This is a genomic window from Geodermatophilus sp. URMC 60 (assembly GCF_053502585.1).
On the sequence record NZ_CP199958.1, the window covers coordinates 5,186,529 to 5,244,045 of the forward strand.

The 57,517-nt window shown below is 75.2% G+C and carries 51 protein-coding genes and 2 tRNA genes (2 of these 53 only partly in view); 19 read left to right on the forward strand and 34 right to left on the reverse strand.

The window, feature by feature from the left end:
• Positions 1–739, forward strand: the 3' portion of a protein-coding gene (locus tag ACWIX3_RS24440; protein ID WP_448609935.1) for a cystathionine gamma-synthase. Its footprint begins 428 nt before the window's first position; the window shows 739 of its 1,167 coding nt (coding positions 429–1,167); its start codon lies off the left edge, out of view; the stop codon is at positions 737–739.
• Between the two features lie 122 nt (positions 740–861).
• On the opposite strand, the gene map is transcribed toward ACWIX3_RS24440, so the two are convergent.
• A complete protein-coding gene (gene map, locus ACWIX3_RS24445) occupies positions 862–1,632 on the reverse strand; it encodes a type I methionyl aminopeptidase (protein ID WP_448609936.1) in 771 nt (256 codons plus the stop codon).
• Positions 1,629–2,552: a polysaccharide pyruvyl transferase family protein gene (locus ACWIX3_RS24450; RefSeq protein ID WP_448609937.1), complete on the reverse strand. Its 924-nt coding sequence runs from the start codon at positions 2,550–2,552 to the stop codon at positions 1,629–1,631. The genes map and ACWIX3_RS24450 overlap by 4 nt, the downstream gene beginning before the upstream one ends.
• A gap of 101 nt (positions 2,553–2,653) precedes the next feature.
• Between ACWIX3_RS24450 and ACWIX3_RS24455 the strand changes: the two genes are divergently transcribed.
• Positions 2,654–3,163, forward strand: a complete 510-nt coding sequence (locus ACWIX3_RS24455) for a VOC family protein (protein WP_448609938.1) — start codon at positions 2,654–2,656, stop codon at positions 3,161–3,163.
• A gap of 63 nt (positions 3,164–3,226) precedes the next feature.
• On the opposite strand, the gene ACWIX3_RS24460 is transcribed toward ACWIX3_RS24455, so the two are convergent.
• The 9 genes from ACWIX3_RS24460 to ACWIX3_RS24500 form a co-directional block, all read right to left on the reverse strand.
• Positions 3,227–3,511: a GNAT family N-acetyltransferase gene (locus ACWIX3_RS24460; RefSeq protein WP_448609939.1), complete on the reverse strand. Its 285-nt coding sequence runs from the start codon at positions 3,509–3,511 to the stop codon at positions 3,227–3,229.
• A 160-nt stretch (positions 3,512–3,671) separates the two neighbouring features.
• Positions 3,672–3,857 carry a ferredoxin gene (locus tag ACWIX3_RS24465; RefSeq protein ID WP_448609940.1) on the reverse strand — a complete coding sequence of 62 codons (186 nt, stop codon included), beginning with the start codon at positions 3,855–3,857 and terminating at the stop codon, positions 3,672–3,674.
• Positions 3,858–3,862: 5 nt separating this feature from the next.
• Positions 3,863–5,152, reverse strand: coding sequence for a cytochrome P450 (locus ACWIX3_RS24470; protein WP_448609941.1), 1,290 nt, complete (start codon positions 5,150–5,152; stop codon positions 3,863–3,865).
• Positions 5,153–5,291: 139 nt separating this feature from the next.
• Positions 5,292–5,365, reverse strand: a tRNA-Met gene (locus ACWIX3_RS24475).
• Positions 5,366–5,484: 119 nt separating this feature from the next.
• Positions 5,485–6,411 carry an ABC transporter permease gene (locus ACWIX3_RS24480; RefSeq protein ID WP_448609942.1) on the reverse strand — a complete coding sequence of 309 codons (927 nt, stop codon included), beginning with the start codon at positions 6,409–6,411 and terminating at the stop codon, positions 5,485–5,487.
• 3 nt (positions 6,412–6,414) lie between these two features.
• Positions 6,415–7,608: a quaternary amine ABC transporter ATP-binding protein gene (locus ACWIX3_RS24485; protein ID WP_448609943.1), complete on the reverse strand. Its 1,194-nt coding sequence runs from the start codon at positions 7,606–7,608 to the stop codon at positions 6,415–6,417.
• An 11-nt stretch (positions 7,609–7,619) separates the two neighbouring features.
• Positions 7,620–8,579, reverse strand: coding sequence for a glycine betaine ABC transporter substrate-binding protein (locus ACWIX3_RS24490; RefSeq protein WP_448609944.1), 960 nt, complete (start codon positions 8,577–8,579; stop codon positions 7,620–7,622).
• 135 nt (positions 8,580–8,714) lie between these two features.
• On the reverse strand, positions 8,715–9,611 hold the full coding sequence (locus tag ACWIX3_RS24495; RefSeq protein WP_448609945.1) for a TauD/TfdA dioxygenase family protein: 897 nt from the start codon (positions 9,609–9,611) through the stop codon (positions 8,715–8,717).
• A 43-nt stretch (positions 9,612–9,654) separates the two neighbouring features.
• Positions 9,655–9,744: a putative leader peptide gene (locus ACWIX3_RS24500; RefSeq protein WP_448609946.1), complete on the reverse strand. Its 90-nt coding sequence runs from the start codon at positions 9,742–9,744 to the stop codon at positions 9,655–9,657.
• A gap of 50 nt (positions 9,745–9,794) precedes the next feature.
• On the opposite strand from ACWIX3_RS24500, the gene ACWIX3_RS24505 reads away from it, so the two are divergent.
• Positions 9,795–11,264 carry an aldehyde dehydrogenase family protein gene (locus tag ACWIX3_RS24505; protein ID WP_448609947.1) on the forward strand — a complete coding sequence of 490 codons (1,470 nt, stop codon included), beginning with the start codon at positions 9,795–9,797 and terminating at the stop codon, positions 11,262–11,264.
• A 72-nt stretch (positions 11,265–11,336) separates the two neighbouring features.
• On the opposite strand, the gene ACWIX3_RS24510 is transcribed toward ACWIX3_RS24505, so the two are convergent.
• Positions 11,337–11,540 carry a cold-shock protein gene (locus ACWIX3_RS24510; RefSeq protein WP_448609948.1) on the reverse strand — a complete coding sequence of 68 codons (204 nt, stop codon included), beginning with the start codon at positions 11,538–11,540 and terminating at the stop codon, positions 11,337–11,339.
• 194 nt (positions 11,541–11,734) lie between these two features.
• Here ACWIX3_RS24510 and ACWIX3_RS24515 point away from each other — a divergent pair, with 194 nt between their 5' ends.
• The 3 genes from ACWIX3_RS24515 to ACWIX3_RS24525 all read left to right on the forward strand — a co-directional run bounded on the left by ACWIX3_RS24515 (position 11,735) and on the right by ACWIX3_RS24525 (position 13,938).
• On the forward strand, positions 11,735–11,983 hold the full coding sequence (locus tag ACWIX3_RS24515) for a hypothetical protein (protein WP_448609949.1): 249 nt from the start codon (positions 11,735–11,737) through the stop codon (positions 11,981–11,983).
• A gap of 276 nt (positions 11,984–12,259) precedes the next feature.
• Positions 12,260–12,715 carry a hypothetical protein gene (locus tag ACWIX3_RS24520; protein ID WP_448609950.1) on the forward strand — a complete coding sequence of 152 codons (456 nt, stop codon included), beginning with the start codon at positions 12,260–12,262 and terminating at the stop codon, positions 12,713–12,715.
• A gap of 242 nt (positions 12,716–12,957) precedes the next feature.
• Positions 12,958–13,938, forward strand: coding sequence for a patatin-like phospholipase family protein (locus ACWIX3_RS24525; RefSeq protein ID WP_448609951.1), 981 nt, complete (start codon positions 12,958–12,960; stop codon positions 13,936–13,938).
• Here ACWIX3_RS24525 and ACWIX3_RS24530 read toward each other — a convergent pair.
• From ACWIX3_RS24530 to ACWIX3_RS24545, 4 genes are all read right to left on the reverse strand, one after another.
• On the reverse strand, positions 13,915–14,646 hold the full coding sequence (locus tag ACWIX3_RS24530) for an SGNH/GDSL hydrolase family protein (protein WP_448609952.1): 732 nt from the start codon (positions 14,644–14,646) through the stop codon (positions 13,915–13,917). The genes ACWIX3_RS24525 and ACWIX3_RS24530 overlap by 24 nt on opposite strands.
• Positions 14,643–15,764, reverse strand: coding sequence for a glycosyltransferase (locus tag ACWIX3_RS24535; RefSeq protein ID WP_448609953.1), 1,122 nt, complete (start codon positions 15,762–15,764; stop codon positions 14,643–14,645). The genes ACWIX3_RS24530 and ACWIX3_RS24535 overlap by 4 nt, the downstream gene beginning before the upstream one ends.
• On the reverse strand, positions 15,761–16,888 hold the full coding sequence (locus tag ACWIX3_RS24540) for a glycosyltransferase family 4 protein (protein ID WP_448609954.1): 1,128 nt from the start codon (positions 16,886–16,888) through the stop codon (positions 15,761–15,763). The genes ACWIX3_RS24535 and ACWIX3_RS24540 overlap by 4 nt, the downstream gene beginning before the upstream one ends.
• Before the next feature lie 363 nt (positions 16,889–17,251).
• Complete coding sequence (locus ACWIX3_RS24545; protein ID WP_448609955.1) at positions 17,252–21,814, reverse strand: HAD-IC family P-type ATPase; 4,563 nt, start codon at positions 21,812–21,814, stop codon at positions 17,252–17,254.
• A 457-nt stretch (positions 21,815–22,271) separates the two neighbouring features.
• Between ACWIX3_RS24545 and ACWIX3_RS24550 the strand changes: the two genes are divergently transcribed.
• Positions 22,272–22,871 carry an HD domain-containing protein gene (locus ACWIX3_RS24550; RefSeq protein WP_448609956.1) on the forward strand — a complete coding sequence of 200 codons (600 nt, stop codon included), beginning with the start codon at positions 22,272–22,274 and terminating at the stop codon, positions 22,869–22,871.
• A 360-nt stretch (positions 22,872–23,231) separates the two neighbouring features.
• Positions 23,232–23,648, forward strand: a complete 417-nt coding sequence (locus ACWIX3_RS24555) for a hypothetical protein (RefSeq protein WP_448609957.1) — start codon at positions 23,232–23,234, stop codon at positions 23,646–23,648.
• 577 nt (positions 23,649–24,225) lie between these two features.
• Here the strand turns inward: ACWIX3_RS24555 and ACWIX3_RS24560 are convergent.
• Positions 24,226–24,612, reverse strand: coding sequence for a cupin domain-containing protein (locus ACWIX3_RS24560; RefSeq protein ID WP_448609958.1), 387 nt, complete (start codon positions 24,610–24,612; stop codon positions 24,226–24,228).
• Between the two features lie 125 nt (positions 24,613–24,737).
• On the opposite strand from ACWIX3_RS24560, the gene ACWIX3_RS24565 reads away from it, so the two are divergent.
• Entirely contained in the window at positions 24,738–24,962 is a 225-nt protein-coding gene (locus tag ACWIX3_RS24565; protein ID WP_448609959.1) for a hypothetical protein, read from the forward strand.
• A gap of 400 nt (positions 24,963–25,362) precedes the next feature.
• Here the strand turns inward: ACWIX3_RS24565 and ACWIX3_RS24570 are convergent, their stop codons facing one another.
• A complete protein-coding gene (locus ACWIX3_RS24570) occupies positions 25,363–26,352 on the reverse strand; it encodes an LLM class flavin-dependent oxidoreductase (RefSeq protein ID WP_448609960.1) in 990 nt (329 codons plus the stop codon).
• 35 nt (positions 26,353–26,387) lie between these two features.
• On the reverse strand, positions 26,388–26,912 hold the full coding sequence (locus tag ACWIX3_RS24575) for a PaaI family thioesterase (protein ID WP_448609961.1): 525 nt from the start codon (positions 26,910–26,912) through the stop codon (positions 26,388–26,390).
• A gap of 313 nt (positions 26,913–27,225) precedes the next feature.
• Between ACWIX3_RS24575 and ACWIX3_RS24580 the strand changes: the two genes are divergently transcribed.
• The gene (locus tag ACWIX3_RS24580; protein ID WP_448609962.1) at positions 27,226–30,099 is read left to right on the forward strand and encodes a BTAD domain-containing putative transcriptional regulator; all 2,874 of its coding nucleotides are present in this window, start codon (positions 27,226–27,228) and stop codon (positions 30,097–30,099) included.
• Positions 30,100–30,226: 127 nt separating this feature from the next.
• Positions 30,227–31,282 (forward strand): methyltransferase domain-containing protein, encoded by a 1,056-nt coding sequence (locus ACWIX3_RS24585; RefSeq protein ID WP_448609963.1) that lies wholly within the window; start codon positions 30,227–30,229, stop codon positions 31,280–31,282.
• A gap of 138 nt (positions 31,283–31,420) precedes the next feature.
• Here ACWIX3_RS24585 and ACWIX3_RS24590 read toward each other — a convergent pair.
• From ACWIX3_RS24590 to ACWIX3_RS24600, 3 genes are all read right to left on the reverse strand, one after another.
• A tRNA-Met gene (locus ACWIX3_RS24590) sits at positions 31,421–31,494 on the reverse strand.
• Positions 31,495–31,588: 94 nt separating this feature from the next.
• Positions 31,589–34,537, reverse strand: coding sequence for a UPF0182 family membrane protein (locus ACWIX3_RS24595; protein WP_448609964.1), 2,949 nt, complete (start codon positions 34,535–34,537; stop codon positions 31,589–31,591).
• 204 nt (positions 34,538–34,741) lie between these two features.
• Positions 34,742–35,764, reverse strand: a complete 1,023-nt coding sequence (locus ACWIX3_RS24600) for a YlbL family protein (RefSeq protein ID WP_448609965.1) — start codon at positions 35,762–35,764, stop codon at positions 34,742–34,744.
• A gap of 137 nt (positions 35,765–35,901) precedes the next feature.
• Here ACWIX3_RS24600 and ACWIX3_RS24605 point away from each other — a divergent pair, with 137 nt between their 5' ends.
• Positions 35,902–37,269 carry a zinc-dependent metalloprotease gene (locus ACWIX3_RS24605; protein WP_448609966.1) on the forward strand — a complete coding sequence of 456 codons (1,368 nt, stop codon included), beginning with the start codon at positions 35,902–35,904 and terminating at the stop codon, positions 37,267–37,269.
• Between the two features lie 106 nt (positions 37,270–37,375).
• On the opposite strand, the gene ACWIX3_RS24610 is transcribed toward ACWIX3_RS24605, so the two are convergent.
• Complete coding sequence (locus ACWIX3_RS24610; protein ID WP_448609967.1) at positions 37,376–37,966, reverse strand: M48 metallopeptidase family protein; 591 nt, start codon at positions 37,964–37,966, stop codon at positions 37,376–37,378.
• A gap of 446 nt (positions 37,967–38,412) precedes the next feature.
• On the opposite strand from ACWIX3_RS24610, the gene ACWIX3_RS24615 reads away from it, so the two are divergent.
• The 3 genes from ACWIX3_RS24615 to ACWIX3_RS24625 all read left to right on the forward strand — a co-directional run bounded on the left by ACWIX3_RS24615 (position 38,413) and on the right by ACWIX3_RS24625 (position 41,321).
• Positions 38,413–38,565: a DUF5679 domain-containing protein gene (locus tag ACWIX3_RS24615; protein ID WP_012950213.1), complete on the forward strand. Its 153-nt coding sequence runs from the start codon at positions 38,413–38,415 to the stop codon at positions 38,563–38,565.
• Positions 38,566–38,739: 174 nt separating this feature from the next.
• Positions 38,740–39,807: a ThiF family adenylyltransferase gene (locus ACWIX3_RS24620; protein WP_448609968.1), complete on the forward strand. Its 1,068-nt coding sequence runs from the start codon at positions 38,740–38,742 to the stop codon at positions 39,805–39,807.
• A gap of 191 nt (positions 39,808–39,998) precedes the next feature.
• On the forward strand, positions 39,999–41,321 hold the full coding sequence (locus tag ACWIX3_RS24625) for an ABC1 kinase family protein (protein ID WP_448609969.1): 1,323 nt from the start codon (positions 39,999–40,001) through the stop codon (positions 41,319–41,321).
• A 94-nt stretch (positions 41,322–41,415) separates the two neighbouring features.
• Here ACWIX3_RS24625 and ACWIX3_RS24630 read toward each other — a convergent pair whose 3' ends face one another.
• The 4 genes from ACWIX3_RS24630 to ACWIX3_RS24645 form a co-directional block, all read right to left on the reverse strand.
• On the reverse strand, positions 41,416–41,580 hold the full coding sequence (locus ACWIX3_RS24630) for a hypothetical protein (protein ID WP_448609970.1): 165 nt from the start codon (positions 41,578–41,580) through the stop codon (positions 41,416–41,418).
• Between the two features lie 116 nt (positions 41,581–41,696).
• Entirely contained in the window at positions 41,697–41,927 is a 231-nt protein-coding gene (locus tag ACWIX3_RS24635; RefSeq protein WP_448609971.1) for a WhiB family transcriptional regulator, read from the reverse strand.
• Between the two features lie 238 nt (positions 41,928–42,165).
• Positions 42,166–42,483, reverse strand: a complete 318-nt coding sequence (locus ACWIX3_RS24640; protein WP_448609972.1) for a hypothetical protein — start codon at positions 42,481–42,483, stop codon at positions 42,166–42,168.
• Positions 42,484–42,666: 183 nt separating this feature from the next.
• Positions 42,667–44,691, reverse strand: coding sequence for an ATP-dependent helicase (locus ACWIX3_RS24645; protein ID WP_448609973.1), 2,025 nt, complete (start codon positions 44,689–44,691; stop codon positions 42,667–42,669).
• A 151-nt stretch (positions 44,692–44,842) separates the two neighbouring features.
• On the opposite strand from ACWIX3_RS24645, the gene ACWIX3_RS24650 reads away from it, so the two are divergent.
• The 3 genes from ACWIX3_RS24650 (at position 44,843) to ACWIX3_RS24660 (ending at position 46,543) form a co-directional block, all read left to right on the forward strand.
• Complete coding sequence (locus tag ACWIX3_RS24650; protein WP_448609974.1) at positions 44,843–45,106, forward strand: mycoredoxin; 264 nt, start codon at positions 44,843–44,845, stop codon at positions 45,104–45,106.
• 187 nt (positions 45,107–45,293) lie between these two features.
• Positions 45,294–45,896, forward strand: coding sequence for an ANTAR domain-containing protein (locus tag ACWIX3_RS24655; RefSeq protein ID WP_448609975.1), 603 nt, complete (start codon positions 45,294–45,296; stop codon positions 45,894–45,896).
• 101 nt (positions 45,897–45,997) lie between these two features.
• A complete protein-coding gene (locus tag ACWIX3_RS24660) occupies positions 45,998–46,543 on the forward strand; it encodes a uridine kinase (RefSeq protein ID WP_448609976.1) in 546 nt (181 codons plus the stop codon).
• Positions 46,544–46,600: 57 nt separating this feature from the next.
• Here the strand turns inward: ACWIX3_RS24660 and nudC are convergent, their stop codons facing one another.
• The 5 genes from nudC to ACWIX3_RS24685 all read right to left on the reverse strand — a co-directional run bounded on the left by nudC (position 46,601) and on the right by ACWIX3_RS24685 (position 52,805).
• A complete protein-coding gene (nudC, locus tag ACWIX3_RS24665; RefSeq protein ID WP_448609977.1) occupies positions 46,601–47,566 on the reverse strand; it encodes an NAD(+) diphosphatase in 966 nt (321 codons plus the stop codon).
• Positions 47,563–48,918, reverse strand: a complete 1,356-nt coding sequence (locus tag ACWIX3_RS24670) for a M16 family metallopeptidase (protein WP_448609978.1) — start codon at positions 48,916–48,918, stop codon at positions 47,563–47,565. Before ACWIX3_RS24670 ends, nudC begins: the two co-directional genes overlap by 4 nt.
• Positions 48,915–50,225 carry a M16 family metallopeptidase gene (locus tag ACWIX3_RS24675; RefSeq protein WP_448609979.1) on the reverse strand — a complete coding sequence of 437 codons (1,311 nt, stop codon included), beginning with the start codon at positions 50,223–50,225 and terminating at the stop codon, positions 48,915–48,917. The genes ACWIX3_RS24670 and ACWIX3_RS24675 overlap by 4 nt, the downstream gene beginning before the upstream one ends.
• A 197-nt stretch (positions 50,226–50,422) precedes the next feature.
• A complete protein-coding gene (locus ACWIX3_RS24680) occupies positions 50,423–51,298 on the reverse strand; it encodes a DUF2510 domain-containing protein (RefSeq protein ID WP_448609980.1) in 876 nt (291 codons plus the stop codon).
• Between the two features lie 88 nt (positions 51,299–51,386).
• Positions 51,387–52,805 carry a M20/M25/M40 family metallo-hydrolase gene (locus ACWIX3_RS24685; RefSeq protein WP_448609981.1) on the reverse strand — a complete coding sequence of 473 codons (1,419 nt, stop codon included), beginning with the start codon at positions 52,803–52,805 and terminating at the stop codon, positions 51,387–51,389.
• 25 nt (positions 52,806–52,830) lie between these two features.
• Here ACWIX3_RS24685 and ACWIX3_RS24690 point away from each other — a divergent pair, with 25 nt between their 5' ends.
• Positions 52,831–53,667, forward strand: a complete 837-nt coding sequence (locus ACWIX3_RS24690; RefSeq protein WP_448609982.1) for an alpha/beta fold hydrolase — start codon at positions 52,831–52,833, stop codon at positions 53,665–53,667.
• A 122-nt stretch (positions 53,668–53,789) separates the two neighbouring features.
• On the opposite strand, the gene ACWIX3_RS24695 is transcribed toward ACWIX3_RS24690, so the two are convergent.
• Both ACWIX3_RS24695 and ACWIX3_RS24700 read right to left on the reverse strand, forming a co-directional pair.
• Positions 53,790–57,152, reverse strand: a complete 3,363-nt coding sequence (locus ACWIX3_RS24695; RefSeq protein ID WP_448609983.1) for a UvrD-helicase domain-containing protein — start codon at positions 57,150–57,152, stop codon at positions 53,790–53,792.
• Positions 57,149–57,517 carry the final stretch of an ATP-dependent helicase gene (locus tag ACWIX3_RS24700; RefSeq protein ID WP_448609984.1) on the reverse strand. The gene runs 2,820 nt beyond the window's last position, so the window shows 369 of its 3,189 coding nt (coding positions 2,821–3,189); its start codon lies off the right edge, out of view — the gene reads right to left on this strand; its stop codon occupies positions 57,149–57,151. Before ACWIX3_RS24700 ends, ACWIX3_RS24695 begins: the two co-directional genes overlap by 4 nt.

Sequence of the window (57,517 nt, forward strand, 5' to 3'; positions counted from 1 at the left end):
GATCTGGTGCGAGACGCCGACGAACCCGCTGCTCAACATCGCCGACATCGCACTGCTCGCCGAGGTCGCGCACGACAGCGGGGCGCTGCTGGTCGTCGACAACACCTTCGCCTCGCCCTACCTGCAGCAGCCGCTGACGCTGGGCGCCGACGTCGTCGTCCACTCGACCACGAAGTACCTGGGCGGGCACTCCGACGTCGTCGGCGGCGCCTTGATCGTCGGAGGGGGCGCGTCCGGGGACGACACCGGGCTCGCCGAGCAACTGGCGTTCCACCAGAACGCGATGGGCGCGGTCTCCGGCCCGCTGTCCGACTGGCTCGTGCTGCGCGGCATCAAGACCCTCGGCGTCCGGATGGACCGGCACCAGGCCAACGCCGCCCGGGTCGCCGACTTCCTGCTCGGCCACCCGGCCGTCGCGTCGGTGCGCTACCCGGGCCTGCCGGACCACCCCGGGCACGACATCGCCGCCAAGCAGATGTCCGGCTTCGGCGGGATGCTCTCGTTCCGGCTCGCCGGCGGCGAGGACGCCGCGCTGCGGGTGTGCGAGCGGACGCAGGTGTTCACCCTCGCCGAGTCCCTGGGCGGGGTGGAGTCGCTGATCGAGCACCCGGCGCGGATGACCCACGCCAGTGCGGCCGGCTCGCCCCTCGAGGTGCCGGCCGACCTGGTGCGGCTGTCGGTCGGCATCGAGGACGTCGAGGACCTGGTCGCCGACCTCGACCAGGCCCTCACACCGTGACCCTCCGGGTCACACCGCCCTCAGGTGCCGCCCCCGGCCGCTGCTGAGCCGCTGCGTCGCGCCTGCGCGGACCCCTGCGGGGGCCCACTCGGCGCGACCGGTGGCCGGCGCGGGAGGTGCCGTCAGCGCGGAGCGGTCAGGATGCGCGGGCCGTCCTCGGTGACCGCCACGGTGTGCTCGACGTGCGCCGCGCGGCTGCCGTCGGCGCTGTAGAGCGTCCAGCCGTCGGCGGCGACCCGGTAGTCGTCGCTGCCGCCGGCGAGGAACCAGGGCTCGATCGCGATCACCAGGCCGGGGCGCAGCGGCAGCCCGCGGCCGGGGCGGCCCTCGTTCGGGACGGACGGCGGCTCGTGCATCGAGCGGCCCACGCCGTGGCCGCCCTGGTCGGTGTTGATCCCGCACCCGCCGGCCCGGCCCACGGCACCGATCGCCGCCGAGATGTCGCCGACGCGGTTGCCGACGACGGCCGCGGCGATCCCGGCCGCCAGGGCACGCTCGGTGGTCGCGACCAGCTCGAGGTCGTCGGACCGGGCCGTGCCCACCGGGAAGGTGATCGCCGCATCGCCCACCCAGCCGTCGAGCGTGGCGCCGGCGTCGACGCTGAGCAGGTCGCCGTCCTCGAGCTCCTGCGGGGTCGGGATGCCGTGCAGCGCGACGTCGTTGACCGACAGGCAGACGACGCCCGGGAACGGCGGTGTGGTGGCCAGCGGCGCATAGCCGAGGAACGGCGAGGACGCGCCGGCGTCGGCGAGGACGGCGCGGGCCACCTCGTCCAGCCGGGTGAGCCGGACCCCCGGAGCCGCGGCGGCGCGGACGGCGGCCAGCATGTCGGCCACGACGGCTCCCGCGGCGCGCATGGCGTCCAGCTCGCCGGGCGTGCGCAGCTCGATCACCGGTCCTCCTCGGCGGCCACGGGAGTCGGGCGGTCCCCCACCGGCGTCCCCGGGCGGGCGAACTGCTGCTCGAACCAGGCCCGCGCGCGGGCGTTGCCCACCCGGCCCCGCTCTCCCGCCACGCGCACCCGCTCGGCCAGCTCGCCGGACAGGCAGCGCGCCAGGGCGGCGTCGAGCGCCTCGGCGCTGACCTCCTCGGCGGGGACGACGAGCGGCCAGTCCAGTGCCGCGGCCTGGCGGGTGACCTTGGCCCCGCCGGCGATCGGGTCGCAGGCCACGACCGGCCGGCCGTGCTTGAGACCGAGCACGAGCGCGTGCAGCCGCATGCTCACCACGACGTCGGCCCGGCGCACCAGCGCCTCGACCTGGGCCGGACGGCGGGCGTGCGGCTTCTCGTAGAGGTCCATGTCGAGTTCGAGCCAGGGCAGCGCGCGGTCGGCGAGCCACTCCTCGATGGCGTCGCGGACCCGCTCGGACTGGCTGCGCTCCCCGTACTCGCCCTGCACCGGCGTGAACGCCACCGCGACCACCGGCACCTCCGGCTCCGGGCCCTCGACGGCGAGGTCGGGGCGGGCCAGACCGGGCGCGTCGCGCTCCCACACCCGGTCGAACAGGGCCCGGGCGGACTCCTGAACCACCGACACGTTCACCGCCCAGCGCTGCGCGCCGGCGAAGGTGCCGGTGAGCTCCCGCAGCAGCGGCCGGTCGGCCAGCGGGCCGCTGACGAACACCAGGTGGGTGTAGGCGTCCGGGTCGACGTCCCGCCAGTCGACGCCCCGCTCGAGGTAGGGCGCCCAGGCGACGTCGTGGTCGATGCCCAGGTCGGCGAGCCACCGGGCCACCACATCGGCGCCCAGTTCGTCGCCGACGGTGGCGATCACCTCGTCGAAGGAGAACCACCCGGCGAGCAGGACACGCATGGCCGCCAGCCTCGCACCGACGGGTGACCGGGACCTGTCGGGGGAACGAGATCCTGGTCGCATCGGTCGTCCCGACCGTCGTCCGACCCCGAGGAGGACCCGTGAGCGAGACCGCCGGCGATCTCGACCTGACCGCCATCGAGCAGGCGCGCACCCGGATCCGGGAGGCCCACCTCAAGCCCCCGGGCGAGCGGCCGGCGTCCACCGCCCGCGGCCTGCACCACACCGCGCTGATCAGCAGCGACGTCGAGCGGACGGTCCGCTTCTACCAGGACGTGCTGGGCTTCCCCCTGACCGAGCTGATCGAGAACCGCGACTACCCGGGCTCGTCGCACTTCTTCTTCGACATCGGCAACGGCAACCTGGTCGCGTTCTTCGACTTCCCCGGCCTGGACGTCGGCCCCTACGCCGAGGTGCTCGGCGGCCTGCACCACATGGCCATCAGCGTCGACCCGGACCGCTGGCAGGAGCTGGTGCGGCGGCTCACCGACGCCGGTGTCCCGCACGAGGTGCACAGCGGCGTCTCGGTCTACTTCCGCGACCCCGACGGCGCGCGCATCGAGCTCATCGCCGACCCGCTCGGCGAGATGTACGGCCACCACGTCCTCTGACGGAGGACCCCCTTGCCCCTCGCGAGCTCGCGGCGGGACCCTGCGCGGGGGCCGGGTCGTCCTTCAGGAGGCGTCGACCAGGTCGGCGTAGTCGGGGTGCCGGTCGATCCAGGCGCGGACGAACGAGCAGCGCGGCACCACCCGCAGGCCGTGCGCCCGGACGTCGTCCAGCGCGCCGCGGACCAGCGTGCTGCCCACGCCGCTGCCCTCGGTGTCGGGGTCGACCTCGGTGTGGGTGAACACCACCCGGTCGCCGTGGCGCTGGTAGGCAGCCAGGCCCAGCACGCGGTCGGCGGCGCGGGCCTCGTAGCGGCCGGCCTCGGGGACGTCGGTGACGGTGAGCTCCATGCCGGCACATTCTCCTCGGCCCCGTCCAGGGCACCGCCCCGAGCCCTGACGGCCCACGTGCAGGGTCCCCGGCCCCGTCCCGGGGCCCACGCCCCGAGCTCGCGAGGGGTGGGGAGGACGGGGTCCTTCTACGAGCGGTGGGGGGCAGGGGGTCCTTCCATCAGTCGGTGAGGCCCAGCGCCCCGGTCGGGCACTGGGCGACGGCGTCCCGGACGGCGTCCTCGTCGGCCTGTCCGGGCCGGGGCCGCAGCACCCGGACGACGCCGTCCTCCCCCACCTCGAAGACGTCCGGCGCCAGGACCTCGCAGGCGCCCGATCCGATGCAGAGCTCGCTGTCGGCCTCCACGCGCATCAGCGCACCCCGCCCAGCCGGGCCGGCAGCCGCTTGAGGCCGTTGACGAAGGACGACCGCAGTCGGTCCGGCTCGCCGGTGACGTCGAGGTCGGGCAACTGGTCGAGCAGCGCCCGGAAGGTGACCGCCAGCTCCCGCCGGGCCAGGTGCGCCCCCAGGCAGAAGTGCGGTCCCTTCGACCCGAACCCGACGTGCGGGTTCGGGTCGCGGGCCAGGTCGAGGACCTCCGGGTCCCGGAACACGGCGGGGTCCCGGTTGGCGGCGGCGTAGAGGAGCAGGAACTTGTCACCGGCCCGGAACCGGTGGCCGTTCACCTCGCCGTCCCGGGTGGCGGTGCGCCGCATCCAGGTGACCGGGCTGGTCCAGCGCACCACCTCCTCGACGGCCGTGCGGTCCAGCCCCGGGTCGGCCGCCCACCTCGCCCGCTGGTCGGGGTGCTCGTGCAGCGCGAGCACGCCCTGGGAGATGGCGTTCCGGGTGGTCTCGTTGCCGGCGACCAGCAGCAGGATGAAGAACGAGGCGATCTCCTGGTGGGAGAGCCGCTCGCCGTCCACCTCGGTGGTGACCAGCGCGGTGGTGAGGTCCGCCCGGGGGTGCTCCAGCCGCTCGGCCGCCAGCCGCTCCATGAGCCCGGCGAGCTCCATCCCGGCCAGCAGGAAGGCGCTGACCGGGTCGTTCTCGTCCTCGATGAGCTCGGGGTCCCCGCCGGAGAGGATGACGTTGGACTGGGCGAGGACCGTCGCCCGAGCCTCCTCCGGGACGCCCATCATGTCGCAGATGACCCGCAGCGGTATGGGTGCGGCGATGTCGGCCACGACGTCGATCGCGCCGCCCTGCGCCTCCGCGGTCCGGCGGGCCCGGATCAGGACGTCGTCGACGACCGCGCGCACCTGGTCCAGCAACTGCTCCAGCATGCGGGGCGTGAACGCCTTGGACACGATGCGCCGGATCTTGGCGTGCCGGGGGTCGTCCATGCTGATGAGCGAGCCGTAGAACTCGTTGAGGTCGGCCGGGATGTCGGGGATGGACACCGCGCCGCGGCCCGAGCAGAAGAGCGCCGGCTGAGAGCTGATCGCCTCGAGGTCGGCGTAGCGGGTGACGGCCCGGTAGCCGGGTCCGACCGGGATCCCCGGGAGCTCCGGCTCGGCGAAGAACGCGAAGGGTCGCTCCCTGCGCAGTGCCGCGAAGGTCGCGTACCGCACCGACGGCGGGCCGGCCCACCAGTCCCGGTCCGAGAGGTCCAGCGCGTCCAGGTCGACGGGTGCGGAAGAGGTGGCCTCAACGGTCACGGGGTGCCCTCCTGGAGTGGAGCGTCGGGTGACCGCGACGCTAGGGAGCCGGCCGGTGACGCACAACACCTCGCGGCAAACCGGCATCCCGACGACGAAGGGCCCGGTCACCGTGGTGACCGGGCCCTTCGTGTGCCAGTAGCGGGGACAGGATTCGAACCTGTGACCTCTGGGTTATGAGCCCAGCGAGCTACCGAGCTGCTCCACCCCGCGTCGGTGACACCACCATACACACCGCCGCCGGGGCGCAGCCCAGGGGGTGCCGGTGCGGACGACCTGCTCGGTGACCTGCGCTCCGCCGCCGTCTCAGCCGGGACCGGGGCTCGACGCCGTCACGCGGGCTCCCGCGCGGCGACCGCGGCCGGTTCCCGCTCGGCGGGTCCGGTCGTCCGGCCGAGCGCGACACGGCGCCCGCGGGCCCGCAGCAGGCGCGACAGGGCCGTGGGGTGGCCGAAGGCCGCCGTCAACCGGTCGAGGAAGACCGCCAGCAGGACCACGGCGAGCCCGCCCTCGAACCCGGAACCGACGTCGAGCTGGGTCACCGCCCGCACCACCACCGCACCGAGCCCGGCGGCGCCGAGCAGGCCGGCGGTGACGACCATGGACAGCGCCAGCATGATCACCTGGTTGACGCCGGCCATGATCGACGGCAGCGCGAGCGGCAGCTGGATCTCCCGCAGCACCTGTCCGGGCCGGGCGCCGAAGGCCTGCGCGGCCTCCACCACCTCCCGGTCGACCTGGCGGATGCCGAGCTCGGTCAGCCGGACGCCGGGCGGGATGGCGAACAGGATGGTCGCCACCACGCCGGGCACGACCCCGACCCCGAAGAAGAAGACGGCGGGGATGAGGTAGACGAACACCGGCGTCGTCTGCATGAAGTCCAGCACCGGGCGGACGACGACGCTGACCGCCCGGTGCCGGGCCGCGAGGATCCCGATCGGCACCGCGACCGCCGTGGCGACGACCGCCGCCACGAGGACCAGCGCGAGGGTCTGCATCGTCTCGACCCACAGCTCCAGCGAGACCACCAGCAGGAATGCCAGGACCGTGTACAACGCCAGCCACGGCCCGCGCAGCACCAGCGCGAGCAGCGCGAACACGACGATCCACACCACGGGCGGCGGCGACACCAGCGCGTCGGTCAGGCCGTCGACGAGCACCTGCATGACCGCCGAGATGCCGTCGAACAGCCACGGCACCGTGGCCAGCAGCCAGTCGATGAGATCGGAGACCCACTGCCCGAGGGGGAGGTGCGGCACGGTTCAGCCCTCCCGGCGCGCGGGGACGGCGGCCAGCGCGTCGAGCACCGCTGCCCGGGGGACAACGCCGAGCAGCCGGCCGTCGTCGTCGACGACACCCAGCGGCACCGCGGACCGGCCGACCAGGTGGACGAACTCGACGAGCGGGCGGTCCGCGGTGGTGGTGGTGAAGTCGGCGACGAGCTCGCGCGGGCCGACCGCCGTCCGGCCCTCCTGCACCGCGCGGGCCAGCAGGTCGTCGCGCGCGACCCCCGCGATGCGCCCGTCCGCGCCGAGCACGTAGACGCCGTTGGCCTCCGCAGCTCCGAGCGCGCGCAGCACCTCCCCGGCGGGCTGCCCGAGCCGGGCGGTCAGCCGCGGCTCGCGCAGCAGGTCGCCCGCGGTGAGCACGCGGGTCCGGTCGACGTCCGAGGTGAAGTCGGCGACGTAGTCGTCGGCCGGTGCGGAGATGATCTCCGGGCCGGTGCCCAGCTGCACGGTGCGCCCGTCCTTCAGCATCAGGATGCGGTCGCCCAGCCGCATGGCCTCGTTGAGGTCGTGGGTGATGAAGACGATCGTCTTGTGCAGCTCGGTCTGCAGCCGGACCAGCAGGTCCTGCATGTCGCGCCGGATGAGCGGGTCGAGCGCGGAGAACGGCTCGTCCATGAGCAGGACGTCGGAGTCCGCGGCCAGTGCGCGGGCCAGGCCCACGCGCTGCTGCATCCCCCCGGACAGCTGGTCGGGCCGGGCGTCGGCCCGCTCGAGCAGCCCCACCGTCCGCAGCGCCCAGTCCGCCCGCTCCCGCTGCTCGGCCGCGGGCGCCCCGCGGACCTTGAGCGCGTAGGCCGCGTTCTCGCGCACGGTGCGGTGCGGGAGCAGCGCGAAGTGCTGGAACACCATGCTGATCCGCTCGTTGCGCAGCGTCCGCAGGTCGGCGTCGCCCAGCGACCGCAGGTCCTGCCCGTCGACCTCGACCGTGCCCGCGCTGGGCTCGATCAGCCGGTTGAGCAGCCGGACCAGCGTGGACTTCCCCGAACCGGACAGCCCCATCACGACGAACAGCTCCCCGCGCTCGACGGTGAAGGACACGTCGTGGACCGCCAGGTTCGACCCGGTGCGCCGCAGGACCTCGTCGCGCCCCACACCCTCGGCGGCCAGCCGCAGCGCCTCCTGCTCGCGCGCGCCGAAGACCTTGGTCAGCCCCGCGGCACGCAGCACCGGCGGCACGGTCAGCCGATCCACTGGTCGATCTGGTCGGCGTGCTCGTCGACCCACTGCCGCGCGACCGTCGCGACGTCCTCGCCGTCGACGTCGACCTGCTTCTGCATCTCCTCCATCTCCTCCACCGTGATGCGCAGGTCGGTCAGCAGGTCGACGAACGCCGGGGCCTGCTCCCGCAGCTCCGTGCTGGCGGCGATGTTGGCGCTGTACGACGGCATCGCGCAGGCGCCGTCGCCGGTGGTCAGGCAGCCCTCGCTGTAGGGCGTCGGCTCCTCGAGCTGCACCATGTCGTACTGCGCGAACACCGCGTGCGGGTGGTACAGGTACAGCACGATCGGCTCCTCGCGGCTGTAGCTGTTCTCCAGCTGGGCGAGCTCGGCCGCCTCGCTGGAGACGACGTGCTCCAGCGTGATCCCGTACCCCTGGAGCCGCTTGGCGTTCTGCTCGGTGGTGATGTAGCCCGGGTCGGCGTCGTAGAACTTCCCACCCAGCGCGTCGGCGTAGTCGTTGAGCTGGGTGACGCTGGTCAGCCCCTCGAGCGGGCCCCCGGGCTCGACGGCGTACGCGGGCACGAACCAGCCCTGCGCGGCGTCGCCGTAGGTCTCGGACACGATCTCGACCCGGTCGGCGGCCCCGTCGGCGAGCTCCTGCTGGTTCGGCAGCGCGACCTCGGTCAGCAGGTCGATGTCCCCGCGCTGCGCACCCGTCCAGGCGGCGGCCGGGTCGAGCTGGGTGGTCGCCAGCGAGGCGACCCCGAGGTCGGGGTGGTCGGCGGCGATCTCGCCGAGGATCGAGTTCGTCAGGCCGGCGGCGGTCCAGCTGAACTGGGCGGCCTGGACCGTGACGCCGCTCCCCCCGCCGCTGGCGCTCTCGGCGCCCTCCTCGGCGCTGCACCCGGTGGCGGTCGCGGCGAGCAGGGCAGCCAGCGCCACTGCGGATGCACGGGGACGGATCGAGGTGCGCGGCATGGGGGCTTCTCTCGTCGTGGCGCCGGGCGCGGGCTCGCCGGCGCACTGGTCGTGCGGCGAGGCGCAGGCCCCTCGGGGGACCTGCGCCTCGCCGTGCGGTCAGTTCTCAGGGATGAGCGTCGTGCACGTGTGCGGTCAGGCGCCAGTCGGACCGATCGGCTGGTCACCCCGGAGCGTGATGCGGTGCATGACGCGCCGCTGGTCGCCGTAGTCGCGGTTGGCGTAGTGCACCGTCGAGCGGTTGTCCCACATCACCACGTCACCGACCGACCAGCGGTGCCGGACGATGTGCTCCGGCTTGGTGATGTGCGCGTAGAACAGGTCGAGCAGGGAGCGGCTCTCGGCGTCGGAGACGTCCTTGAGGTGGGAGACGAAGCCGGGGTTGACGAACAGGCTCCGGCGGCCGGTCTCGGGGTGCACGCGGACGACCGGGTGCTCGACCGGGACGAGGGCGCGGAACTCCTCGCCCTCCCACTTCGTCCGCTCCTCGCGCTGGGCGAGGTAGTAGCCGAACTCCCGCGTGCCGTCGTGCACCGCGACCAGCTGGTCGGCCAGGCGCCGGACCGGCTCGCTGAGCGACCCGTAGGCCAGCTCGAGGTCCGCCCACTGGGTGTCCCCACCCGTGGGCGGCAGGACGACGGCCCGCAGGACCGACCCCAGCGGCGGACGGCGCACGAAGGTGACGTCGGTGTGCCAGACGTCGGCGAAGCCGCCGGTGGCGCTGTCGAGCGCGTAGATCTCCGGGTGCTCCTCGTCGACACCGGGCACCACGGGGTGCGACTCGGTGACCTCGCCGAGGCGGCGGCCCAGCGCGATCTGCCTGTCGGGGTGCAGGTCGTGCTGGCCGGCGAAGAACAGCACCTTGTACTCGGCGAGGGCGGTCCGGATGGCCCGGACCTGGTCGTCGGTGACGCGGCTGAGGTCGACGTCGTGGACGCGGGCGCCGATGGACGGCTCGAGGCGCTCGACCTCGAGGAGACCGCTCCGGGCGGCGGGGGCGTGCGTGGTCGTGGGGGCAGCGAGCAGGGTCATGCGAGGACTCCGGTGGCGAGGGGAACGGTGGGCTCGGACGGCGTCAGGCCGGACAGAGCGCGCTCGCGCACCGCAGCAGGTCGACGTGCCGGCGCTCGACGAGCGCAAACCGCACAATCCCGACCAACTGCATGCGGATTACCGTAGCGGTGGTTCCCGCTCCCGTGTCGAAGGGGTGTCCCCGTGGCGTTGCCCGGCTCGCTGTTCATCGACGGGACGTGGCAGGAGGCCCGCTCCGGGCGCCTGCTGCACGTCCTGGACCCCGCCGACGGGTCGCTCGTCGTCGCGCACGAGGCCGCCGCGCCCTCCGACGTCGACCGCGCCGTCGCCGCGGCCCGCGCCGCGTTCGAGGCCGGCAAGTGGTCGGGGGCGCCCGTGGAGGAGCGGGCCGGCGTCCTGCGGCGCGCCGCGGACCTGCTGGTGCGCGACCGCGAGCACGTCGCGCTGCTCGAGACCCAGGACACCGGCAAGCCGCTGCGGGAGAGCCGCGTCGACATCGACGACGTCGTCGCCGTGCTGCGGTACTACGCCGACCTCGCACTCGAGGACGTCACCCGCCGGGTCGACGCCGGCCCGGACGTCGACAGCCGCGTCGTGGCGGAACCGGCGGGCGTCTGCGCGCTCGTCACGCCGTGGAACTACCCGCTGCTCTCGGTGGCGTGGAAGCTCGCGCCGGCCCTCGCAGCCGGTTGCACCGCGGTGGTCAAGCCCAGCGAGCTCACCCCGCTCACCACGGCGCACCTGGTGTCACTGCTCGCCGAGGCCGGCCTGCCCTCGGGCGTGGTCGGCCTGCTGCTCGGTGACGGGGAGGCCGGCGCCGCCCTCGTCGCGCACCCCGACGTCGACCTGGTGAGCTTCACCGGCGGCACCGCCACCGGCCGTGCGGTCCTGCGGGCGGCCGCGGCGACCGTGAAGCGGGTGCACTGCGAGCTGGGCGGCAAGAACCCGAACGTCGTCTTCCCCGAGGTCGACGTGGACGTGGTGGTCGACAACGCGCTGCACGCCGCCTTCCTGCACGCCGGCCAGGTCTGCTCCGCGGGCTCCCGCCTCCTGGTCCACGCCGACGTGCACGACGCCGTGGTCACGGGCCTGGCCGCCGGCGCAGAGGGCATCCGGCTCGGGAACGGCCGGGACGAGCGCACCCGGTCCGGCCCGATGATCTCCGCCGCGCAGCGGGCCCGCACCGAGGAGGCGGTCGCGGAGGCGCTCGCGGAGGGGGCGGTCCTCGCGGCTGGCGGGCGCCGACCGGAGGACCCCGCGCTCGCGGACGGCTTCTTCCACCGGCCCACCGTCCTCACCGGCTGCTCCCGGGACATGGCGGTCGTCCGCCAGGAGGTCTTCGGCCCGGTGCTGACGGTGGAGACCTTCACCGACGAGCAGGAGGCCGTCGCGCTGGCCAACGACACGGTCTACGGCCTGGCGGGCGCGGTGTGGACGTCGGACCTCGACCGGGCCGACCGGGTGGCCGCGGGGCTGCGCTGCGGAACCGTGTGGGTGAACGACTTCCACCCCTACGTGCCCGGGGCGGAGTGGGGCGGGCGGAAGCAGTCCGGAGTCGGCCGGGAGCTCGGACCCACGGGGCTGGCGGAGTACCGCGAGCTCAAGCACGTGTGGCGGCGGCGGACTCCGGGTCCCAGCGGCTGGCTCGGCTGACCGCGCCACCACCACCGGCCAGAAACGCACAGGAGGCCACGGCGCACCCGCGCCGTGGCCCCCTGTCGTCGTTCAGAGCGCGCGGACGTTCTCCGCCTGCGGGCCCTTCTGGCCCTGCGTGACGTCGAACTCGACCTGCTGCCCCTCGTCCAGCGACCGGTAGCCGCTGCCGGTGATGGCGGAGTAGTGGCAGAAGACGTCGGCGCCGCCGTCGGCCTGCTCGATGAAGCCGAAGCCCTTCTCCGCGTTGAACCACTTCACAGTGCCCTGAGCCATGTCGTTCTCTCTCCGTGCTGGGGGTGTCAGGACCGACTGGCGTCGGGTCCTGGGGCGCCGCACCGACCGGCAGTACCGAGAGGAACGTCAGGCAGAGACGACTGCGGACGTTCGGGAACGAAGCAGAAGCACGACGGCGACCGCAGGGAACTGTACGCGGTGATCGCCAGGAGCCGGTGGAGGAGGCTGGCCGCATGGACGTCACGACGGTCAACGACCGCCACCTGTACCGGGCGACGGTGGTGCTGCGGGATGCGCACGACCCGATGGGGCAGGTCGAGCTGCCGGCGCGGATCGTGCGGTTCGGTCCGCCCGGCTGGCTCACCGTCGTCCACGGCGCCGCCGGGACCGGCGTGATCGCGCTCTACCCGGCCGCTCGGGTCCTGGAGGTCTCCGATCTCGGCGAGGCCGGCCCTCCCGCGCAGGACCCTGCGGGCGACTGAGGTGGGGCAGCCCGCGAGGGACGCCCAGGACGCGCACGCATCCGGGCACGCACCGCGGGCAGCAGGACCACCGGGGCGCGCACTCCCGGTCGACCCCGTGCGAGTGCCCCGCCACCCGCTCGGTCGTGGAGCGGGACGAGGGCCCCGGCTCAGCTCGTGACGAGCAGCCGTCGAAGGGACCCTGCTGCCCGCGACGTCGTCATCGCCCGTGCTCGGCCGCGGTCCACGCCACACTGGGGCCGTTCGCCGGCACGCCGACACACGGGAGCACGGGCCATGCGCCGCTGCTTGATCGTCGCCAACCAGACCCTCACCACCGACACGCTCAGCGCGGCCGTCGAGCGGCAGATCGCCGCCGAACCGCACGAGTTCTACGTCGTCGCCCCGGCCACACCCCTGCGGGACGAGATCGACGCGCCCGCGGCCTACGCCGAACTGGGGCCCCCGCCGGCGGACCGCGCGTACGCCCTGGCCCGGCAGCGCCTCGACCGCGCCCTCGAGCACCTGCGATCGCTGGGTGCCACGGTCGACGGCGAGGTCGGCGACCCGGACCCGCTCGAGGCCGTCCGGGTGGCGCTCGGCCACTTCGGCGCCGACGAGATCGTCCTCTCCACGCTGCCCCGGGGGCTGTCCCAGTGGCTGCGCCGGGACCTGCCAGCACGCCTGCGCAAGAGCTGCGGCATCCCGGTCACGCACCTCGTCGCCGACCGCGAGGCGAACGCCCGAGCGTGACCGCACGCCCGGTCGCGTAGGCCAGCCGGGTCGCCGTGCCCCGCTCCTGTGCTACCTGAGCTGCACCCGGGGACGGCGCCAGGGCGCCGACCGAGCCGCGGTCTCGTCGACGCCGTGCGAGGACCAGGCCGAGCTCGCGCAGAGCCAGGGCCACCGGCGTGACGACCACGTGCCGCGTCGGCTGCGGACGCGGCTTCCGCGGCCGCGCGCCCGGATGCTCCCGCGTGGGGCAGCATGGCGGGATGTCCGCGCGCACCCACCTGGTCCTCGGCGGCGGTGCCGCGATGGGCGCCTTCCAGGCGGGCGTGCTGCTGGCGCTCTTCGAGGCGGGGCTGCGCGTGGACCTGGTGCACGGCAGTTCCGTCGGCGCTCTGCACGCGGTCTTCCTGGCCGTACGCCCAGATCTCGAGCGGGGCCGGGAGCTGGCGCGGTGGTGGGGTGAGCCCTCGATGGCGGCGGTGCTCCGGCCCGGCTGGCTCCCGCGGCTGCGCGGCCTCACGCGCTCCGTGCAGCGCGGGGGCGCCCTGGTCGACGCCCGGCCCCTGCAGCGCCTGATCGAGCGCCACGTCGGGGCGGGGGACCTCTCGGACCTGGCCGTGCCGGTCACCGTGACGACGACGTGCCTGGACTGCGGTGCTGCGCGGCACCACGACGAAGGTGCCCTCGCCGACGTGGTGCTGGCGAGCTGTGCGCTGCCCGGGATCTTCCGGCCGGTCCGGCTGGCGGACGGTCACCTGCACGTCGACGGCGGCATCCTCGACGGCGTCCCGGTCGACGCCGCGCTGCAGATGGCGGCGCCGCAGGACCGCGTCCTCGTCCTCGACTGCGGCCTGGCGCCGGTCACCGGCCGGGTGGACGTCTGCGCCGCCGCCTCCGACGTCCTGGCCGGCCAGGCCTGCGGGGTACCGGTCGAGCCGGGGCTGGCTCCGTACGAGGCGCCGGTGGAGAGCAGCATCGGCGCGCTGGACACCGTGCTCCGGGCCTTCACGGTGGCACGCGCCGCGGCCAACCGCGCCGCCGTGCGCGAGTCGCTGGACGACGCCCGGGTGCACGTGGTCCCGCACGTCGCCGATGCGTGGGCGGCCGGGCTGCTGGAGGTGCTGCCGACCGGGCCGCGTGACGTCAGCCGGACGGCGGATCTCCTGCGCGCAGGCCGGGCGGTCACCGAGCGCTGGCTGGCGGGGCAGTCCTGGGTCGGGTCAGCGGCGACGGAGCGCGGCTGAGGCGATGGGCGCGCCGATCTCGCGGAGGTGTCCGGTCGCGTAGGGCAAGCCGTGGCGCAGCGCCCACCAGCCGCGAGCGCTCCGGGTGGCGCCCTGCGGGACCACCGGCTCCCCGAGCGGCGTCGTGGGGACCCGTCCCGTCCCGCGCAGGGCCTCGACCGCGGCGACGGCCATCCCGTGGTGGCCGGCCGGGCTGGGGTGGATGCGGTCGACGGACCAGCCCCCCGGTCGGGTCAGCGCCGGGATCAGCCGGAGGTCGAGCACGCGCACCCCCGGCCAGCGGGCCGCCTCGTCGACGGCGGCGTTCACCTGCCCGATCCGCCGCCGGGTGGCCTGCGTCACCCGGGCCGGCAGGGGGAGCAGCGCTCCCGCGTCGTGCAGGCGTCCGAGCAGGACGTCGTCGACCCGGCCGCGCAGCGCCGCCACGGTGCCGAGGAGGTCCGCGCCGACGGTCGCCGCGTCGAAGCCGGACCGAGCGACGTCGTTCAGCCCGACCAGCAACGTGGCGACGTCGGCCCCACCCGGCACCAGGGGGAGCTGCCGGGTACGGACGTCGGCGACCCGGGAACCGGGGACGGCGAGCCGCACCAGCCGCCCGGCGGGGAGGGCCCGGGCCAGCAAGGCGACCCAGGTGTCGTCGGGGTCGACCCGGACGCCCACCCCCTCACCACAGGTGAAGCTGTCGCCGAGGGCGACGACGACGCTCACGCCGCACCCCGCCGCGCGGACAGGTGCACGTGGAGGAAGCCGCGCACGGTGTCCTCCCAGGAGAACTCCTCGGCCCGGGCCCGGGCAGCCCTCCGGCGGGTCGCCTCGGGTGTGGCGAGCAGGTCCTGCACGGCGTCGGCGAACGCGGCGCCGTCGCCGGTGGCCGACCGGCCGGCGTGCGGCCCGAGGACGCCGGGGAGCGCGGACCGGGAGTCCGCGACGACGGGGGTGCCGCAGGCGAGGGCCTCGAGGGCGGCCAGGCCGAACGTCTCGATCGGGCCGGGGGCGAGGGCGACGTCGGCGTCGGCGAGCAGGTCGGCCAGTCGCACCCTGTCTCCGACGAAGCCCAGCCACTCGACCGGCAGATCGCGCGCGGCCGCCTGCAGTCGCGGCCGGAGCGGCCCCTCGCCGGCGACCACGAGCCGGGCGGCGACCCCGCGGCGGAGCAGTTCACGCAGGGTGGTGAGCGCCACCTCCGGGCGCTTCTCCCCCGAGAGGCGGCTGGCCAGGACGAGCACCACGCCCCTCCCCGACCGGCGCGCCCCGGTGTCGGCGCGCCGGTCGGTCCTGGCGCGGAAGGCGGCGGTGTCGACGGCGAGGGGGACCAACGACAGGTTCGGCACCCGCAGCCGCCGGAACTCCTCGGCTGCCCACTCCGTGGTGCACACGACGCTGCCGAAGTGCCGGGCGAGCGCTGCGTTGGAGCGGTCCGCCATCGCGGCCAGGGGCAGGTGCGCGGGCAGCCACTGGCCGAGCCAGCGGTCGAGCCGTTCGTGGCTGACGACGAGCGACGGGACCCCGCGGGCGCGAGCCCACCGCCCCAGACCCCGCAGCGTCGTCCGGTCGTGCACCTCCAGGACGTCCGGCGCGACCCGGTCGAGGGCCTGTCGCACGCCGGCGCGGTCCGACAAGAGGCGGTACCCGGTGGATCCGAGGGCCGGCGACCGCAGCACGACCTGCCGGCCCCACGGGGTCATGACCTCGGCGTCGGCAGCCCCCGGCAGGACCTGCACCACCTCGTGGCCGCGCCCGGCGTACCCCCCGGCCAGGTGGCGCAACGTCGTGCGGAGGCCGCCCGACGTGGGGGACACGAAGTTGGCGACCTGGACGATCCTCACGCCGCGGCCCGGTGGTGCGGGGTCTGCCCGTCGGCGATGACGTCGCGGTAGTGCTGGACGAGCTCGTGCCCGACGGCCTCCCAGGTGCGCCCCGCGACCGACCGCCGGGCCTGCTCCCCCATCCGCCTGCGCAGCCCGGCCTGCTGCTGCAGGGTGCACACGCGCTCGGCCAGCTCCCCGGCGGAACCCGCGGTGAACAACAGCCCGTTCTCCCCCGCCTGCACCAGGTCGAGCAGTCCGCCGGCGGCGGGCGCCACGACCGGGACCCCGCTGGCCAGAGCCTCCTGGGCCGCTTGGCAGAAGGTCTCGTGTGGACCCGTGTGCGTGAAGACGTCGAGGGAGGCGAACGCCGCGGCCAGGCGGTCGCCGGTCAGCACCCCGGTGAACAGGGCCCGGTCCAGCTGGCGCTCCAGCTGACGGCGCTGCGGACCATCCCCCACCACGACGAGCCGGACGCCGGGGAGGTCCTGGACGGCGGCGAGCAGGCCCAGGTCCTTCTCGTGCGCGAGCCGTCCCACGTAGCCGACGACCAGCTGTCCGCCGGGAGCCCACGCCTCCCGCAGGGACTCATCACGCCGGTCCGGCCGAAAGCGCTCGACATCGACGCCGCGCCCCCAGCGGACGACGCGGTCGATGCCGTGGGCCTGGAGCTGGCGGACCGCGGCCCGGCTGGGTGCGAGGGTCCGCGCCGCGGCCGCGTGCACCTTGCCGAGCCGACGCCACACCACCTGCTCGGCCAACCCCAACCGGTAGCGGCCGGCGTAGGCCGCCAGATCGGTCTGGTACACCGCCACGCACGGGACGCCCAGCTGCGCGGCCGCGGTCGCGCCCTGCGCGCCGAGCACCGCCGGGGACGCGAGGTGCACGACGTCCGGACCGAACTCGTGCAGGGTCGCGGTCATGGCCGGGAAGGGCAGTGCCACCCGGAAGTCCCGGTAGCCCGGCACCGGGCAGGACGACGTCCGGACGACCGGCACCCCTGACCACTCGGCCGGACCGGGACCGGGGGCGATGACCAGAGCCTCGTGGCCGTGCCGGGTGAGCTGCTCGCAGACCCGCAGGACGGAGTTCGTGACGCCGTTGACCTGCGGGAGGAAGGACTCGCTGACGATCGCGACTCGCACGGGAGCAGCCTGCCCACGACCGGTCGCCCTCCGGTCGGACTACGGGCAGAGGGCGGCTGAACCCGTCGCGAAATGGCGGCGACCCCCGGGGAACGCCGTCCCCGAGCGCCCGTCCACGACGGGTCGGTCCGGACGGACGGCGACGGCGGACTGCACGTACACCGCGACCCCGCGGGCCTCGACCTGCATCGACGTCCGGTCTGGTGTCGGCGTCCCGTGCGCCGGCGCGGGCGAGGTAGCGCGGGCCGAGCCCGGCGCGGCCGCGGTACCGGTCCGGCGGGATGCGCACGCCGTGGGCCTCGAGGGCCCGTGCCCAGGCCTGCTCCGCCTCGCTGTCCGGCTCAGCAGGGGACTCCCGGCCGGCTACGCAGCGACCGCGCCGCTGCGTAGCCCACCGTCCACGACGGCGCCGGTGCGGGGCTCCTCCCCGGTCAGGAGGCCCGGGAAGAGCCGCGGCAGGGCCGCCGATGTGATCGTGGCCGCAGCCGAGCAGCACAGGACGACGGACCACGACAGCGGTCCGAGGGGTGTGCACCCGAAGGCCTGGCTCATGCCGGGGACCTGGATGATGGCGGCCAGGACCGCCGCGGACCCGAGACCGGCGGCCAGGACGAGCGGGTCGCGTCCGCCGAGGAGCAGGGTCTGCCCCAGCTCCGCCCCCACCAGGGTGGCCAGGGCGACCGTGCTGGCCCGCCGTTCGGCTGCGATGCGGCGGGCGACGAGCCAGGCGAACAACGCCCCTGCGCTGGTGACGGTGCCGCGCAGCCCGATGTCGCGGAGCAGCGGCGCCCCCAGCGACGGTGGCTCGCCGGCCAGCAGGGCCTGCCTGTCCTCGGCGTCGCTGGGTGTCGGCGCCAGCGCCAGCGCCATCGACGGGAGCAGGTCGGTGAACATGTTCACGACCAGGAACTGGCGCGTGCCGATCGGCGCCCGTCCGGCCAGCGCGGTGCCGAGGAGGGTGAAGAGCAGCTCACCGGCGTTCCCGCCGAGCAGGACCGCCACCCCGTCCCGGACCCGGCGCCACATCGCCCGCCCCTCGACGAGTGCGTCGAGCAGCAGGCTGACGTCCGGCTGGGTGAGGACGAGGTCGGCGGCGGTGCGGGCTGACGTGGACCCCCTCGCCGCCATGCCGATGCCCACGTCGGCGATCCGGATGGCCGCGGCGTCGTTGGCGCCGTCGCCCACCATCGCCACGACCCGGCCGCTCTTCCGCAGCGCGTCGACGACCTGCAGCTTCTGCTCCGGGGAGACCCGCGCGAAGACCGATGCCCCGGCGACGCGGCGCACGCGCTCCGCTTCCTCGAGGCCGGCCAGGTCGGGGCCGGTGACCAGCACGTCCACCGGGATGCCGAGACCGTGGGCGACGGCGCGCGCGGTGACCGGGTGGTCACCGGTGATCATCACGGGTCGCAGGCCGACCTCCCGGAGAGCGGCGACGGTGCTCGCCGCCTGGGGTCGGGGGGTGTCGGCGATCCCGATGAACCCGAGGAGGGTGAGGTCGCCGATGGCGGCGACGTCGTCGGCGGTGAGCACGCCTTCGGCGACTCCGTTCGCGTTGCGGCGGGCGACCGCGAGGACGCGCAGCCCCTGGACGGCGAGGGAGTGCACCGTCGCGGCCGCACGCTCCCGCTCGAGGCGGTCCAGCGGTCGCTTGCCGTCGTCGTCACGGACCTGGCCGCAGCGCGGCAGCAGCACCTCGGGTGCGCCCTTGAGGACGAGGCGGGCCTTCCGCGGTGTCCGGCCGAGGACGGCCGAGAAGCCGCGCTCGCTGTGGAACGGCACCTCGGCCAGTTCCTCCCAGGCCCGGTCCAGGTCGTCGCCGAGGACGGCGCGGGCCGCGTCGAGCACCGCCTGGTCGGTGGCGTGGGCCAGCGGTTGCCCGTTGGCCTGCGGCCCGGCCTGCGCGGCCGCGCGAAGCACGCGGCGCGCTCGCGGGTCCTCCGGCGCCCACTCACCGTCGAAGCCTGCCACCCGGACCAGGCGCAGCCGGCCCTCGGTGAGCGTGCCGGTCTTGTCGAAGCAGACCGTGTCGACCCGGCCGAGCGCCTCCACCGTCCGCGACGCCCGCACGAGCACGCCCCGCCGCGAGAGCCGGCGCGCCGCACCGAGCTGGGCCACCGTGGCCATCAGCGGGAGCCCCTCGGGGACGGCCGCGACGGCGACGCCGACGCCGGAAGCCACAGCGGCGCGCAGCTGGCTCCCCCGGAGCAGCGCCAGAGCCGTGACCGCCGCGCCGCCCAGCAGCGTGACCGGCAGCCCGCGGCTGGTCAGCTCCTCCAGCCGGCTCTGGATGCCCTCCGGCCCCGCCGCACGGCTGGCCAACGCGAGTGCCCGACCGGCCTCGGTGGCGGCGCCCACGGCCACCACGACCCCGCGGCCGGTCCCGGCGACCACGGTCGTGCCCTCGTAGACCATGCAGGCCCGGTCCGGGAGCTCCGCGCCGGGGGTCGCACCGATCTGCTTGCCGACCGCGGTCGACTCCCCGGTCAGCGTGGCCTCGTCCACCTCCAGGTCCTGCACGGCCAGCAGCCGTGCGTCGGCCGGGACGACATCCCCTGCCTGCAGATCGATGACGTGCCCCGCACGCAGCGCCGCGGCCGACAGCCGACGCGGCACCCCGTCGCCGGCCCGCGCCACGACCCGGGCCGGGAGCCGCTGGTCCCGGAGCAGCTCGCGCAGCGCACGATCGGCGCGCATCCGTTGCGCGCCGCTGATCGCCGCGCTGCCGGTGAGCACACCGGAGACCAGGAGCGCGTCGCTCGGGGAGCCGATGACCGCCGACGCCGCGGCTCCGGTGGCCAGCACCGGGGTCAGGGGATCGGCCAGCTCGGCCCGGATGTTCGTTCCCAGCACCGCCAGCGACCGCACCGCACGGGACACCGGCGACCCACCGTGTCCCCCCTCGTCGGCGTCGGCACCGGTCGGTACACCGGTGTCCGGTTCGGGCAGGCGGTCGAGCACCTCGTCGGCCTCGTGCGCGTGCCAGGGCGTGTGCCACACCGGGACGGGCTCGGGCAGCCGGGCGACCGACCGGGCGCCCTGCACACCGGAGAACATCGCGCCGGCTGCCGCCAGCGTCACCGGCCAGACGGCACGGCCGTTCCCCCCGTGGCGACCGACGGCGAGGAGGAGGCCGCTGAGGAAGGATGCCCCGGCCGCCACGCGGACCCCGCGCTCACTCACCCCGCGGGCGGCGGGTGCGGCGGCCAGCAGCCGGGGCACCTCGCCCGGACCCGGGCCCGCGATCAGGTCGGCACCCCACGGCACCGGACCGGCTGCCGGCACCAGGCCGATGCCGACATCAGCGGCCTTCAGGGCCCCCCGGTCCGCGCCGACCACCACGACGACCTCGCCGTCGGCCTGCAGCCGACGGACCTCCCCGCGCAGCCAGGTCGCGTTCCCGGTCCCGTCCCGCAGCACCTCGTCGGCCCGGCCGGCCAGGTGCGCCGCCGCATCGTCCTCGGTCAGGACCAGCCGCAGGCCCGCCTCCCGGACCGCCGCCAGCACGGCGTCGGCGAGCGGGTCGAGCTCGCGACCGACCGCGACCTCCCCCACCGGCCGGCCGTCCACGGTGAGCACCCGTCGCGCCACCGCAGCACCGTCGGCCGCGGACGCCGCCGCCGGCGCATCCTCGAGCTGCACGAGCGCCTCGCCTGGACGCCGCGGGCTCCCCGCCGGACGGCCGTCGAGCAGCCGCTGAGCGTGCCGCCAGACCCGCTCCGTCGTCCAGTCGTCGGCTGTCGACCGTGCCTGCACGACCAGGGGGCGTTCGCCGTGGAGGAGCGTGCTCTCCACGACCACGCAGGTCACCCGGTCCAGTCGGCGCAGCGCCTGGGGGGCGACGACCACGACACCGCGGGAGCCCAGCTCGACGCCGAGTTGATCGGCGAAGGCCTCCCGCGCGACGTGGGCTGATCGGGGGACGCCGGCGAGGATGGCCCGGCCGGCGAGGTCGGGGCTGCGCGTGGCGGCCAGCACGCCGCCGGCTGCGAGCAGCGAGCCGGTCGCGGCCCGCTCGGTCAGGCGCTCGACCGGGCCGGGAGGCAGGGGCACGGGCCGCGGCTCGGCCTCCTCCTCGTGACGGGACGGACCCTGCCGCGAGAGCAGGTCCTGCCCGCGTTCGGCCCAGGTCGCGCGTCGTGCTCGCTCCGCGCGCAGGCTCTGGCTGCGCACCGCCACGTCGACGAGCAGGGCGGGCGTGCTCAGCGTCAGCCCGTTGGCGACGACACCGGCGAGGGCCAGGGCGCGCTGCGCCCCGACGTCCCCGAGACGGTCGACGAGCCGCTGCCGGAGCCACGGCTGCTGGTCGACGAGCGCGACCAACCCGGCGGCACCGGTCGGCATACCCGACACCCGCGCCACACGCGCCGCCGCCACGGCGGCCAGGGCGACGAGGTCCGCCACGAGCGGCACCTCGGCGTCCGGGGCGCCCGGCAGGGCCGGTCCGGACCGTGGGTCCTTCCCAGCTGGGTCACCCACGGCTCCCGCCTCGTCCGACGAGCCGGGACCCGAGGGCGTCCCCGGCGCCGCGGGCAGCCGCGCCTCCACGGCGCTCAGGATCCTGGCGACCTCCGCGAGGGAGCACAGCTCGCGGTCGTATCGCACGGCCAGCACCGAGGTGACCGGGTCCACCAGCGCGCGGACGACCCCTTCCTGCGCGGCGACCGCCGCCTGCACCGCTGCGGCCGCGACCCCGCGCTCCACGCCGGCACGGTCCAGGCCGCGCACCTCCAGCACCGCCCGGTCCCCCACCGCCCAGACGCTCCGGCCGAGGCCGGTCACAACGCGGGCCGACGACGCCGTGCGCACGGCGGTCGGGAGCGTGGCGACCTCGCGGGCCATGCGCGCCGGCACGGCTGCCGCCGACCGCGTGAGGCGCCAGGATCCGCGCACCAGCGCAGGAGCCATCTCGAGCACCGTCGTCACACCGGCCTCCTCCCGGCCGCGTGGAACGTCGGTGATCGGCGCCCGCGCCGCTCGACGGGCAGCCGCCGGATCGCGGCCGCGGGGTGACGATCCTGTCACCGTCGAGCGACCGCAACGGGGGGTGTCAGGCCGGGGCGGTGCCCATCGCGCGCCGGATGGCGGTCAGCACCAGGCCCAGCAGGACGGCCCCCAGCGCCTCGGCCAGGACAGAGAGCAGGATCTCCGACACGGTGTTCCTCCGATTCGTCCGGAGCCCCGACTGTCGACCCGGAAGGCAGCCGGAGGTGGTCCCCGAGGTGTCGTGTCGGTGAACGGCGGGGCTCATCCGTGGGCGCGAGCGGGGCCCCTCGGTTCCGGAACGGGCTCGTCACAGGGAGGCGACCGGTCGTGGGTGTGTCGCCCCGCAACGGTGGGCTGCGTCGTGAGGTCGCGCAGCCCACCGCGTAGCGTCCGCGCCGTGCCCGACCTCCGACAGCGGAGGCTGCACGACGCGGCTACCGCTGATCCCCTCGTCGACGCCGCCCGTCATCTGGCCCACGACCTGCTCGTGCGCCTGGACGGCCGATGGCGGCACACCCAGGGCGTCGCCCGCCGCGCCACCACCGCCGCGGCCGCGGTGCCGGAGGCCGACCGGCCGGTGCTCGTGGCGGCGGCCTGGCTGCACGACATCGGCTACGCCGAGCGGCTGCGGCGCTCGGGCTTCCACCCCCTCGACGGCGCCTGGCACCTGCAGGACGACCACTGGCCGGAGGCGATCGCCGGGCTCGTCGCCCACCACTCGGCCGCCGGGTCGGTCGCCGCGGTGCGCGGGCTCGCCGACCCGATGAGCTGCTTCCCGGCCGGCGGCTACGCCTACGGTCCCGTGGCCGACGCGCTGACCTACGCCGATCAGACCACCGGCCCCGCAGGCGAGGTCATGGACGTCGAGGACCGGCTGGCCGACATGCTGCGCCGGCACGGCCCGGACAGCCCGAACGCAATGGCGCACGCCCAGCGGGCGCCGGCCATCCGCCTCGCGGTGCACCGCACCGGGCAGCGCCTCCGCGCCTCGACCTGACCGGCCCGTCCGCCGCGGGGTGCGGCGCGCGGCGTCGAGCGCCCCGACGCATCCGGCGGCACATGAACGGGTTCACACGGTCGGGGCCGGGCGTCCATCCTCGGTTCATCTTCCCGCGCCGAGGAGGCGACCATGCCGACCGCAGCCCGCCGCACCACCACGACTGATACACCCACGACCAACCCCGCCAGCGCCCGGCCAGCCGCGGCCGCCACCACGAGCAGCCCCGGTGCGACCCGGGACAGTGCCCTGGCCACCGGCAAGCGATCGGCGGCACCCAGCGGAGCCGCGGCTCGGACCACCACCGCCACGCCCCAGCGGCCGACCGGTTCGGCCCTCACGCACGTCCCCGGCGCGCCCGTGGAGCCCGGGCAGGCCATCCGCAGGCCACCGGCGGCACGCAGCGCAGCGGCCGGCCGGACCGGCACCGCCACCCCCCAACGGTCGGCCGCTGCCGCCCCGAGCGCCCCCGACGAGACCCCGACCACCGACCAGGTCGCCGAGCAGGCCCAGCAGCTGGCGCGCGCCGCGGCCGAGAAGGCGGCCGCCCTCGGCTCCGGCGTCGTCACCGCAGCGCGGACGGTCGTCACGCTGCCGGTGACCGCGACGGTCGCGGTGGCCGACGACATCGTCTCCGCCGTCCGCCGTCCCGACGTCGTGCTCTACGGCGGCGCCCTGGCCGGGTTGGCCGCCCTGGGGGTCCTGGCGTGGCCGGTGGCAGGAGCCGTCGGGGTCGGTGTCGCGATCGCCAGCGGCAGGCGCCGCGCCTCCGCCTGACGGCACCGGCGCGCCGCCGGAGACGGCCCCGGGAGCACGACGGTGCAGCCGGCAGCGGCCAGGCGCCGGTCGCCGACCCGGCTGCGTGATCACTGCGCCGATGCCGACCCATCCCCGCCCGGCGGGCCCACCCGAGCGCGCTGAGGGCGAAGCCGGACAGCAGAGCGGGGTCCTCCACGCAGCTGGCGGCCGGGAGGGCGCCGCAGTCGTGGGCAGCCCTCGTCCGCGCCGGGAGCGCCGCAGCAGCCGGTTGGCGGGGTGCCGGCGACGGTGCGCAGCGCCCGGGTCAGGGCCTCCGCGTCGCGAGCGCGGAGCCGGTGGCGGAAGCAGCGCGGACCGTGCTCGCGCGGGCTCGGGGCGTCGGGCGGTGGGGCGGTGCGGCGGATCCGCGCGTCGGGTGATGGCGCCGGGCGCGCCAGGCCGGCGAGCAGGTGCGCCGGGGGGGTCTCGGCCGGGATGGGACCGCCGCGGCGGGGGGTCCCCGCAGCCGATCGCTTCCTGCCCGCTGCACGCGCCGACGCCGGCCGAACCGACCGACCGTGGAGCCAGCTGCCGAGCACCTCGGGGCCGCGCCGGTTCACGCGTCGGCGGAGAACCGGTAGACCACGTCCTCGACCGGATCGGTCGCGAAGGCGTAGACGAAGCGCAGCGGCTCGTCCGTGGTGTTCCGGATGCCGTGCTCGGTGTCCCCGGGGATGAAGACGACCGACCCGCCGGTGACAGCGTGCTCGGCCCCCTCCAGGACGACGACCCCGGTGCCCTCGAGGACGTGGTAGACCTCGGCCTGGGTGTGCCTGTGCCGTCCCAGCCAGCCGGAGGGCGGCAGCTCGGCGAGGCCGGTGTAGAGCGAGCACGTCGGAGTCCGGTCCCGGCTGATCAGAACCTGGAACGCGACGTGGCCCCGAACCGGGTCGTTCCACACCTCGGTCTCGGCCTCGGCGGTGGTGCGCACCACGGGCTCCACGTTCTCGGTCCTTCCCCGCAGGGGCCGGTCGCACGCAGCCGGGTCACCGGCAGCACCGGCGCCTGCGCTGCTCGACGTGGCAGGGAACGTCCGACACGTCACCATCCGCCGGCCGGCTACCGGCGGTGCGGCGGGCGCCGCTGCCCGATCCGCGGTTCACCGGGCGGGACGGCATGCTGACCGAGCTGCGGCGGCGGCTGCACTCAGGCGAAGGCACTCTCGTAGTGCAGGCCCTCTACGGCCTGGGCGGGGTCTGCACGACCCAGCTGGCGATCGAGCACGCCCGCCGTGTCGTCGCCGACCACGACCTGATCGGGTGGATCGACGCCGAGCAGCCGGGCACCGCCTGAGCACCGGCTGCCATGCACCGCGGCCGGAAACCGCACCGGCCCCTCCGCCGAGCGGTAGGGGCCGGTCTGAGACGGCGGAACCGCACGTCCGCGTAGTGGCGGGGGGACCGGCCGAACCACCGCTCCCGCTGTTCGGCATCGCCTGTTCCCGCAGGTCGCAACACCGCGCCTACGCATTCGCACACCCCTGCTCCGGTCTGCTTCCAGGTCATGCGTCCCCGCCGTTCGGGATACCGCGCGATCTTGACGGCCGCTTCGGACAAGCATCGGACGGGCGGCGCCTCTCGGTGCTCGCCGTCGACTGCTCGTTCGCCCCCATCGCAGGCACGGCCGCGTCTTGTGGGGGCTGATGTCCCCGCTCGCGGGCGGGGCCCCTGCCCCGGCGACCTTGAGACCGGCATCAAGACGGGACGAGGACCGCCTGCTGGGCCTGACTACGGGGGCGAAGGTCCTCGAGCATGTGGTCGAGCTCGTCCAGGGCTCGTCCCGGAGGCAGGACGATGACCGGCATGTCAGCGCCGGCCGCGTACCAGCGGTCGAGCAGCTGCCTCGCCGCAGTCGCGTCCCCCCAGAGGGTCAACTCGTCGAGCAGGGGTTCAGCCCCGTGTGGCAGGCCGTTGCTGGCCACCACCGAGTGCGAGCCGAGGACCGCGCCCACGGCCTCCCCGAGGCCATGTGCTCTCAGGGTCCGCGCGTACAGCGGTCCCATGCTGGTGAGGTAGAAGCTCACCCACCACCAGGCCAACTGCCGACCACTGGCCGGATCCGGCGACACCGCCACCGGGAGGCCGGGCCGAATCTGCGGCAGCGGCCCTCCACGACGACCGCGGGCGACGCCCTCCTCGAGTAGCCGGATACCGTCCCTCAACCCCGACAGCGGCAACAGGAAGGGATACCAGGCGTCGGCCAGCTCACCGGCGAGACGCACGGCCTCCGGGCCCAGCGCGGCCAGCTGGATGGGGATGTCGGGCGAGGGCCGCACAGCCAACCGCAGCGGTCTGCTCCGCCCGGGCGCCGTGGGTAGGAGCCGCTCACCGTCCAGGAGGCGGCGTACCTGTCGCGTCGTCTCCGCCAGACGCTCGACCGGCGTACGGAAGGCGACGTCGTGCAGTCCCTCGGCCAGCTGAGGTGATCCCGCGCCCAGGCCGAGGACGAACCGGCCGCCGGAGACCTCGCCGAGGCTGGTCGCCAGCATGGCGATCGACGCGGCGCTGCGGCCCCAGACGTTGACCACGCCCGTGCCGATGTGGATGCGGCTGGTCCGCACCGCGATCTCCGCCAGCAGGACCGAGGCGTCGTGGCCCCATCCCTCGGCGAGGTAGAAGGCCGCGTACCCCAGTTCCTCGGCGCGGGCGGCGACGTGGAGGACGACATCGCGTCGGGTCTCCATCGGGGGAAGACCGACAGCGAGGGGGCGGTCCGTGCTCATGGCTCGTCCGCCTCCCATCCAGGACGACCATCCGGACCCCAGGATCCCGGCCCTCGGCCGGTCCGGCGGACGATCTGTTGCGCCGGTACCGCGGACAGCTGGTCGCACCCTGTCTCGGTCATGATCGCGCCCGCTTCCGGCGAGCCGTCATCCTGCCGGAGCGAGAAGATCAGCAAGGAACTGGAGGCCGTCGCCACGTCCCGGCCGGCGGCGTCGACCACCTGCCCCTCGGCGAAGGCGATCCGTCGGCCGGCCTTGACCACCGTGCCTCTGGCGGTCAGCGGTCCACTCGCAACAGCGACCGGTCGCAGGAAGCTCACCTTCAGCTCGATCGAGGTGAATCCCGTGCCCCGTGGCAGGGTGCTGAGCACCGCACATCCGGCGACCGTGTCCAGCAGCGTGCACACCAGGCCGCCGTGCACGGCCCCGAGCAGGTTGTAGACGGACTCGTCGACCGCGCAACGGACCTCCACCCTCCCCTGCTCAAGGCTGACCAGGTCCATCTGCAGCAGGCGCTGCATCGGCCACGGCGGCAGCGCGCCATCCCGGATCTCTCGGAGCGCGTCCAGCCCCGACCGCTGCCGCGCCCTGGCGGCCAAGACCGACGGGTCGTGCCAGGTGGCCAGGCGGGACCGAGCCGGTCCCCACGTGCTCGCTGCGGCCCCGAGGTCCTCCGCGTCCGGTCGCCCGGACATCGCGACCTCCGTGGACCCGGTGCACGGCGCATGGTTCGTGCGCATCTGGCCTCCCCTTCGAGCCGGCACTACATTCGGCGGGTCCCGTTGCAATCAGGTTGCAGGCGGGGCGGTGCGACCCTGCAGAGCGGGTGAAGCCGTGCAGTTCCGGATCCTCGGACCGCTCGAGGTCGCCGGGGACGACGGTGTACCCGTGGCCGTCGGCGGCCCGAAGCCGCGCGCCCTGCTCGCCGAGCTGTTGCTCAACCCCGGGGGCGTGGTGCCGACCGAGCGCCTGGTCGAAGCCGTCTGGGGAGCGGAGCCGCCGCCGAACGCCGGCGTCGCCCTGCGCGCCTACGTCTCTCGACTGCGTGCGGCCCTCCCCGCCACCGAGGACGGGCCGCGGCTGCGCTACCGCGCACCCGGCTACCGGCTCGTGCTGACCGACGACGAGCTCGATGCCAGCGCGTTCACGCGGCTGGTCGCGGAGGCCCGCGAGTGCGCCGCCGCGGGTGATCACGGCCGCGCGCTGAGCCTGCTCGACACCGCGCTCGGATTGTGGCGCGGGGACGTGCTGGCGGAGTTCGATCCCCCAGCTCTCGGTGCCGAGGCGGATGTCGCGCGGCTCACAGAGTTGCGACTGCTCGCCGCCGAGGAGCGGGCCGAGGCGATGCTGCACCTGGGACGAACGCCAGAGGTGATCCCCGAGCTGGAGCCGCTGGTACGGCGCCATCCGGTCCGGGAGCGGCTCAGCGTCCTGCTGATGCGGGCCCTCTACTTGAGCGGACGGCAGAGCGAGGCGCTGGAGGTGTTCCGGCGGCTACGTCGAGTGCTCGTCGACGAGCTCGGCGTGGAGCCGTCGGAACCGACCCGTGAAGTGCATCGTCAGCTGCTCGCGCAGGACCCCGCGCTTCTTCCGCCTGCCGCCGTGCGGCCGACGAACCTGCCGCGCCGCGGCACCGGCTTCGTCGGCCGCACGGAGGAGCTCGCGCAGGTCACCGCGGCGCTGCGGTCGGCCCCGCTGGTGACGCTCACCGGTGCCGGCGGGGTCGGCAAGACCCGCCTGGCGCTCGAGGTGGCCGAGGCCGAGCGGGCTCGGTTCCCCAACGGGGTCTGGCTCTGCGAGCTGGCCCCACTGCCCGACGGAGGTCCGGTGAGCCACACGGTGGCCGCCGCCCTACGGGTGCAGCAACGGCACGGGCTGACCATCGAGCAGACGGTGATCGAGTACCTCCGGACACGGCAGATGCTGCTGGTCCTGGACAACTGCGAGCACGTGCTGGACGCAGCGGCGCGGCTGGTACAGCAGGTCGTCGCTCAGTGCCCGGAGGTCGGTGTGCTGGCCACCAGCCGAGAGGCGCTCCGCGTGGATGGCGAGCAGGCGTGGCCGGTGCCGCCGCTGTCCGAGCACGACGCAGCCACGCTCTTCGTGCAACGAGCGCGGTCTACCAGCCCGGGTTTTCACCCGAACGGCGCCATCGACGGCTCGGTGGCCGAGATCTGCCGACGCCTCGACGGCCTGCCGTTGGCCATCGAGCTGGTCGCGGCGCAGATGCGCGTGATGACCCCGGCAGAAATGGCCCGGCGGCTCGACGACGAACAGCTGCGCGTCCCGGGACCGCGGAGCGCGCAGCTGCGCCACCGGAGCCTGGCTGCGGCGATCGACTGGTCCTATCGGCTGCTCTCGGAGCCCGAGCAGCAGCTGTTCGCCCGGCTGTCGGTGTTCCGCGGTGGTGCCGACTTCCCCGCCGTGCACGCGGTGTGCGCGGAGCCCGGCGACAGCGAGGGAGACACCCTCGACCTGCTGACCGCTCTGATCGACAAGTCGATGGTCAAGGTCGGCCACGCTGCCGCAGGCAGCAGCTACCGCGTCCTCGAGCCGCTGCGGGCGTACGGCCGGGATTGCCTCCCCGGAGACGCCGCGCTGCCCCGCCGACACGCCGCGTACTTCACAGCGCTGGCCGAGCAGGCGGCGCGCGGCATGCGCGGCCCGGACGAAGGGGCCTGGGTCGAGCGGACGAGTCCCGCGGTGGACAACCTGCGCGCGGCCTTCGAACAGATCATGGCCGACGGGGACACCGAGCTGGCCCTGCGACTGGTGACCGCACTGCCGGAGGTCCTCCACATCCGCGTCGGCTACGAGGCCGCCGGGTGGGCCGAACGGGCCCTCACCCTCGCCCCGGACGAGCACCCGCTGCACGTCCCCTGCGTGGGCGCGGCCGCCCGTGGCGCGTGGAACGTCGGTGACTTCCCGCGGGCCCGTCGGCTGGCCGAGCGGGCCGGTGGCCGCAACCCCCCACCCGGCACCGCCCGGGTGGCCTACCCCGGCGACGTGCTGGCCGACGTCACGCTGTACGAAGGCGACGCCGCATCAGCCCTGTGCCACTACGAGACGGAGGTGCTCCGCGCGCGGCGCGACGGCGACCCCATCCGCCTGGTCTGGACCCTGTACTACGTCGCCGTGTGTCATGCGGTCCTGCGCAATCCCGCCCGGGGCCTCCCCGCGGCCGAGGAGAGCCTGCAGGTGGCCGAGGCGACCGCCAACCCCACCGCCCGCTCGATGGCCCGATACGCCCTCGGCCTCGCGCTCAAGAAGTCCGACCCCGACCGGGCCCTCGCGCTCTTCGACGAGGCGGAGGCTCTGGCCGCGTCGGTCGGCAACTCTTGGTGGCGGGGTGTCGCTCTCATGGAGGCGGCGGCAACCCGCGCCGTGCACCGCGACCCGGCTGCCGCCGCGCGGGCACTCGCCGACGTCCTCGACCACTGGGAGCGGGTCGGCGACTGGACCCAGCAGTGGCTCAACCTCCGGTACATCATCCGGTTGCTGGTCCGGCTCGGCCGCGACGAGGACGCCGTCGTCCTGCACCACTGCCTGCTCGCGGCCGCGAAGCCCTCCCCCCTCGACACGGCGCGGTTGGCGGGGCTGCGTGACCGCCTCGACCGCGGGCGGTACGCCGCCGCCGCAACTCGGGGCGCCGGCCTGCCGGCCGCCGACGCCGTCCTCCACGCGCGCGCGGCACTACGCGCCACTTGATCCCGGCCCGGCCGACCGAGCACCTGCCGCCCGCGCACCGAGTGCAGCACCGGTGCAACCGCCCTGCAACGGCCGGCCCCGACGCTCGGCGACGTCCGCGACCGGATCACGTCACCGGAGACATCTCATGACCATCGACCAGCACAAGCTCACCGACCTGATCAACGCCTTCGCCGGCGACCTGGGCGCCACGATGGCCGCCGGCGGCGTCGTCGTCGGCCACCGCCTGGGCCTGTACCGTGCCCTGGCCCGGGGACCGGCGACCGCCGAGCAACTCGCCGAGCGCACCGGGTGCAGCCCCCGTTACCTCGCCGAATGGCTGCGCGGCCAGGCAGCCGGCGGCTACGTCGGCTACGACCCCGGCACCGACCGGTTCGCCCTCTCCGAGGAGCAGGCCTTCGCCCTGGCCGACCCCGATGGGCCGGTGTACCTCCCCGGCGCCTTCGTCCTGGCCCTCGGCGCGCTCCGGGCCGAGCCACGGATCACCGAGGCCTTCCGCACCGGCGACGGTTATGGATGGGACCAGCACGACGCCGACGTCTTCGACGGCTGCGAACTGTTCTTCCGCCCCGGCTACCTGGCCAACCTGGTGCCGAGCTGGATCCCGGCCCTCGACGACGTGCAGGACAAGCTCGCCGCAGGAGCGCGCGTCGCCGACGTCGGCACCGGCCTGGGCGCCTCCGCCGTCCTGCTCGCGCAGGCCTTCCCGGCCGCCACCATCTCCGGCTCCGACTACCACCACGGCTCCATCGAGCTGGCCCGCAAGCGGGCGGCGGAGGCCGGCGTGGCCAACCGCGTCAGCTTCGAGGTCGCCTCCGCGCAGACGTTCTCCGGCACCGGATACGACCTGGTCACCACCTTCGACTGCCTCCACGACATGGGCGACCCCCTCAGCGCCGCCCGGCACATCCGCCGGGCCCTGGCGCCCGACGGCACCTGGCTGATCGTGGAGCCGGCGGCCGGCGACACCGTCGAGGCCAACCTCAACCCGGTCGGCCGGGTCTACTACTCCTTCTCCGCGTTCCTCTGCGTGCCCAACGCCCTGTCCCAGCCCGGCGGCTACGCTCTCGGTGCGCAGGCCGGCGAAGGCCCCATCCGTCAGATCGCCGCCGATGCCGGCTTCACCCGGTTTCGCCGAGTCACCGAGACCCCGTTCAACAACGTCTACGAAGCACGGCCCTGACCCGGACTCGGCCCCCGGACATGTGTGGTGATCCCGCGTCCGCCGCCGCGACGGGTTCGTCCCTGGGGACGGTAGCGCGCAGATCCTTGCGTGAATGACAGTGGCCCTCACAGTCACTGTGAGGGCCACTGCACCTTGTAGCGGGGGCAGGATTCGAACCTGCGACCTCTGGGTTATGAGCCCAGCGAGCTACCGAGCTGCTCCACCCCGCGTCGGTGGGACCACCATACCCCCGTGCGGGTGCGGCGTGCAGCCGACGCCGGCGTGGGCCCCGCCACAGCGGGCGGGGCCCACGCCGGCAGTCGCTCAGCCGCCCGGCGTCCCGGCCGCCGGGGCGGCCTGGGCCTGCGCGGTCTGGTACGCCGTGACGGCCTCCTGCAGGTCCTCGAGGGCCTGCCCCTGACCGGCGAAGTCGCCGTTGCGCTGCGCGGTCTCCAGCGCCGCGAGGGCGTTGTTGATCGCCTGGACCGCCTGCTGCATCTCCGGCGTGCCCGGAGTGGCCGTCCCGCCGTCCGCCGGCGGGGTCGGGGTCGTCGGCGCGTCCGGCTGGTCGGTCGGCGCGGGGGCCTCGTCGCTGTCGACGGCGGCCTCCCCCGCACCGGCGCCGAACACCTGGTCGAGGGCCTCGGCGAGGGTGTTGGCGTACCCCACCCGGTCGCCGTAGTTGACCAGCACCTTCTGCAGCAGCGGGAAGGAGTTCTCCCCCGTGCCCTCGACGTACAGCGGCTCGACGTAGAGCAGGCCGTTGTCGCCGATGGGCAGGGTGAGCAGGTTGCCGAACACCGCTCGGGACTCCGCGCTGTTGAACAGCGTGAGGTCCGGCCGCACCTGGTTGTTGGTGATGAAGGACTGCTGCACCTGCTGCGGGCCCCGGAACGGCGTGTTGCCCGGCAGGGTCAGCACCTGGATCTCCCCGTAGGTGTCCGGCGCGCTGGAGGCCGACACGAACGCCGACAGGTTCTCCCGGCGGAAGGCGTTGAGCGCGCTCGTCAGCTGGAAGCTCGCACTCGGGTCCCCCGGTCGCTGGGCCAGGATGTAGTACGGCGGCTGCGGCTCCTGGGTGTCCTGCGTCGGGTCGGCCGGGACCGCCCAGCGGTCGTTCCCGCTGTAGAAGTCGCCCGGGTCGCTCACGTGGTAGCGGGTGAGGATGTCCCGCTGCACCTTGAACAGGTCCTCCGGGTAGCGCACGTGGCCGACCAGGTCCGGCGACATCTCCTCGCGCGGCTCGACCAGGCCGGGGAAGGCCTTCATGTAGGTCTGCAGGACCGGGTCGGCGGTGTCCCACTCGTAGAGCGTGACCGTGCCGTCGTAGGCGTCGACGGTGGCCTTCACCGAGTTGCGGATGTAGTTGAACGTCTCGTTCGGCAGCGCCGTCGTCCCGGTGCCGGTCAGCGCGTCGGCGGCCGCCTCCCCCAGCTCCATCTGCTCCGCATACGGGTAGGAGCCGGAGGTGGTGTAGCCGTCGAGGATCCACGACACCCGGCCGTCGATGACCGCGGGGTACGGGTCGCCGTCCACGGTGAGGAAGGGCGCGGCCTTCTCCACCCGGTCCAGCGGGTCGCGGACGTAGAGGACCTTGGAGGCGTCGTTGACGGCACCGGAGAGCAGGAAGTTCCGCTCCCGGTAGAAGATCGCGAAGGTCAGCTGCCGGAAGAAGCTGCCGATCTCGACGCCGCCCTGGCCGTCGTAGGTGTTGTTGATCTGCCCCTCGCCGTCGCTGCCCTCGGGCAGGTCGAACTCCCGCGGCTCGGCACCCTCGGGGGCGCCGACGACCGAGTAGTCCTGCATCAGCTCGCCGTAGTAGACGCGCGCGCCGTCGTCGCTGACCTGGATGGTGCCGCGGGTGGGCAGGTCCCGGGTGGTGAAGCGCGGCTCGCCGCCCTCCTGGCCGGCGACCACCTCGTTGGCCGGCGCGGCCACGAACCCGTTGCCGTGCGTGTAGACGGTGTGCCGGTTGATCCAGGTGTCCTGGTTCTCGCTCAGCCCCTGGCTGTTGAGCTCGCGGACCGCCACCACGTAGTCCTGCGTCTCGCCGTTGATCGTGTAGCGGTCGATGTCGAGCTTCTCGGGGAAGCCGTAGACGTTGCGGATCTGCTGGCGCGCGGTGAACGTGTCCGACAGGACGTTGGGGTCCAGCAGCCGGGCGTTGGGGATCGTCTCGGTGTCGTTGCGCAGCTCGGCCAGCGCCGCGGCCGGGTCGACCTGCTCACCGGTCTCCTCCTGGGCGTACTGGACGTACTCCACTTCGGTCAGGTCGTAGGCCTCGCGGGTCGACTCGATCGCCCGGGCGATGAAGTCGGCCTCACGCTGGTCGGCACTGGGCCGCACGATGAACTGCTGCACGATCGCCGGGTACGCCACGCCGATCACCAGGCTGGAGATGAGCAGCAGCACCAGCGCCGCGGCCGGCAGCCGGAAGTTCCGGACGACGATGTTGGCGAAGAACGCGATCGCGCAGACGGCGGCGGCGAAGACGAGGATCGTCTTGGCCGGCAGCAGCGCGTTGACGTCGGTGTAGCTGGCGCCGGTGAACAGGCCCCCGCGGTCGGAGTAGACCAGCGCGTAGCGGTCCAGCCAGTACGCGACCGCCTTGAGCGCGACGAACAGCCCGAGCAGCACCGACAGCTGGACCATGGCCGCGCCGGTCAGCTTCTGCCCCGGGGTCTGCAGCCGAAGGCCGCCGAACACGTAGTGGGTCAGGAGCGAGCCGATCAGCGCGAGGATCACGATCGCGAAGCCGAAGCTCAGCAGCAGCCGGTAGAAGGGGTAGTCGAAGACGAAGAACGAGATGTCCAGCCCGAACTCCGGGTCGATCCGGCCGAAGTCGGTGCTGTTGCGGAACTGCAGCCAGGTCTCCCAGCTGCCCTGCGCGGTGAACCCGGCGAACAGGCCCAGCACGACGGCGACCGAGGTGAGCACCAGGGTGCGGCGCGGCTCGATCGACTGCCGGTAGCGCTCGAGGTTCTGCTGCTCCAGCGACATCGGCCGGAACGTGGGGCGGAAGCGGTAGGCCAGGTGGATCGCCAGCGCGGTCACGCCGCCGGTGGCCACGCCGGCCACGGCGAAGAGCAGGGCGCGGGTCTGCAGCTCGGTCCAGAAGACCTCGGTGAACCCCGTCTCGTCGAACCAGAGGTAGTCGACGTAGACGTTGGTGAGCGTCCCGATGGCGGTGAACAGCACCAGCAGGACGGCGATGGCCCCGATGACCACCTTCGCGCGCCGCGACAGCGTCGGCACGGACACGGGGGGCCGCATGGCCACGAGGATCTCCTTCAGTCGCGGTCGTGACGGAGCGCCACGGACGGTGCCGGCACCGGACGGTCGGACCGGCTCCGGACCAGGCCCCCGGGCACCGATCCGGTCGCCCAGACCAACGCTCGGGACCGTGCCGGGTTCCCCGGCCGCCCGCTCCGCCGACAGCTTCCCCCAACCGGGGACGCTCGTGTCGCCGGGGCGTCGTCAGCAGGGTTGCGGGGTCCGTCCGGCGCGGAAGTCCTCGAGCGCGGTCAGGGCCTGGTCGAGGTCGGACACCCGGGCGAGGGCGAGGCCCGGTCGCGGGGCGGCGAGGGCATCGGCGCAGTTGTCGGCCGGGACGAGGAACAACTCGGCGCCGATCTCCTCGGCGGCGATCATCTTCAGCTGGATGCCGCCGATCGGGCCCACCACGCCGTTCGCGTCGATCGTCCCGGTGCCGGCCACCGTCCCCCCGCCGGTCAGATCCGTGTCGCCGACCAGGTCGAGGATGCCGAGGGTCAGCATGAGCCCGGCCGAGGGGCCGCCGACGTCCTCGACGGCGATGTCGACGTCGAAGGGCGCCGCGGGCTGCTCGTGGACCACCACGCCGAGGAGCGAGCCCTGCTCGTCCTCGGCGGCCCGCGTGGTGACCGTCGCCGTCCCCGGCCGGCCCAGGCGCGTGTACGCGATCGGCACCGGCGTACCGCCCGGGATCGCGGCCAGGACGGCATCCAGCGTGGCGAGGTCGGGCGTCGGCCGGCCGCCGACACCGTCGATGGCGTCGCCCTCCTGCAGCTGTCCCTCCGCCGGCGAGCCGTCGGACAGCCCGCGCACGACGACCTTCACCGGGTAGCCGAGCTCGGCCAGCGCCGCGGCCTCGGCCGCCTCCTCCGAGGTCAGGAAGGCCTGCCGGTTGGCGTCACGGGTCTGCTCCTCGCTGCGCCCCGGCGGATAGACCGTCTCCGTGGGGACGACGCTGACCTCGCTGTCGAACCAGCCCTGCACCGCCTCGACCAGGCTGAGCCCCGCCCGGCTGACGCCGACGGTGGTGAGGGTCAGCTCCCCCTCGGTCTCGTTCCGCTCGCGGCCCTCGATGCGGATGATCGGCTCGCCGTCGATCTCGCCCAGCGTGTTGAAGGTGGGCCCGGGAACCTGCGCCACGTACGGCACCGGCATCGCCGCGCCGAGCACGCCGAAGACCACCAGCAGCACCACACCGACGCTGAGGACGGCCATCCGACGGGTCACGTCCGGCGAGCTTAGAGAAGGGATCTCCCTGCACCCCCACCGCTCGCTGGCTCGCGGCGGGCACCTGCGGGGAGGCCGTCCGCGCAGGGCGTAGCGGCGACCCGCTCCGGTGGAGATCACGCGTCTACCGTGGGGGCATGAGCGATCTCCCGTTCGGCTTCGGCCCCCCCGACCGCGACCCGGAGCGTCGCGACCAGTCCGGGTCCGGCGGCGGCAACGACCCCTTCGGGTTCGGTGCTCTCTTCGGTGGGGCCGGCGGCGGCGCCGGTGGGGGAACGCCGGAGGAGCTGCTCGCCAAGATGCCGCTGTTCGCCGAGCTGCAGAAGCTGATGACCTGGTCCGGCGGGCCGGTCAACTGGGACCTCGCCCGGCAGGGCGCGATCAGCTCGCTGGCCGCCGGGTCGCAGCCGACCTCCGACGCCGAGCGCGCTGCCGTCGCCGACGCCCTGCGCCTGGCCGACCTGTGGCTGGACCAGGTCACCGAGCTGCCCTCCGGCGTGGACCGGCCGCTGGCCTGGTCGCGGGTGGAGTGGGTGGAGCAGACGCTGCCCGCCTGGAGCACCCTCATCGACCCGCTGGCCGAGCGCATCGTCGGCGCCATGACCAGCGCACTGCCGGCCGAGGCCGCCGCGATGGCCGGCCCGCTCGCCGGGATCATGGGCCGGATGGGCGGCCTGATGTTCGGCGCCCAGGTCGGCCAGGCGCTCGGCCGGCTCTCCGGCGAGGTCCTCACCAGCACCGAGATCGGCATCCCGCTGGCCCCGTCCGGCGCCGGCGTCCTGCTGCCGCAGAACGTCGCCGAGTTCGCCGCCGGCCTCGACCGCCCCGCCGACGAGGTCCGGCTGTTCCTCGCGCTGCGCGAGGCCGCCGCCCAGCGGCTGTTCGTGCACGTGCCGTGGTTGCGCCAGCAGCTGCACGACGCCGTCCACGCGTACGCGCGCGGCATCCACGTCGACCGCGAGGCGATCGAGCGCGGCATCAACGAGGCGATGGGCTCGATGGGCGGCATCGACCCGACCAACCCCGAGGGCATCCAGGCACTGCTGGGCAGCGGGCTGCTCGAGCCGGAGGAGACCCCCGAGCAGCAGGCGGCCCTGCGCCGGCTGGAGACGCTGCTGGCCCTGGTCGAGGGCTGGGTCGACAGCGTCGTGGTCCAGGCCGCAGGCGACCGGCTGCCCGGGCACGGGGCCCTGGCCGAGACGATGCGCCGCCGCCGCGCCTCCGGTGGGCCGGCCGAGCAGACCTTCGCCACCCTGGTGGGCCTGGAGCTGCGGCCGCGGCGGCTGCGCGACGCGGCCACCGTGTGGGGTGCGATGGCGCAGCAGCACGGCGCCGCTGCGCGCGACCGGCTGTGGTCGCACCCGGACCTGCTGCCGACGTCGGAGGACCTGGACGAGCCGCTGGACTTCGTCGCCCGCCAGGGTGCCGACGACGAGCTGCGCGCCCTCACCGCCGACGACGCCGAGCGGAAGCCGACGGACGAGGGCGACGACACCGCGTCCTGAGCCCGAGGTGCGGGCCCCGGGTCGAGACCGATCCGATCCGGGGCAGCGGCCAGCCTGCTCCTCGGCGTTCCCGAGCGTGCGAGGGGACCCGGGAGGGGGTCCTCTCTCAGTCGACGAGGTCGTCCCCGGCGGGTGGGGTGCCGTGCGTGCTGCCCAGCTCGACGCCCTCGAGGAAGCCGCGGGCCCGCTCGGCCCGCGGGTAGCGCGCCACCAGCGACCAGAAGGTCGCGTCGTGGCTCGGCTCCACCAGGTGGGCCAGCTCGTGCACCAGCACGTAGTCGACGACGTACTCGGGCATCGCGCGCAGCCGGTTGGAGAGCCGGATGGTGCGGTCGGCCGGCGTGCAGGAGCCCCACCGGCGGTTCTGGTTGGCCACCCACCGGACGCTGGCCGGCTGCGGCACCCCGTCGAGGTGCGCCGCCGACAGCGCCCGCGCGCGGGCCATGAGCTCGTCGTCCCCCCCGAGGGACCGGCGCCGCCGCTCCTCACGGGTCTGCAGCTTGGCGACCATCTGTGCCACCCAGCGCTGTTCCTCGGCCCGGCTGAACGCCGCCGGGATCAGCACGACCGTGCGCCCGGACTCCTGGTAGGCGGTGACCGTCCGCCTCCGCCGGCTGCTGCGCCGGACCTCCACGGCCCCATCGGGCACCGCGGCGCCCGCCGTCCGCACCGACCGGTCGGCGGGGGTGCCCCGCACGTCCTCTCCCGCCGAGGGGCCGGGGACGGGGCAGCGCTGGGTGTCGGGAGGCGTTCCGGGCACGGGGGAACCGTAGTTCCCGCGACCCGGGTGTGCTCCGGCGGCCGCACCGTCACGCGACGCATGTCGCACGGACGGTGGACACCGGCCCGCCCGGTCCGGGGACGGGGTCCCGCGGCCGTCGTCCACAGGGACGCACCAGCCGTTCCCGCAGGTGGGGAGCCCGCTGGAGTCACCTCGCGGACGCCGGCCGGGCGGCCGTCCCCTGGGCGCGCACAGCGACACGCCGCCCGGTCCCCACGTGCTCCACAGGTCTGTCCACAGGTTGTGGGCAGCGGGACGACCCGGGGCCGCGGTCGGGCCGGTGACCACCCCGCAGCCGGGTAGCGTTCCGGAGGACGGCGCCCCGCGCGGGGAGCCGAGCAGACCGGAGACGAGGAGGCACCGTGGCGGAGAGCTACAACGGCTACTGCGTGAAGTGCAAGGAGAAGCGCGACTTCGACGGTGAGGTCAAGGTCAGCGAGTCCGGCCGCCGCATGGCGCAGGGCACCTGCCCGGTCTGCGGCACCAAGATGAACCGGATCCTCGGCAAGGCCTGAGAGAGGACCACCCTCCCCCACCCCTCGCGAGCTCGGCACGGGTCCCGGAGGGTGGCCGTTCCATCACGTCACCCGTGAACGGCGGTGCCCGCACGGCGGGCGCCGCCGTTCGTCGTGTCCAGGGCCTGTGGACGGCGGGAGCGAGCCGGGTCGGCGCGCTGGCACCCTGCGCCGGTGGCCGACACCGCGCACCCCCTGCTGCCCCCGAGCGTCCCGCTGCTGCGCCGCGCCGGTCCGGAAGGCGCCGAGGACGTCCAGGTCGGCGGTGCCGACTCCACCGACGGGCTGCTGGTCTCCCCTGGTGCCGCCGGGCTCACCGCCCTGCTCCGCGGCCTGGACGGGCGTCGCCCGCAGCGAGCCGTCCTCGCCGAGGCAGCCGTCGCCGGCCACGAGCCCGCGGCGCTGACCGCCGTCCTCGACGGCCTGCGCGCCACCGGGCTGCTGGTCGACCTCGACCCCGCCGACCTGCTGGCGGCGGCCGCCGGGCCGGCCGCCGCAGCCCGCACGCGGACCGAGCTGCCCACCGCCACGAACGGGGCCTCCGGGTCGCGGTGGCGGACGCGGCGGGCCGCGACGGTCGTGGTCGACGGCGCGACGCGGGTCGGTGTTCCGCTCGCCGCCGTGCTGGCCGCGAGCGGTGTCGGCCGGGTGAGCGTCCGGGACGACGGTCTGGCCACCGCCGCGGACGCCGTCGTCGGCGGGCTCGGCGCCGACGACGAGGGCCGCCCGCGCGCGGTGGCCGCCGCCGACGCCGTCCGCCGTGCCAGCCCGCTCACCGACCTGCGCCCCCTGCCGCCCGGCGCGCCGACCGACCTGGTGGTGCTCACCCGGCCCTGGGCGGCGTCGGACCCCCTCGCGGCCGACCTGCAGCGGCGCGGGGTGCCGCACCTGGTGGCGACGGTCCGCGGGGAGACCGGCGTGGTCGGCCCGCTGGTCGTACCCGGGGCGACCGGCTGCCTGCGCTGCGCGGACCTGCACCGCCGGGACGCCGACCCGCGCTGGCCGACGCTGGCCGCCCAGCTCACCGCGGGCGAGGCGCCGCCCGGCGGGGCCACGGTGACCTGCCTGGCGACCGTGGTGACGGCGACCGTGCAGGTCCTGGCGCTGCTCGACGGCGCGGGTGCGCCGCTGGCCCTCGGGACGGCGCTGGAGCTGAGCCCGCCAGACCTGCTCCCGCGTGCCCGCCGGTGGCCGGCCCATCCCGACTGCGGCTGCGTACCAGCAGGTGACGCGGGGTTCTGACCGCTGCGTCAGCGGCATCGTCCCCGTTCGGGGGACAATGGTCGTCGAGTTCGCCTCCGGGCCCGGACGGGCCGGTGCCGTCACGACCGCGGACCACTGACCGAGGAGGCGCCCGTGAGCGAGCTCACGAGCTCACGCACGAGCAGGGCCGTAGGGCACACGCGGCCGACGAGCGCCAGCGAGGAGGCTGCGTGACCGAGCCCGAGCGGGGGATGCCACGAGGCTCGGTCTCACGGACCGCGCGCCTGGCGTCGCTGCCGCTGGGCGCGGCCGGTCGGGCCACCCTGGGCATCGGGAAGCGGCTGTCGGGCCGCCCTGCCGATGCGGTGACCGCGGAGCTGCAGCAGCGCACCGCCGAGCAGCTGTTCGCCGTGCTGGGTCAGCTCAAGGGCGGCGCGATGAAGCTCGGCCAGACCCTCTCGGTGTTCGAGGCGGCCGTACCCGAGGAGGTCGCCGCCCCGTACCGGGAGGCCCTGGTCAAGCTGCAGGAGGAGGCGCCGCCGATGCCGGTGCGCACCGTCCACGCGGTGCTCGCCCAGCAGCTCGGCGGCACGTGGCGCACGCGCTTCAAGGAGTTCGACGACGACCCGGCGGCCGCGGCCAGCATCGGGCAGGTGCACCGGGCGACCTGGCGGGACGGCCGGGACGTGGCCGTGAAGATCCAGTACCCGGGCGCGGCCACCGCGCTGATGGCCGACCTCAACCAGTTGGCCCGCTTCGCCCGGTTGTTCGCTGCGCTGTTCCCCGGCTTGGACGTCAAGCCGCTGATCACCGAGCTCAAGGCCCGCGTGGTCGAGGAGCTGGACTACGGACTGGAGGCCGACGCCCAGCGGACCTTCGCCGCCGCGTACGCCGACGACCCCCAGATCGTCGTCCCCCGGGTGGTGGCCAGCGCGCCGAAGGTGATCGTCTCCGAGTGGCTCGAGGGGACGCCGCTGTCCCGGATCATCGCCACCGGGACCCGTGAGCAGCGGGACCGGGCCGGCCACCTCATGGCGGTGCTCAACTTCTCCGGACCGCAGCGCGCCCGGCTGCTGCACGCCGACCCGCACCCGGGCAACTTCCGGCTGCTGGACGACGGGCGGCTCGGCGTCATCGACTTCGGCGCGACCGCACGCCTGCCCGACGGCCTGCCCGAGCCGATCGGGCGGTTGGTGCGCTGGGCGCTGGAGGGCCGAGCGGAGGACGTGCTCGCCGACCTGCGTACCGAGGGGTTCGTCCGCCCCGGCGTGGAGGTGGACGCCCAGGCCGTCCTGGACTACCTGCTACCTCTGCTGGAGCCCATCCGGAGCGGCCACTTCCGCTTCACCCGCGCTTGGATGCAGGAGCAGGCCACCCGGATCGCCGATCCGCGGACCGAGGCCAACCGGCTGGGCCGGATGCTCAACCTGCCGCCGGCCTACCTGCTCATCCACCGGGTGACCATCGGGTCGATCGGCGTGCTCTGCCAGCTGGACGCGGGCGACGACTACCGCAGCGTGCTCGAGGAGTGGCTCCCCGGCTTCACCGAGTGAGGACGACAGGAGGCCGGGTCCGGACGCACCGGAGCGTCCGGACCCGGCCTCGGCCGGGCGGCGGCGTGGGTTGCACCGCCGCAGGGAGTCGCCGTCAGCGGACGGCAGCGCTGGCCCGCGCCGCACGCCGGGTGGCGTACTCGGCACGGCGGGCCCAGCGGCGGGCGGCCCGCAACCGGCGGACGCGCGCCGCGGCGTCGGCCTCGGCGCGCAGGTCGCGCAACCGGTCGACGGCCAGGTCGTACTCGATGCTGTACACGTCAGGTCCTCACGTCGTCGTGGGTGGCCCGCTCGCCGGCGGACCGGGACTGATGGGGCTCGTACGGCCCCCTCCTGGGTCCTCGCACGCGCGAGGGGACCCAGGAGGAGGTCCTGCTACGCCACCTTGCGGGGGCGACCCCGCGGGCGCTTGCGCGGGATGACCACGCCCCGCTCGAAGATCTCCCCGCCCCAGACGCCCCACGGCTCACCGCGGCGGAGCGCCCCGGCCAGGCAGGCGTCACGGACCGGGCAGTCCGTGCAGCGGACCTTCGCCTCCTCCAGCCCGGCCGGGGTCTCGGCGAACCACAGGTCCGGGTCGGTTCGGCACGGCAGGGGGCGCCGCACCGGTGCTGGCGGGGGCGAGGGCCGTCGGGGAAGGGAGCCGCCGGTCCGGGGGAGCCCGGTTCGGCGGTGGGACGTCGGACGGTCGGCCGTCGACTGCACTGCCGCTCCTCCTCGTACTCGTCGTCTGCGACCGGCGGGGGCCCGCCGACCGGGAGTCGGGGCGGGTGCCGCGGCGGAGATGAGAGAGGCCGCGGAACCCGGTTCGGGTTCCGCGGCCTCGAGGAGGTCCTGTCGAGCGCTAGCTCGAGGGTCTCCCCGAGGAGTGGATCCCGAGGGTGGTGCCGTTGTGCTCGGTGGTGGTGCGCTCGTCGGTCTGCTTCGCGTAGCCGGGGGTGCCGAGGTCGTCGATCGCCGGCGTCGCGAAGACGTCGATGCCGAGGACACGGGTCCCGAAGACGCCGGGCACACGGGTGCCGGGGCGCGGGGTGGCGGCGACCGGGAGGGCACGCAGGCGAGCGACCACGGGCGACTCGACGGCGCAGGCAGCCGCACGCACAGCGGCGCCCACCGGGCCACGAGTCCCGGCGGGGGCGAGGGTCCACATCGTGCTGATCACGTCGCCCACCTCCTCCGGGGGTCGGATCGCGGCCGTGCGGCCGGTCTCAGGATCTGGCGTGCCCGAGGTGCTCCCGAGCGCGACCAGGACAGTAGGGGGCCGCCGCAGAGGCGGTCAACGCAATTAACCGCGCCGGGTTCGAGCGTCCTGCGGCGACCGACGGCCGTGACCACGCGTGGTGACTCAGGAGCCGAGGGTGCTCAGCACGTCCTCGCCGTAGAGCTCCAGCTTGCGGGCGCCGATTCCTGGCAGGGCCGCCAGCTCCCGCAGCGAGGCCGGGCGGGTCTCCGCGATGGCCTGCAGGGTCGCGTCGGTGAAGACCACGTAGGCGGGGACGGACGCCGACGCGGCCGCTTCACTGCGCCAGGCCCGCAGCCGCTCGAACAGCTCCCCCGCCTCACCCTCGAGCACCACCTTGGCGCGCTTCTGCCGGCGCTGCGGAGGCGCCGCCGTCGGCGTGGACCCGGGGACGAGCCCGTCGAGGAACCGGCTGCGCGGCCGGGACCGTCGTCCGCCGGGGTTGCGGGCCAGCGACCACGACAGCGTCAGCTGCTCGCGGGCGCGGGTGACGGCGACGTAGAGCAGCCGCCGCTCCTCCTCCACCGCCTCCGGGCGGGACAGCGACTGCGAGATCGGCAGCACGCCGTCGACCAGGCCGACGACGAAGACGGCGTCCCACTCCAGACCCTTGGCCGCGTGCATCGACGCCAGGGTGACGCCCTGCACGGTAGGGGCGTGCTGCGCGTCGGCGCGCGCGGCGAGGTGCGCCACGAAGCCCGCGAGGTCCATCGTGGGGTCCTCGGCCACGAGGTCGACGGCGAGGTCGACCAGCGCGGCGAGCGACTGCCAGCGGTCCCGGGCCGCTCCCCCGGGCGGCGGACGGTGCTCCACCCAGCCGGTGGAGGCCAGTACGTCGCGCACGGTGGGGACCAGCGCGCCCGGCTCGGTGCCGCCCGCGGCGGCGCCGCGCAGCAGCAGGATCGCCTCGCGCACCTCCGGACGCTCGAAGAACCGCTCGCCACCGCGCAGCACGTACGGCACGCCCACGGCGGCGAGGGCGTTCTCGTAGACCTCGGACTGGGCGTTGATCCGGAAGAGGACGGCGATCTCCGCGGCCGGCGTCCCGGCCTCGACGAGGGCGCGGCAGGCCTGTGCGACCGCCGCGGCCTCGGTGGGCTCGTCGGGGTGCTCGAAGAAGCGGGGCGCGGGGCCCTCGGCACGCTGCCCCAGCAGCCGCAGCCCCGGCAGGCCCTTGCGCGGCGGCGCCTGCCCGATCAGCTTGTTGGCCAGGGCCACGACCTGCGGCGTGGAGCGGTAGTCGCGCTCCAACTTGACCACGTCGGCGTCCGGGTACCGGTCGGCGAAGCCGAGCAGGTAGTCGGGGTCGGCGCCGGTGAACGAGTAGATGGTCTGGTTGGGGTCACCGACCACGCAGACCTCGGCGCGGCCGCCGAGCCAGGCGTCGAGCAGCCGCTGCTGCAGCGGGTTGACGTCCTGGTACTCGTCGACCACGAAGTGCCGGTACTGCCCGCGCACCTGGCGGGCGACGTCGGGGTGCTCCTCGAGGGCGAAGGCGGTGACCAGCAGCAGGTCCTCGAAGTCGAGGGCGCCGTCGCGCTGCTTGGCCGACTCGTAGCTCGCGTAGACCCGCGCCACCGCTGCGGGCTCGAACGGGGGCTCGCGACCGGCGGCCTGGGCGCGGGCCGGGTAGTCGTCGGGGGTGGCGAGCGTGGTCTTGGCCCACTCGATCTCGCTGGCGAGGTCGCGCAGGCTGGTCCGGTCGGTCGACAGCCGGGACCGGGAGGCGGCGGCCGCCACCAGCCGCAGCTTGTTCTCGACCAGCTCCGGCATGGGCCCGCCGAGGACCCTGGGCGCGAAGTAGCGCAGCTGGCGCATGGCCGCGGCGTGGAAGGTGCGGGCCTGGACCCCGCCCACCCCCAACCCGGCCAGCCGTGACCGCAGCTCGCCTGCGGCACGCGCGGTGAAGGTGACGGCGAGGACCTGCTCGGGCACGAACGCACCGGTGTGCACGCCGTAGGCGATCCGGTGGGTGATCGTGCGGGTCTTGCCGGTGCCCGCACCGGCGAGGATGCAGACCGGCCCGGACACCGCCTGCGCGGCGGCGCGCTGCTCGTCGTCCAGCTGCGCGAGCACCGCCTCGGCGCCCTGCACCCGGACGTCCCCGGGCGCACCGGCGATCTGCGACATCGGCCTCCCCGTCTCCCGTCGATGGCCGGGACCCATCCTCCCAGCCCGCACCGACAGACGGGGGAAGCATCCCCAGGGGCGCGGCGTTGTCGCCCCGTGACGGCCGGGCACCTTCGTGCCCCGCCACCGATCGACCAGGAGGAACGCCTCGATGACCGCCGCTCCCGCCACCGTGACCATGTACACCACCACCTGGTGCGGGTACTGCGTGCGGCTCAAGAAGCTGATGCAGCGCGAGGGCATCGAGTACGCCGAGGTCGACATCGAGCAGGACGCGGCCGCGGCCGACCTGGTCATGCAGGCCAACGGGGGGAACCGCACCGTCCCGACCCTGCTCTTCCCGGACGGCAGCGCCCTGACCAACCCGAGCATCGACCAGGTGAAGGCCCAGCTGGCGCAGTCCGCCGGGGCATGACGGCGGGTGATCCCTCGGCGGCGATGCGCGAGGATGCATAGTCGTCCGGGACGGATCGTCACCGTCGCCGTCCGGATCCCGGCTGCCCGCCGGGCCCTGCCCATCGCGGAGGCCGCCCAGTGAGTGAGCGCACCACCCCAGCGGAGTGCCCGCCGAGCCCGGCGCCGTCCGGTGTCGAGGAGGTCCCGTGAGTTCCGGGCTGGACCACGTGACGGCGGCGGAGGACGCGTCCGGTACGGAACAGCCGACCGTGGTGGTGGCCCGCACCGGCCGCGGCTGGTCGGTGTTCGCCCCGGGCCGGGCCGAGGACGTCGACGATCTGGTCGAGGGCATGACCCTCGCCGACCTGGTCAGCGAGGAGCTGGGTGCGCAGGTCGAACCCGACCGCGGCGCCCGCCGGGCCGCCCGCGGCGCCGCCGGGGACGCCGACCCGGACGCCGACCCGCGGGACGCCCGGCTGGCTGTGCTCGAGCGCACCGTCGCCCAGCTCGAGCACGCCCTGGCGGCCCGGGTCTCCACCGAGCGGGCGATCGGCGTGCTCGCCGAACGGCAGGGCACGACCCCGCAGGCCGCCTTCGAGCAGCTCCGCCGCGACGCCCGCTCACAAGGGCGGGCGGTGCCCGAGCTCGCCCGCGAGGTGCTCGACGGCCTGGCCGTCCGGTCCGTGTCCGTGGAGGCCGACGTCCCGGCTGCGCTGACGTCGGCACCGCGCACCCTGGCACGGGAGGCCGGTCGCGGGCCCCGCACGCGGACGAGGGCCGGGCGTGGGCCTGCCGAGGGCCGGTCCTGACCCGACCGGAACCGCTGACCCCCGGCGCACTGGCCGACCGGCTGGCCGCACTGCTCGCCGACACGGAGCCGGAGCCCGGGGCCGCCGCGCTGCGGGTGGCGGTGGACGGGCCCGACGTCGCCGCACCCGCCGGGCTGGCGGCCGCGGTGGCCGAGCGGCTCCCCCCGCTGGGTCGGCCGGCCGTCGTCGTCCCCTCCGGCGGGTTCCTGCGCCCGGCGTCCCTGCGGCTGGAGCACGGCCGCACCGACCCCGACGCCCGCTACACCGACTGGCTGGACTCCGGTGCGCTGGCCCGCGAGGTGCTCGACCCGGTCGGGCCCGGTGGCTCCGGGGAGTACCTACCCGTGCTGTGGGACGTCGACCGCGACCGGGCTGCCCGCGCCCTCCCCCGGCCGATGCCGCCGCGCGGGGTGCTGCTGGTCCCGGGCGCACTGCTGCAGGGGATCGGGCTGGCCTTCGACGTCGTCGTCCACCTGCGGGTCGGCCCGGCGGCCCGACGGCGGCGCACGCCGGCGGAGCAGGCGTGGGAGCTACCCGCGTTCGACCGCTACGACGACGAGGTGGACCCGGTGTCCCTGGCCGACGCCGTGGTCCTGGCCGACTCCCCCGACCACCCGGCACTGGTGCTCAAGGGGCGCTGGGCCTGAGGGCCGCCTGCAGGGCCCCGCGGCGAGATCGCGAGTGGTGGGGGCAGACGGGTCCTCCTAGAGCTCGCCGTCGACCCAGCGGTCGATGATGTGCCGGGCGATGGAGACCGCCGGCGGCAGTGCCCGCGGGCCGGCGCCCGAGCGCAGCTCGTCGCGGGTGAACCAGCGGGCCTCCTCGATCTCGGTGGGGTCCAGCCGCAGCGTCGGGTCGCCCTCGACGCGGGCGGTGTAGCCGAGCATCAGCGACTGCGGGAACGGCCACGGCTGGCTGCCCACGTAGCGGATGTCGGTGACCCGCAGGCCGACCTCCTCGGCCACCTCGCGCGCCACCGCGCCCTCGGCGGACTCCCCCGGCTCGACGAAGCCGGCCAGGATGGAGAAGCGCCCCGGCGGCCACACCGCCTGGCGACCCAGCACGCACCGGTCGCCGCCGTCGTGGACCAGCATGATCACGGCCGGGTCGGTGCGGGGGAACAGCTCCGCGCCGGTCTCCGGGTCGCGCTGCACCCAGCCCGCCCGCTCGATCGTCGTCCGCGCCCCCGACAGCGGGCTGAACCGGTGCCGCTCGTGCCACTCGACCATGGCGACCGCCTCGGCGAGCAGGCCGGCGTCGAGGTCGTCGAGGTCGGCGCCGAGGTCCCGCAGGCCGGCCCAGGCGTCGACCGGGCGGCCGCCGACGGTCAGCCGCCGGTCGCCGCGGACGGCGGCGTAGGCCACGCCGCCCGCCTCGCCGAGGTAGATCGCGCCCTCGGGCAGGCCGGTCCGCTCCTCCCACAGCAGCCGCGGCCCGGCCCCGCTCTCCTCGACCGGCACGGTGCGCCGCTCGTCCACCGTGAGCACCCGCACCGGCCGGCCGCCGGTCGGGTCGGGCAGCAACCGGGCCAGGTGGCTGCGGTCGTGCGCCGAGCGGGACAGCACGGGCACCGCGCCGGCCGGCGACGGGCTGCTGTCCGGCCAGGGGACGCCGTCCCCCGAGGGCGGCGGGTTGTCCGCCGGGGTGCTGCCGCCGTCCGGGACGCTCACGCCGGGTCCGCCGACGAGACGACCTCGACCGGGCCGAATGCGCCCAGGGGGTCGGCGACCCGCCCGGCGTCACCGACGACGACGGCGGTGAGCCCGCTCGGCTGCAGGAACCGGCGGGAGGCCTCCTGCACCTCCTCGACGGTGACCCGCGCCAGGGCCTGCTGGTGCTCGGCCAGCCACTGCGGCGGCAGGCCCGAACCGGCGAGCGCCGAGAGCGTGCTGGCCAGCCCGGCGTGGGTGGCGGTGGACAGCGCCATGCTGCCGAGCACGTAGCGACGGGCGGCGTCCAGCTCCTCGTCGGTGACCGGGGTGAGCGCCATGCGGCCGAGCTCGTACCAGGTCTCGAGGAACGCCGGCCCGGTCACCTCGGTGGCGACGTCCGCCTCGACGAGGAACGAGGAGGCGGCCGCGAGGTGGTCCACCGAGCTGCGCGGACTGTAGGTGTAGCCGCGCCGCTCCCGGATGTTCTCCACCAGCCGGGAGGAGAAGTAGCCGCCGTAGACCATGTTCGCCAGCCGGACCGCGGGCAGGTCGGGGTCGGTGCGGCTGGGCGCGGGTCCACCGAGGCGCAGGTTGGACTGCACCGCGCCGGGCCGGTCGACCACCTGGAGCGGCCCGGGCGCCGGCTGCGGCACCGGCGAGGCGGCGACGGCCGTCCCCTCGCCGGTCCAGCCGGCCAGCGCGGTGCCGACGGCGTCGACGGCGGCGGCGGGGTCGAGGTCGCCGACCAGCACCAGGGTGCTGCCGGCGGGCAGCACCCGCTCGCGGTGCAGCTTGCGCAGCGCCTGGCCGCGCACCGCGGTGACCAGCTCGGCAGAGGGCAGTTGCTCGGCGTACGGGTGGACGCCGTAGCGGCGGGCCGCCAGCGCGGTGCGGGCGATGATGCCGGGCTGCGAGCGCGCGATGGAGATCCGCTCGGCGACCCGCGCCCGCTCGGCCTCCACCTGGTCGGCCGGGTAGGTGGCGTCGGTGAGCACCTCGGCGAGCACGCCGAGCACGGGCGCGAGGCCCTCGGCGAGCAGCGTGGTGGCGAACAGCAGCCGGTCGGGGTCCGTGGAGACCGACAGCTCCCCGCCGTGCGTCTGCAGGGCCTCGGCGATGCCGGTGGCGTCGCGCGCGCCGGTGCCGAGCAGGACGGCGCCGGAGAGCACCGAGGCGCGGGCGGTGTGCTGTGCGGCGGCGCGCGCGGTGGCGGCGGCGAAGGGCACCCGCAGGCGCAGCTCCACCAGCGGGACGCCCGGTCGCGGGACGACGACCAGCCGGAGGCCGTTGGGCAGCGTCTGCTCGGTGACGGCCAGCTCGGGCTGGGGTCGGGGCTCGCCCAGCGGCGGGATGAGCACGGGGGCGGTCACCGTCGTCCTCCCGTGGCACGCAGCTCGAGGATCGCGACGGTGCCGGGGTCCAGGCCCCGGGCGGCGGCCTGCAGCTGCTCGGGGGTCACCGCGGCCAGCCGGGCGGCGAGCTCGCCGGCCAGCTCGGCGCGGCCGTGGATCAGCTCGCCGGTGGCGAAGGCCAGCGTGCGGCCGAGCACCGAGTCGGCCTGCCGGAGCAGCTGGGCCTCGGTGCGGGCCTGCACGCGGGCGAGCTCGTCGGGGCCGACGCCGTCCTGGGCGATCCGGCCGATCTCCTCGTGCACGGCGGCGACCACCTTCTCCGTCGGGACCGACGCCGGGTGGTGCACCTGCGTGGTGAGCAGCGTGGCGTCGCGGACGTCGAAGGGGTCGCCGAAGAGGCCCACGTAGCTGCTCTGCGCGACGGCGAGCTGGTCGTCGTGGACCAGCCGGCGCTCCAGCCGCGAGGCGTCGCCCTCGCTGAGGAGCTCGGCGAGCAGCACCGTGCCGAGGTAGGTGTCGAGGTCGCCGACCGGGTCGGGCACCCGCCAGCCGAGGGCGACCGCGGGCGCGGGGGCCAGCCGGTCCTCGACCACGCCGGAGCGGACGGTGGTAGGCGACGGCTCGCCGGTGGGCGGCGTCGGCGGGACCTCGCGGGCGGCCACGGGTTCGAACCAGCGGCGCACCAGCTGCTCGGTCTCCTCGACGTCGAGGTCACCACCGAGGCACAGGACGGCGTTGCCCGGCGCGTAGTAGCGGTGGAAGAAGTCCACCGCGTCGTCGACGGTCGAGGACTCCAGGTCGACGAACGAGCCGTAGCCGTCGTGGGTGTTGGCGAAGCTCTCGAAGGCGATCGCGGGCAGCTGCAGCCACGGGAAGGCGCCGTAGGGGCGGTTGAGCACGTTGACCCGGATCTCCTCCTTCACCACGTCGATCTGGTTGCGGAGGTTCTCCTCGGTGATGGCCGGCGCCGCCATGCGGTCGGCCTCGAGGAAGAGAGCCCGTTCGAGGGCCTCGGCGGGCAGGGCCTCGTAGTAGTTCGTGTAGTCCTGGTGGGTCGAGCCGTTGAAGGTGCCGCCCGCGGCCTGGACCAGCCGGGCGTGCTCCATCTTCGGGACGTTGGCCGAGCCCTGGAACATCAGGTGCTCGAAGAGGTGGGCGAATCCGGTGCGGCCCTGGGGCTCGTTGCGCATCCCGACGTCGTAGGAGACGGTCACGGCGACCACCGGGACGCTGCGGTCGGGCGCCAGGACGACGCGCAGCCCGTTCTCGAGTCGGAAGCGCTCCACCGGGTGCCGGAGGGTGAGGTCGGCCCCAGCTGCAGTCACGTGCCGACCCTAACCGCGCCCGGGGAGGCCGCGCCGGGCGGCGACGGATCGACACGGGCCGGGGACGGCACGTGGTCGCGGTGCGGGTCCCGGGGAGCGGGGGCCCGGAGGGTCCCCCGAGCAGGGACGGGGGTCTGGGGCTCGACACGGGCCGGGGACGGCACGTGGTCGCGGTGTCGGCCGGTAGGCCGACCGTGTCACAGCACCTCGACGCCGTCGACCACGCGGTCGATGACCCCGTACAGCTCCGCGTGGGTGTTGGGGACGGAGAGGTAGAGCAGCGCCGGCACGGGCCGTCCGACGTCGACGAGCAGCAGCGCGGCCCGCTCCCCCGTGGCCTCGTATCCGTCGACGTCCCACGCGAGGTCGAACTCGAGCAGGCGCGCGGGAGCGCCGTCGACGGTGCGGGCCTCGTCGCGCAGGACCTCCTGCTCGTTGGGGCTCGGGTAGTAGTTCAGCCGCACGCTGTCGGCGACCTGGGCGAGCGTCGGCTGCAGGCTCCCCGCACCGGCGTAGCCGAACAACGGCGACAGCGGCCCGGAGGTGCACTGGGCGATGAACGTCCCGCCGTCCGGCGTCACCTCCTGGGTGACGAGGTACTGCCCGGCCACCGAGGTGGTCTCGACGACGTCCTGCAGGTCGTACTCGAGCCAGCCCTGACCCAGGTACGGGTAGGCGATGCCGGCGGCCTCGTCCACGATCCGGACCGTGCCGGGCGGGAAGGTCGGCCCGCTCGGCACGGTCAGGGCGGTGGCGTCGTCCGACCTCGCGTCCGAGCCGCTGGGCCGGCCGACGAGGAACCCGATGAGGACGACGAGCACCAGTCCGAGCACCGACAGCCCCACCACCCACCCGGTGCGCCGTGGCGGCCGCCCCGGGTCGGAGGGCCGGGGCTGCGCGGGTACCTCGAGCACCTCGGGAGCCGGCTGCGCGGGCGGCGCCTGCACGGCCACCCCGGGGCCGACGGGGGTGGTCACGTCGGACCAGCCGGCGCCGTTCCACCAGCGCACCATCCCGGGGGCGCCGTCGGGGTCGGGGTACCACCCCGGCGGCGCGCTCGACTGACCGGTCACGGCGCCACCCTAGGTCCGCCGGCCGGCAGTTCTGCTCAGCGGCGGTCGGCGTCGTGGGAGCCGGACCGTCCGCCGTCCTGCGGCCCGGTCACCGCGGGCGCAGCGGCACGGTCGCGAGCTCCCGCCAGAGGTGCGCTGCGGCCTCGGCGCCGCGGTACAGCATCGGCAGCAGCACCCGCTCGTTCGGCGAGTGGATGCGGTCGGTGGGGAGCCCGGCGCCGAGGAAGAGCAGCGGCGCTCCCAGGACGTCGACCAGGTCGGCCTCCGGGCCGCTGCCGCCCTCCCTGGTGAACAGGACGTCGGCGGGATCGGTGTCGAAGGACTGCCCGATCGCGGCGAGCAGCGCGGCCATCGCCGGGGAGTCCAGGTCGCTGGCGCACGGCGAGACCCCGCCGGCAGGGACGTGCACGTCGGCCTGGATGCCCGCGGGCAGGTTCGCCGCCACCCAGCCGCGCACCTGCTCGGCGAGGTCGGCGGGACGCTGGTCGGCGACCAGCCGGAACGTGATCTTGGCGTGCGCCTCGGCCGGGATGATGGTCCTGTGGCCGGGGCCGGTGTAGCCGCCCCACATGCCGTTGACCTCCGCGGTGGGCCGGGCGCCGATCCGCTCGAGGGTGCTGAACCCCTCCTCGCCGGTCGCGACGCGGGACGCCGCGGGCCCGGCCAGCCAGGCGGCCTCGTCGAAGGGCACCCGGGCCATCAGTTCGCGCTCCCGGTCGGAGAGCTCCCTGACCTTCTCGTAGAAGCCGGGCAGGGTGACCCTCCCGTGCTCGTCGTGCAGGCTCGCCAGCAGCGTCGCCATCGCGTGCAGCGGGTTGGGGACGCCGCCGCCGAAGGAGCCGGAGTGCAGGTCGACGGCGGGCCCGCGCAGGGTGATCTCGGCGTCGGCCAGCCCGCGCATGGCGACCACGGCGCTCGGCACGCCGGGCGCGGCCATCCCGGTGTCGCTGACCACGACGACGTCGCAGCGCAGCCGGTCGGCACGCTCGCGCAGCAGCGCGGCGAAGTGCGGCGACCCGGACTCCTCCTCGCCCTCGACGAGGACCTTCACGGTGACCGCGGGGGTGTCCCGCCCCGTGGCGGCCAGGTGGGCGCGCATGCCCAGCAGGTGCATCGCGACGTTGCCCTTGTCGTCGATCGCGCCGCGGGCGTGCAGCTCCGGGCCGTCGGGCCCCTCGACCCGGGTCGGCTGGAACGGCGGGTGCTCCCACAGCTCGAGCGGGTCGACCGGCTGCACGTCGTGGTGGCCGTAGACCAGGGCGACCGGCGCGCCGTCGTCCGCCGAGGGCCACTCGGCGTAGACCGCGGGGGCGCCGGCGGTCTCCCAGACCTCGACGAGGGGGAAGCCGGTGCGGCGCAGCGCGGCGGCCAGCCACTCGGCGCTCGCGGCGACGTCGGGCGCGGAGGCGGGGTCGGCGGAGATCGACGGGATCCGCAACCACGCGTCGAGGTCGGCGTGCAGGTCGTCGAGGTGCGCACTGACGAAGTCGCGTTCCGGGCTGCTCACGACTCCCGACGGTAGCGTCGCGGTCATGGCGGGACAGCTGCTGAGGGTGGACGTCGGCGACCTCACCTTCGACGTCCGGGCCGACGGGCCGGACGACGGCCGCCCGGTGGTGCTGCTGCACGGCTTCCCGGAGACGTCGGCGTCGTGGGCCGCGGTGACCCCGCAGCTGACCGAGGCGGGGCTGCGCACGTACGCCGTCGACCAGCTCGGCTACTCCCCCGGCGCCCGGCCGGCCGAGGTCGATGCCTACGCGCTGACCAACCTGGCGCAGGTCACCGCCGACCTGATGACGGCGATGGACGTGCCGGTGGCCGACGTCGTCGGGCACGACTGGGGCGCCAACGTCGCCTGGGCGCTGGCCGCGTGGCACGAGGACCGGGTGCGCTCGCTGACCGCCGTCTCGGTGCCGCACCCCACGGCGTTCACCACGGCCTTCCGCTCCGATCCCGAGCAGAAGGAGCGCTCGGCCTACATCCAGCTGTTCTGGCAGCAGGGGAAGGCCGAGGACGTGCTGCTCGCCGACGACGCCCGGCGGCTGCGGCGGATGTTCGGGGACGCCGTCCCCGCCGAGGCCGTCGACGAGTACGTGGCCGTGCTGTCGGCGCCGGGCGCGCTGACCGCCGCGCTCAACTGGTACCGGGCGATGAGCTCGGCCACGCCGGTCGACGACGTCACCGTGCCGACCACGTACGTCTGGAGCGACGACGACGTCGCGATCGGACGGCGGGCCGCGGAGGGCTGCGCCGAGCACGTCACCGGGGACTACCGCTTCGTCGAGCTGGCCGGGGTCTCGCACTGGATCCCCGAGCAGGCCCCGGAGCAGTTGGCGGTCGCGATCCTGGACCGCGTCGCCTCGAGCTGAACGAGGGCCCCGGGAAGGCCCCGTCCTCCCCACCGCTCCCGGGCTCGCGGCGGTGCCCTGGACGGGCCGCCCGACCCGCGCGAGCTGGGGGCGAGCCTCGGGACGGGGCCGCACCGCGCGGGTCAGTACTCCTCGGGCTCGGGCTCGTCGGGGAGGTCGTCGTCCCGGCCGGTGACCAGGGCGAGCAGGCCGGCCTCGTCGAGCAGGTCGACCGGGCGCACGGTGACGCCGGCGGCGACGTGGTGGAACCCGGCGCTGACCCGCTCGACCGGGACGCCGGCCAGCCGTGACCAGCCCAGCCGGTAGGCGGCCAGCTGCACCGCCGCGGCGGCGAGCTCCCGGCCCGCCGGTGGCGGGCCGGTCTTCCAGTCGACGACCTCGAAGCCGCCGTCGCCGTCGTCGAAGACGGCGTCGATGCGCCCGCGCAGCGTGAGCGGACCCAGGGGGGTCTCGAAGGGCACCTCGACCTCGACCGGCTGCCGGTCGGCCCAGGGGCTGGCGAGGAACGCCTCCTGCAGCGCGGCCAGCGCGCCGTCGGGGGCGGCGGACTCGTCGCCGGAGCCGGGCAGCTCGTCGAGGTCGAGCAACCGGGCGGCGCCGAAGCGCTCCTCCAGCCAGGCGTGGAACGCGGTGCCGCGGCGGGCCAGCGGCGCGGGCGCGGCGGGCATCGGCCGGCGCAGCCGCCGGGCGAGCTCGGCCGGGTCGCGGCGCAGCGCGACCAGCTCGGACACCGACAGGTGGCTGGGCAGGAGCACCTCGACGATCGGGCGGGCGGTCCGTCGCCGCTCGCGGAGCAGCAGGTCGGCGTCGCGCACCCACCGCTCCACCTCAGGGTCGCCGGCACCCAGCGCGGCGTCGGCGTCCAGCGGGTGCGGGGCGGCACCGGCCACCAGCTCGGCCGCGGCGGTGAGCGCCCGGCGGCGCGGCGGGGACAGCGGGTCGACGGGCCAGACGCCGACCGGCCACTCCTCGAGCGCGGGGTTGGTGGCGTCCTCCTCCGGCCGCTCGGCCCACGCGACGACGACGCCGGCGCCGGCGGTGCACGCCCGGCGGACGGTGTCGAGCAGCACCGACGGACCGTTCGGCTTCACGCCCTCGCGCCACCAGCTGCCCGAGCACAGCAGCAGGTGCTTGGCGCGGGTGACCGCCACGTAGCCCAGCCGGATCTCCTCGGCCTCACCGAAGCGCTTCCACTCGTCGACGTAGTCCTCGAGTGCGGCGCGCACCGCGGCCTGGTCCCCCGAGCCGGGCACCGGCAGACGCAGCTGCGGCAGTTCCGCGCGGTCGGTCGTGCGCAGGTCGACCGGCACCGCACCGGGGTCCTTGACCCACGAGTCGCTGGTGTCGGTGCGGGCCGGGAACTGATCGGCCGTCATGCCGGGGACGGCGACGACGTCCCACTCGAGGCCCTTGGCCGAGTGGCCGGTGAGCAGCTGGATCGACTCGGGGTCGACCGCGACCTCGCCGGGCTCGAGGCCCCGCTCGCGCTCCTCGGCGTCGCGCAGGTAGCCGAGGAAGGCCGGCAGCGAGGGCAGCTCCGCCAGCTCGGTGAACTCCGCGGCGACCGCGTGCAGCGCGTCGAGGTGTGCCCGCGCCGAGCCGGGGCTCACGCCCGGCGCGCTGGCCAGCTCGGTCTCCAGGCCCAGCACCCGCGCCACGTCGTCGACCAGGTCGGGCAGCGACTCCCCCAGGCGGCCGCGCAGGTGCCCCAGCTCCGCGCCGAGCCGGCGGAGCCGCCGGTGGGCCGCGGGCGAGTAGGCCGACGGGTCCCCGAGGTCGTCGAGCGCCTCGACGATGCTGCCGCGCTCGGACGGGCGGGGAGCGGTGTCGTCGTCGTCCTCGCGGGCGGTGCGACGGGAGTGCACCAGCGCGCGGGCGCGGGACTCGAGCACAGCGAGGTCGCGCGGGCCGATCCGCCAGCGGGCCCCGGTCAGCAGCCGTCCCATCGCGTCACCGGCGGTGGGGTCGACGAGCACGGTCAGCGTCGCGACGACGTCGGAGACCTCGGGCACCTCGAGCAGCCCGCCCAGGCCGACGACGGTCACCGGCAGGCCGCGGGCGCGCAGCGCGGCCGCGATGCCGGGCAGCTGCTTGCGCGTACGCACCAGCACGGCCGTCGTCGGGGGGTGGCCGTCGGCGCGCGGCGGCAGCGCGGGGTCCTCGCCACGCCAGCAGGCGGCCAGCCGGTCGGCGAGCGCCTCGGTCTCCTCGGCCACGGTCGTGTACAGGCCGGCGGTGACCAGCCCGTGGCCGGCGGTGGGTGCCGGCGCCAGGTCGGGCAGGGGCACCTCGGGTGCCGGCAGCAGCCCGGCGACGTCGTTGGCGACGGCGAGCACCGCACCGTCGTTGCGCCAGCTCGTGGCGAGGGTGAGCCGCTGGGCCTCCCTGCCGCGGATGCCGGGGAAGGTGCGGTCGAAGCGCTCGATCGTCCCCGCGGACGCGCCGCGCCAGCCGTAGATCGACTGCCGCGGGTCGCCGACGGCGAGCACCGCGTGCCCGGTCGTGCGGCCGAACAGCGCCTCGAGCATCCGCAGCTGGCCGACGCTGGTGTCCTGGTACTCGTCGAGCAGCACGATCCGCCAGCGGGCCCGCTCCCGGCGGCCGACCTCGGGCGCGCTGACGGCCACCTTCGCGGCCAGCGCCACCTGGTCGGAGTGGTCGATCGCGCCGGCGGCCCGCTTGCGCGCCTCGAACGCCTCCACCAGCGGCAGCAGCGCCACGCGGGCGCGCTGGCGGGCCAGCATGTCGAGCACCGGCTTGTAGGGGCCGCGCTTGCCCTTCGCGTCGGGATAGCCGGCGATCCGCCGCTCGAGCTGCGCGGTCCAGGCGCGCAGCCGGTCGGCGGCGATGTCGTGCTCGCCGAGCTCGCCGGCCAGCGCCAGCACGTCCTCGACGGTGGTCAGCGGGGTGAGCGGGACGTCGTCCATGTCGCCGGTCCAGCCGGACACGACGGCCGCCGCCTGCCCCCAGCACATCGCCGGGCCGAGCACGCCGGCGCCGGGCTCCACGCCGATCCGCAGCCCGTGCTCGCCGACCAGCGAGGCGGCGTAGCCGTGGTAGGTCGACACCGTCGGCATCGCGACGGCCAGTCGCTCCTTGAGCTCCGGTTCGGTCTCCGGGTGGCGGGACAGCGCGCCCAGCCGGATCCGGATGCGCTCGTTGAGCTCGCTGGCCGCCTTCCGGGTGAAGGTCAGCCCGAGGATCGCGTCGGGGGCGACCAGCTCGTTGGCCACCAGCCAGCAGACGCGGGCGGCCATCGTCTCGGTCTTGCCCGACCCGGCTCCGGCGACGACGACCAGCGGCCGGTCGGCCGGCGCCGACACCACCCGCGCCTGCTCGTCGGAGGGTGCGTAGGCCAGGCCGCAGCGCACGGCGACCTCTGCGGGGGTCAGCAGCCGGCGCGCCCGCACCGGTTCGGGTGCCGCGCCGAACAGGGCCTCGTCGAAGGAGAGCTGGTCCTCGACCGCGGGCACCCGCCGACTCACGAGGTCACCTGCCGGCCGCGCTCGTGCAGCGGGCAGCTGCGCCGGGCCGGGCACCGGGAGCAGTGGCTGCCGGTGCGCACCTCGAAGGTGGCCGCGCCCATGCCGTCGCCGACCTGCGCCACCAGCTCCCCGGCCCAGGTCTCGGCCACCGGGACGTCGGCGGGCAGCGGGTCCTGCGCCTGCTCCTTGGCCCTGGTCCCGGAGCCCACCTGCAGCAGCGCCGCCCCGCCGGGGGCCTCGCCGTGCTCGCCGAACGCCCCGGCGGCGACGGCCACCTGGTAGGCGGCCAGCTGCCCGTGGGTCTCGATGTCGCGCGCGGCGGTGCGGCCGGTCTTGAGGTCGACGACGACCAGCCGGCCGGCGCC

Excerpts from the sequence above, each read along its gene's own strand:
- ACWIX3_RS24450 (WP_448609937.1), bottom strand. The coding sequence starts at position 2,552 with ATGCGTGTCCTGCTCGCCGGGTGGTTCTCCTTCGACGAGGTGATCGCC.
- ACWIX3_RS24460 (WP_448609939.1), bottom strand. The coding sequence starts at position 3,511 with ATGGAGCTCACCGTCACCGACGTCCCCGAGGCCGGCCGCTACGAGGCC.
- ACWIX3_RS24490 (WP_448609944.1), bottom strand. The coding sequence starts at position 8,579 with ATGCCGCGCACCTCGATCCGTCCCCGTGCATCCGCAGTGGCGCTGGCT.
- ACWIX3_RS24495 (WP_448609945.1), bottom strand. The coding sequence starts at position 9,611 with ATGACCCTGCTCGCTGCCCCCACGACCACGCACGCCCCCGCCGCCCGG.
- ACWIX3_RS24500 (WP_448609946.1), bottom strand. The coding sequence starts at position 9,744 with ATGCAGTTGGTCGGGATTGTGCGGTTTGCGCTCGTCGAGCGCCGGCAC.
- ACWIX3_RS24510 (WP_448609948.1), bottom strand. The coding sequence starts at position 11,540 with ATGGCTCAGGGCACTGTGAAGTGGTTCAACGCGGAGAAGGGCTTCGGC.
- ACWIX3_RS24515 (WP_448609949.1), top strand. The coding sequence starts at position 11,735 with ATGGACGTCACGACGGTCAACGACCGCCACCTGTACCGGGCGACGGTG.
- ACWIX3_RS24520 (WP_448609950.1), top strand. The coding sequence starts at position 12,260 with ATGCGCCGCTGCTTGATCGTCGCCAACCAGACCCTCACCACCGACACG.
- ACWIX3_RS24525 (WP_448609951.1), top strand. The coding sequence starts at position 12,958 with ATGTCCGCGCGCACCCACCTGGTCCTCGGCGGCGGTGCCGCGATGGGC.
- ACWIX3_RS24570 (WP_448609960.1), bottom strand. The coding sequence starts at position 26,352 with ATGGAGACCCGACGCGATGTCGTCCTCCACGTCGCCGCCCGCGCCGAG.
- ACWIX3_RS24575 (WP_448609961.1), bottom strand. The coding sequence starts at position 26,912 with ATGCAGCGCCTGCTGCAGATGGACCTGGTCAGCCTTGAGCAGGGGAGG.
- ACWIX3_RS24585 (WP_448609963.1), top strand. The coding sequence starts at position 30,227 with ATGACCATCGACCAGCACAAGCTCACCGACCTGATCAACGCCTTCGCC.
- ACWIX3_RS24595 (WP_448609964.1), bottom strand. The coding sequence starts at position 34,537 with ATGCGGCCCCCCGTGTCCGTGCCGACGCTGTCGCGGCGCGCGAAGGTG.
- ACWIX3_RS24605 (WP_448609966.1), top strand. The coding sequence starts at position 35,902 with ATGAGCGATCTCCCGTTCGGCTTCGGCCCCCCCGACCGCGACCCGGAG.
- ACWIX3_RS24645 (WP_448609973.1), bottom strand. The coding sequence starts at position 44,691 with ATGTCGCAGATCGCCGGTGCGCCCGGGGACGTCCGGGTGCAGGGCGCC.
- ACWIX3_RS24650 (WP_448609974.1), top strand. The coding sequence starts at position 44,843 with ATGACCGCCGCTCCCGCCACCGTGACCATGTACACCACCACCTGGTGC.
- ACWIX3_RS24690 (WP_448609982.1), top strand. The coding sequence starts at position 52,831 with ATGGCGGGACAGCTGCTGAGGGTGGACGTCGGCGACCTCACCTTCGAC.